This is a genomic window from Pandoraea pnomenusa, assembly GCF_040391475.1.
In the GTDB taxonomy this organism is placed as follows: domain Bacteria; phylum Pseudomonadota; class Gammaproteobacteria; order Burkholderiales; family Burkholderiaceae; genus Pandoraea; species Pandoraea pnomenusa_C.
On record NZ_JBEBXS010000009.1, the window covers coordinates 54744 to 111180 of the forward strand.

Consider the following 56437-nt stretch of genomic DNA (forward strand, 5'->3'; position numbering starts at 1 on the left):
GAACGCGTGCTGGTCAAACCTCGTGGCTGAATGGCTGCGGGTGAAGGACGATCCGCTCGCCCGTCAGACGTTCATCAATCTCGTGCTCGGTGAGCCTTACGAGGACCGGGGAGACCGCGCCTTGAGCGAAGCACGCCTCGCGGCCCGTACGGAGGTTTGGTCGGCAGAGGTACAGGACGGTGTGGGGGTCGTCACCGTTGGTGGTGATGTCCAGGATGATCGCGTCGAATTGGAAACAATTGGCTGGGGGCGGAATGAGGAAAGTTGGTCAATTGATCACGCCGTATTTGAGGGCGACCCAGAAAGCGCAGAACTATGGGCGCGCGTTGATGCATATCTGAAACGCATCTGGAGGCGCGCTGACGGGCGAGGTTTTGAGGTAATGGCCGCCTGCATCGACTCTGGTGGTCACCACACGCAAAAGGTTTACGAGTTCGCAAAGGCGAGACTTGGCCGTCGCATCTGGGCGGTCAAGGGGGAATCCGCAAGAGGCGGCGCTCGCTCGCCGGTGTGGCCGACAAAGCGCCCATCTTCGCGAACCAAGGCTTCATTTCGGCCCGTGATCGTTGGGGTGAACTCGGCAAAGGATGTCATCCGCGACCGGCTTCGACGCGAACCGGAGACGGGGGACGGCGGTGCCGTCATTTACCCTGCCGGTTACATGCACTTCCCGTCCGACCGGGACATCAACTATTTCGCGCAGCTTATCGCCGAGCGTTCCGTCACCAAGATCGCCAACGGCCAGAAGTTCCGAGTATGGGAGCTTCCCAAGGGGCGCGCCAACGAGGCGCTGGATATCCGGGTGTACGGATACGCGGCGCTTTGCGGCCTGATGCACATGGGGCTGAAGCTGAATCGCCGCGTGGAAATGGTTGCAGCGGATCCGACCCAGCTTGTCGAACCGCCCGCACCCGAGCCCGTCATCGTGGATATCGACGCCGTTCGTCCGGCGCGGCCGGATGGTCCGGTAATCAAGCAGGACGCGCCTGCGAAAAAATCACGTCTACGGCGCCTTGCCGGTTGACGCCACTGGAGTGCGCCTTGCGCCGATTCGACCCATCACAGAGTCTGCTTGCGGGCATGGATACAGCCGCGCTGCAGGCGGCGCTGGCTACTGCTCAGGCGGCATACCTAGCTCTTTCGACTGGATCTCAGGGTGAGTCCTACTCGTATACGCAGGGCGATGGCACACGCGCGGTGACATACACACGAGCGAATCTCGCAGACCTCGCGGCGGCGATTCAGCTCATGCAAGCGCAACTCGGCATCGTTGCATCTCCGCGACGTGCCCACAGACTCACATTCACCAGGCGATAAATGGAATCGAACGTACAGATCCTTGGCGCAGACGGCAAACCGTTGCCATCGCCCAAGGGGCGTGCGCTCGCCCTGAATGGGAGCAGTGGTTACGGGGGCAGGTCGGCGTATGACGCGGCGGACATGTCCGGCCAGCACATGCGTGACTGGCAGCCGTTCCTTTGGTCGCCCGACGGTGAGCTCAACCCCTACCGGGATCGCATCGTCTCGCGTGTGCGTGACCTGGTGCGCAATGACGGGTGGGCGTCGGCCGCTGTTACGCGGACCATCGACAACGTCATCGGCGCGGACTTTCGCCCGATTTGCAAACCGGACTGGCGTGCGCTGCAGGCTCAGACTGGCCTGAAGACGTTTGACCACGTCTGGGCGGACGAGTACGGGCGCGCATTGGAGGCAGGCTGGCGGACGTGGTCCGAGGACCCGCTTCATTTCTGCGACGCTCAGCGGAAGCTCACGATCCCGCAGATGATGCGGCTCGCGTTCCGGCACAAGGTTGTCGATGGTGACGCGCTGGGCATTCTTCAGTGGATGCCGGAGCGCTTACCGCGCGGCGCTCGCTACGCAACTGTTTTGCAGCTTATCGACCCCGACCGACTTTCGAATCCGCAGCAAAACTTCGACCAAAACACCATGCGCGGTGGTGTCGAGATTGACGAGTTCGGCGCAGCGACTTGGTATCACATTCGAAAGGCGCATCAGGGCGACTGGTTTAGCGGAAACAAGCAGGTGTCTTGGGAGCGGATCGCCGCCGAAACGGAGTGGGGCCGCCCCATCGTGGTCCATGACTACGATTTCGACCGCGCGAGCCAGCACCGCGGCGGTGCCGGCATCCTCACGCCGGTACTCCAGCGTCTCAAGATGCTGATCAAGTACGACGGTACCGAACTCGACGCCGCGATCATCAATGCCATCTTCGGCGCATACGTCACAAGTCCGTTCGACAAGCAGTTAGTCGGTGATGCGCTGGGGGACGGAGAGGAAGAAGCGCTCAACGGGTATCAGGACGCCCGCGCCGAGTTTCACGATAAGAATGAGCTTCGTCTAGGCGGCGCTCGTCTGCCTATTCTGTTCCCGGGCGAAAGCATCAATACGGTTTCGGCTTCGCGGCCTGCAGGCAATTTTGCTGAATTCGAGAACGCAATGCTGCGCAACGTCGCTGCCGGGACGGGAATGTCTGCCCAGCAGATCTCCCAGAACTGGGCTGACGTGAACTACAGCTCTTACCGTGCGGCAGCGCTCGAGGCGTGGAAGACGTTCGATCGGCGCCGCAGCGATTTCGGGCGTGGCTTCGGGCAACCGATTTTGTGCGCCTTTACCGAGGAATCAATGGAGGTGGACGAACTGCCTCTGCCTGCCGGCGCACCGGACTTCGTCTCCGGCCGCGCCGCTTACACGCGTGCGTGGTGGATCGGCCCTGGGCGCGGGTACGTTGATCCGCTCAAGGAACGACAGGGCGCGGCGCTGGGCATCGAGTCGGGCCTTTCCACACTCGAAGACGAGTCTGCGCAGTTGTCGGGCAACGATTGGCGCGACAACGTCGATCAGCGTGCGATCGAGGTCGCGTACTACAAGAAACGGGGTATTCCTCTGCCGTCAACGCTCAAGGGCGTCGGCGCGGAGGAGGTCACTCAGGAGCCGAAAGCCCAATGAACAACCTTCTCCCGCGACTGGCGCAGCGGCTGTTCAACACGCCAGTCGCGATTCACCCTCGAAAGGCTGAGATTGTCGTGGCCGCGCTGGCAGATCGGTTGGGCGTAAGCCAGATGGTCGGTCTTGACGGAACGGCAATCGTGCCGGTGGCCATGGACGACGACGAGTACGGCTTTGCGGAGCCGGGGCGCACTGCGCGCGCCGGGTATGACAACGTCGGAGGCGTTGCGGTCATCGAAGTGCAGGGCACGCTGGTGCAGAAGCTCGGCTCTCTACGCCCATATTCGGGCATGTCCGGATACGACGGCATTCGCCAGAACCTGTTCGCAGCGCTCTGCGACCCGAAGGTTGAGGCGATCGTCCTAGATATCGACTCACCTGGCGGTGAGGTCGCGGGTTGCTTTGATCTGGTGGACACGATCTACGCAGCGCGAGGCACGAAGCCGATTTGGTCAATCCTCAACGAGTCGGCGTATAGCGCGGCATACGCGATCGCGAGCGCTGCGGACCGGCTGATTGTTCCGCGGACTGGCGGTGTGGGAAGCATCGGCGTCATCTGCGCACACGTTGATCTCTCACAGGCATTGTCGGCCGCCGGCGTGAAAGTGACGTTCATCACGTACGGCGACTTCAAAGCCGATGGTCACTCTGAACTCCCGCTGTCGCCGGAAGCGCTTAAGCGCTTCCAGACTGACATCGACACCATGGGTGAACTGTTTTGCGAAACGGTCGCCCGCAATCGGAATATCTCAGCCGCCACGGTTCGAGATACGCAGGCCGCAACGTTCATGGGCGACAAGGGTGTCGCTCTCGGACTCGCGGACGAAGTGGCGGCGCCTGATGCCGCGTTTCGGGCCTTGATGGCCGAGATCACCAAGGCCTAGAACCATCATTACAGGATGAAGCACATGAAGAACCCGAAGCTCTCGAAGCTGGCGTCGGCAATGCCGTTCGCCCATTTCCTCGGCATCCCGTCAGCTGCCGCCGCTCGTGCGGAGGAGGACGAGGACCGCAAACAGCATGATGGCGAGTCCGACGAGGACTATGCCAAGCGGATGGAAGAGAAGGATAAGGAAGACGAGGCTGCTAGCAAGGCCGAAGAGGATGAGCGGCGCGAAGACGCGCGTCGTGCGGAAGGCGATGACGACGATGCTGATGCAGAAGAGGACGAGAAGGACGACAAGGAAGACGGCAGGCGCGCTGGCCGTGCGAAGGGCGCCCGTCAACGCGAGCGCGTGCGATGCGCTGCGATCGTCGCTGAAGGCCTCAAACTTGGCGCAGCCAAGCAGGCGTGTGCGTTTGCCTTCGACACCTCGATGACTGCGTCGCAAGCCATCAATGCACTTCGCATGGGAGCTCAAGACCGAGGCGAGCCCGGCGCCAAGATGCGTGGGCTTTCGCTCGATGAACGCATGGCTTACGCACGTCCGGCAAATCCGGGTGCGAGTGCTCCGGCAGCTGCAGAACCTACGCTGGCAGAAAAGATCCTCGCGGCGGGCAAGCAGCGCCGCGGCGAACAGTAAACCCTCCCCAATCACGGAGATAAACGATGACTTTGACTGTTACCCAGGTTGGGGAAAACACGCAGGTCCCCAGTATCACGGCACAGACTTTCGTGCCCGATCAACTGATCGCCGGCCCGAAGCAGATCGTGACACGCAATGTGACGCTCACGGGCGGTCCGTTTGTGCGCGGCACGGTGCTCGGCAAGATCACGGCCAGCGGCAAGTACACGATCGCGCTGTCGGCATCCTCGGACGGTAGCCAGACGCCGACCGCGATTCTGGCTGACAACGCCGACGGCAGCGCTGCGGACGTGCTCGCGGGCGTTTTCCTCGAAGGCGAGTTCAATAGCAACGCGGTGACGCTCGGCGCCGGAATTACGTTGACGGCCGCTCAGGATGCTCTGCGGCCGCTCGGCGTCCACCTCAAATCTTCGGTCTCGGCGGCTGACCCGAGCTAACGACAACTGAACTGATGCGAAAGCCCCGACCACGGACGGGGTTTTTTCATTTGGGCCACAAACTCGGAGAGAGCAATGCCCGGAAATCTCGTCTACGACACCAATACCCTGATTCAGGTCGTACAAAACCTGAAGACGGCCCAGAGCTTCCTGCTCGACAAGTTCTTCCGCAACATGGTCACGTCCGACAGTGAGTTCGTGTCGATCGACGTGGATGTTGGCAAGCGTCGCATGTCGCCGTTCTGTTCGCCTCTGGTCGAAGGCAAGCTGGTCGAAAGCCGTCGTTTCCAGACGAACACGTTCAAGCCGCCGTATATCAAGGACAAGCGCGCTCCGGATCTGCGCAAGCCGGTTCGCCGCATGATCGGCGAGCGCATCGGCGGCGATCTCACGCCCGAGTTGCGTGAGCAGATGAATCTGGAGTTCGAACTGAACGACCAGATCGACATGCTGACCCGGCGCCTCGAGTGGATGGCGGCACAAGTGCTGCTGACCGGTACGCTGACTGTCTCGGGCGATGGCTTTCCGACGACGTCGATCGATTTCGGCCGAGACGGATCGCTCACCATTGCCCTGACGGGCGGCGCTCAGTGGACGGCCGCAAACATCACGGCAGGTACGGCGTCGCCCACGACGAACATCGAGACCTGGCAGCAGGCGATCCTGAAGGCGTCGGGTGCGAATGTGACCGACATCATCTTCACACCGAAGGCATGGAACGGCTTCAAGTTGGATCCGGTCCTCAAGGGGGCGCAGTTCTATCCGGCTCTCGCTTCGTTCGGCAATGCGATCGACCTCGGCGCACGCAACGAGCGAGGGGGTGTTCACAAAGGCAAGTGGGGTCAGTTCGATCTCTGGCTCTACAACGACTGGTACGTCGACGATAGCAATGTCGAGCAGCCGATGTTGCCGGATGGGGCGCTGATCATGTCCGGCCCGGATCTGGACGGTACGCGCGCGTTCGGCATGATCGAGGACCCGCAGTTCAACTACGCCTCCATGCCGTTTGCTCCGAAGACGTGGCTGAAGGAAGACCCGGCACAGCGTTTCCTGATGATGCAATCGGCCCCGCTGATCATCCCGAGTCGCGTCAATGCGGCAGTCGCTGCAACCGTCGCGTGAGGTGATTATGGCTACCGAAAAACTCATCGAGGCTATCGTCGCGCGCGGTCGTTCCATTCACGACCAGCAGAAGGCTGGCGAAGAGCCCGTCATCAAGAAGGCGGGCGAGAAGGTGAAGTTGCCGGAATCCGAGGTGGCGCGCTTGCGTGCCCTCGGGTTCCTGCAGCCGGAGAAGGCCGACGAATTCGAGACTGAGGTTCCGCAAATTTCCAGCGGCCAGGTCTCGGTGACGAAGTCGGAGTAGCCAATGGACTGGGACGACGTCGTTGACGCCAAGATCCTCGGTCCGCTTGCAGAGAAATTTGGCACCGACATCACCTATACGGCGGCCGACGGCACGTCGTTCCCTGTTCGCGGGATCTACGACAAGGCCTTTCTCAGCCTCGATCCGGACACCGGTTCGCCCGTGCTCACCACTCAGCCGACCGTCGGCATTCAACTCTCGCAGTTCAACGGGCATGACGATCCGCAACAGGGCGACCTGCTGATGATCATCAAGTCCGGTGAACAGTGGGAGGTTCGCGAGGCGTTGCCTGACGGGCATGGTGCCGTGCGGTTGATGCTAAACGTACCAGGACAAACCGATGTCTGAACCAACCGCTCGGGCCGAGTTTCGTGCCGCATTGATTTCGGTGCTGGCGTTGATACCGGGCGTGCGATTGCAGTCGCCCGGCGACTGGACGGTGGCAGCAAAGAACTTACCCGCCATCAAGGTACGCCAGGGTAAGGACAAGAAGGAGTCCAACGGGCGCAACGGCCAAACGTCATTCACGACCGTCAGCTACTTCGAGATCTTGGTCGAGGTGAGTGAGACATCAGGTCCAAAGGTGCTTTTGTCGCTCGAGAGCTATGGCGCCCAGATCGAAGAGGCGATTTTCAAGAGTACGGTGCTTCGCCTCTTGGCGCAGGACTTTCCGTCCATGGAAACGGATACGCACGTGAGTGCGGACGGCGAGGCACATATCGGTGGCTTGCATATCGTTCTCGGCGTGGAGTTCTTCGAGACCTTCGTCCCTGACGTGAACAACACGCTTGAGGGCATCGATCTCACTGCAGATCTCATCAACGTTGCTGATCCAAACGGCACTTATCCAGATCCTCCGTTCCCGGGAGCGGTGACGCCTGCGCCTCGCACACAGGGTCCTGACGGCCGCGCCGAGGGCGAGGTCTCGGTTCAATTTCAATCATAGGAGTGGCGATGATCGTCAAACCTGCGCCGGGCCTCAAAGTGCGGCATCCGGTTACCAAGCAACTGCTGGACGACGCTGGCATCGCGGTGCCTGACGACGACATCTTCTGGACCCGCGCGCTCAATGATGGCGACGTCGTTTGTGTGGAAGAAATCGCCTCGGTTGGCGCCAAGAAGACGGGGGGTGATACGAAATGATGGTACCGTTCAAGCAGGTTCCGCAGAACCTCCGGGTTCCGATGTTCTATGCGGAAATCGACAACTCGCACGCCAACAGCGCGACTGCGAATCAGCGCGCGCTACTGATTGGCCCAATCACCTCGGCCGGAACGGCCACGCCGAACGTGCCGTTGATTTCGGCTGGTACCGGTGACGCGAATACACAAGCCGGCGCCAATTCGGTGCTGGCGCTGATGACGGCGGCCTATCGCGCCAACGATTCGTTCGGTGAGGTGTGGTATCTCCCGGTGGCGGACGCCGCCGGCGCGCTCGCGGCGACGGGTTCGATCGAATTCACTGCCGCACCGACCGCGAATGGCGCGATCTCGACTTACATCGCTGGTCAATTGGTGACCACGATCGTAACTGCGGGCATGACTGTCGCGCAGGTGGCATCCGCTGTTGCCGGGGCTATCAACCTGATCACGTCGATGCCCGTGGTTGCAACTTCGGCCAATGGCACCGTAACGCTTACCGCTGTGAACAAGGGGCTCGTCGGAAACGACATCGATATCCGCTTCAACTACCAGGGTGCGACGAACGGCGAGGTTCTTCCGACTGGCCTGGCAGCGACTATCACTGCGATGTCTGGTGGTGTGACGAACCCGTCGTTGACGACGGCTCTCGGCAATCTGATGGATATGCCGTTCGACTTCATCGCATGTGCATTCACGGATACCACGTCGCTGGACGCGCTCAAGGCGTTCCTGAACGACTCGACCGGCCGGTGGAGTTGGGAGCAGCAGGTTTATGGGCACGTATTCTGCGCGTATCGAAGCACCTGGGCCGGCTTGACGACGTTCGGCACCGCTCGGAACAACCAGCATGAATCCGTGATGGGTTTCTACGATTCGCCCACTCCGCCCTGGCAATGGGCTGCGGCGCTGGCGGCGGTTACGGCGGTTAGCGTGCGCGCCGACCCGGGAATCCCGATGCAGACGGTCGCGTTGAACGGTGTGCTTGCGCCTCCGCTTCAGTCCCGATTCAACCTGAGCCAGCGGAACACGCTTCTGTATGACGGCATCTCGACGTTCACCGTCGCGAGCGACGGAACTGTGGCGATCGAAAACCTGATCACGACGTACCAAACGAACGCCTTCGGCCAGCCGGACAACAGCTATCTGGAAATCGAGACGATGTTCCTGCTAGCTTACATCCTGCGCCGGCTGCGCACGATGGTGACTTCGAAGTACGCGCGGGTGAAGTTGGCGGCGAACGGAACGCGCCTTGCCCCTGGCTCCGCCATCGTCACTCCGAACATCATTAAGGCGGACCAAATCGCTGAGTATCAGGCGATGGAATGGGAGGGGTACGTGCAAGGCAGCGAGATCTTCGCCGAGGCGTTGATCGTCGAGCAAAACGCATCTAACCCGAACCGCGTGGACGTGTTGTGGCCTGGAACGCTCATCAACCAGTTGCGCATCTTCGCGTTGCTGGCCCAGTTCCGTCTGTCGACGTCCCAGTCGTAACCGAATCTCGCCGCGCCTGAGTGCGCGGCTGCTTTTTTTGTGGAGAGCCAAACGATGGCCAACAGCAACGGCTTCATCGCAGGTACCGCTTACACCACCATCGACGGTACGAACTACCAGCTGGAGGGGCAGCTCAAGTACGACCTCGGAAAGGTGACGCGCGAGTCCCTCGCGGGACAGGACACTGTGCACGGCTTCAGTGAGAAACCGAAGGCGCCGTCGATCAGCATGTCGATCCGCGACTCTGGTGGACTCGACCTTGCGAAAATCAATGCAATGCGGTCTGTGACGTTGGTGCTTGAGCTCGCCAACGGCAAGACCGTCATCGGTCGAAACATGTGGACCGTCGAAGCGCAAGAGGTGGACACCACCGAAGCGAAGTTTGACGCGAAGTTCGAAGGCCTTCAGGGCGCTGTCACGGAGCAGTGAGCATGAGCGAAACGAAGACAATCAAGCTTCGCAAGCCGCTGACATACGGGCAAGGCGATGACGCAGTCACGGTGACCGAACTCAAGCTGCGTGAAGCAACGGCGGGCGAATACGAGGCTGCGGAGAAGGCTGCGGGGGTGTACGGAACGACGATATCGCTGATCGGGCTACTGAGCGGCGTTCCTGTCGATGTGATCGACCGAATGTTCCGAAGCCAGATCGATGAGGCTGAGAACTTCATCGGTTCGTTCGGCGAAGGCGCGTTCCTGACCGATGTCCGCAGCGAAGACGAGCATGTGCTCCAACTGATCAGGCCGATCAAGATCACGGCGGAAGAAAGTCCGGTGAACGTCGCTTCGCTCGCCTTGTGCGAGCCTACCAACCAGCAGCATCGAAAGGCTGCCGCCGCCGGCGGTCCCTTTGCCGCCTTGGTCGCCATGATCTCGATGGTCGCAGGCGTCCCGAAGATCGCGGTACGCGCCATGTGTGCCCGCGATTTCTTGGCTGCAGCCGGATATTTCAACGGTTTTCAGGTTCGGCGGTCACCGGACTCGGACGACTGATCGCCAGATCCGTCGTTTTCTCAGAGACATGGGATGAGCGTCTCTCTGAGCTGACCCACTTCATGGGGTGGGGGCCAGACGCGACGGATCAAATGACCATTTCCGAGTCGTTGCGCTGGCTAGAACACGCAAAGCGCATCAGGAAGCTTTCAGGAGGTTGATATGGATATTGTCGGCGGCGCTGGCAGCGTAATCGGCGCGGCCTCCGGTATTGCCAACCTTGCGAGTTCGCTCGCTGCGCGACTGGGCGGCACGTCCACCTCGTACTTCAAGCAGTTGAGGCGCGCTTCATTTCGTGACGTACCGTTCATATCGCTTGGAAGTGACAACGCGTTCGGACGACGCAAGCAAGTTCACGTATATCCGCAGCGCGATGTCCCTTGGGTTGAGGATCTCGGACGCGGTATCCGGCAGTTCCGCATGTTCGGATTCGTCGTGGGAGACGATGTCATTGCGCAACGCGATCTGCTAATCGCGGCATGTGAGATGGCGGGAGACGGCGATCTGGTTCATCCGTCACTTGGCCGTCGCACGGTCAGCTTGGTCGATTTTCATAGCGTTGAGCGGTGGGAACGCGGCCGGTATTTTGAATTCCAGTTCGTCTTCATCGAAGGCGGTCCTCGCGTCTATCCGACGAGCACTACGGAAACCACCTCCGAGGTGACTAAGGCGGCCAGCCTTCTAGATCTGAGCGCGGCTTCGGCTTTTGCATCCCGGGCTCTCAGTATCCTGGCAGAAGGGGCTGCAGTAGTGGGGCAGGCCGTCAGTACCGCATTGGGTTGGTACAACACGGCGATGAGTGCTGTATCTGATGCGAGGAATTTGTTCAAGCTATTGACGAATCTTCCCGGGGACTTCGGGCGATTCCTCGGTAGCTCGACGACACCTTCGTTCAGTCGATATGCAGGCGCGAGCAATGCGCCGGCGTCAGTGAACCAAGCCGGTCTTGTTGCGAGCGCCACGAGCAACCGGGAGGCGGTGACTACTGCGTCCGCGGCGCTAGGTGTTGCTGCCGCTGGCCTCGATGCAACGAGCATTGCAACGTTCACGAATGCCGCGCAGGCTGTTACGGCGTCGGTGCTTTCTGCGACAACAGATCCTACGGATAGCGTGCGCTTGCTGTCGACGTTGGCGCAGTTTACGCCCAGCGAACAGACAACCGATTCCACCGTTGGTGCGTCCATGGCCACGATGCAATCCGCTTGCGGTGACCTGTTTCGCCGCTCGGCAATTGCGTCTGTGGCTCGAGCGTCAGCCACCTACTTGCCGTCGTCCAGTGACGACGCAGTGAGCATGCGAGATCGAGTCATAGCATTGATCGATTCGGAGATTGGTGTGGCGGGCGATCAGGGCGAGGATGGGGCATATGAAGCATTGCGCTCGCTGCGCGCGGCTGTCATCGCGGACCTGAATCAACGGGGCGGCGCCCTCGCAGCCATTAGGACTTACCAGTTGCCCGGTGGATTGCCCGCACTCGCTCTGGCCAATCGGCTGTACCGGGATGCGACGCGCGCCGATGAGCTCGTCGCGCAGATCGGTCCGGTTCATCCGGCTTTTTGTCCCGCGTCATTCCGCGCCTTAACAAGCTAATTGTCATGCCAAACAAGATCGCTATCGCGATTACCGCGAAGGACGAGGCTTCAGGTCCTATCGGCAAGGTTCGGCAAAGCCTGGACAAGCTGGGCAAGCAGGCGAAAAGCGGGAAGCTCGACAAGCTGGGCGATTCGATTGGTACGGGCCTGTCGTCTGGTCGAGGTGCGATGTCGGCGGTTACGCGCTTCGTTGGCGGCACGGGCCTGGTAACCGGGGCTGTCGGTGCGCTCGTGCTCAAGCTCGCGCAACTTGAGTCGGAATGGGCATCTTCGGTGCGCTCGATGAACAACTTGGGCGTCCGATCGGGGCTTTCGACAAGCACGGCCTACGGCGTGCAGGTCGCCGGGCGATTGGCGGGACTTCAGGCCGAGCAGGTGAACGCCGGCGTTGAGCAAGTCCGCCAAACGTATAGCGACGCGCTCAATAACCGGAACCCCGAAGCGCTGAAACGCTACCAGGCCGCGGGCATTTCTACCGATCCGGGCCGCGTGGAATCGATAGAGTCGGTTCTGACGAAGCTCGCCACGTATGCCGAAACGCTTCGTAGTCAGGGCAAATATGGTGGCGCTACGAACTTCTTGGGCGCTGCTGGAGCTTCCTCGCTGATCGATTTCCTCAATCGTGGACCGCGTCAGGTGGCCGCCGATTTGGCTGCCGCGAAGTCGTACATCCCGACGGACGAGGACATTGAGCGGGCGCGGGAGTACGCCGACGCTTCGGCGAAGCTCGGGATCACCTACGACAAGCTGAAGACGACCATTCAAGGGGGCTTGGCGCCGGCATTGAATGGCATGCTGAGCGGCCTCCAGTTTGGCCTCGACGTAATGTCTGGTCGCGACAGGCCGAAGCAAGCCCAGCAGACCGAAACACGCATTTGGGATGGGATGGAGAAGCTTGGCAACTTCATCCGTGGGCGAGGTGCGATCACCATGTCCGAATTCCAGACGAACTCGTCTGTGGGGAACGGGAGCCAGTTGGAGAAGGCGCGTTCTATGGTCGAGTGGTACATGAATCGCGGCCTATCGCGCGAGCAAGCCATTGGCATGGTGGCGAACGCAAGCCGTGAGAGCTCACTGGACGACAGAAGTGTGGGTGACAACGGCCGGGCGGTTGGCTTGTATCAATGGCACCCTGACCGCCAGCAATTGTATGAGAAGAAGTTCGGGCGCCCCCTTTCGCAGGCGCGACCAGAGGAGCAAATGGGGTTCTCTCTATGGGAACTTCAAAACAATGAGGCGGTTGCCGGACGAGCTCTGCTGAGTGCAAAAACGTCCGCAGAGGCGGCTGCTCGAATCTCTTCGCTCTATGAGCGCCCCAAGGATCCTCGCGAGGCTCAGGTTCGAGCGGATATCGCGCGCGACCTCGACTCGCAATTGGGGCAACCCACTGGGGAGGCCGGAAAGATGAAGATTGAGATTGTGCACAAGAATGCCCCAGTTGGCTATAGCGTAAACGTGTCGGCCCCTTCGACGGTGGAAACGATGGTTTCTACGGACCGCCAGCAAGGTGCGCTTGGGGACCAGTACGCGTACTCACCGAGTAACTTCTAATGGCGGCCGCGAGCGAAACCAGTGCAGGCACGTCGCAGTCGCCCGGCGTTGATGAAGTACGGGTGTTGCTGACACAGGACCAGCTATTGCTGACGGGGTGGAAGTCGGTGCGAATCACTCGTTCGATCGAGGTCGCGACATCATCGTTCGAATTGACCTGTACGGCGGATCCCGAGACAGAGAAATTGATCGCCCAAGAAGGGGCGCCGGTCCAGATATTCATCGGTTCCGACATGGTGATGTCGGGTTACGTCGAAACCGTAGAGCAGGTGCTGACCCCAAAAGCAGATCAAATAACCATTCACGGGCGCGGAAGGCTCGCGGATTTGGTTGATTGCTCATGCCGCATCGACAAGATCAATGCGAACACGAACCTGGTCGCGCTGGCCACGAGCATTGCCAAAGCCTATTCCATCAACGTGGTGGTGGCTGATAGCGCGACACAGGCGCTTCTGGATGAGGTTCCGCAACTTCCTCGACAGTTGATCAGCATCACTGAGACGGCGTGGGAGGTGATTGAGCGATACGCGAGGTACAACGGCGTATTGGTCTATGAGAGCGCCTTGGGCGAGCTGACGATATCCACTGCCGGAACGTTGAAAGGCGGTTCCGGCATGGCCGTAGGTAAAAACATTGAGGCAATCGTCTGTACAAAGAGCACGATTGGCATTTTCAGCACCTACAACGCGGTGCTCAGCGCTTATAGCGCGGGGGCTGAAGACGAGGATGTAACGAACCTCCCTGTGTACACGGTAGTCGCGGGCGGCCCCGCAGGCTTCACGGGGCGCTTGCGGCCAACGTACTTCGTATCGGAACAGAGCGCTACTGATCGCCGCTTTATTGAAAAGCGGACGAACTGGATGGCATCTCGAGCCTATGGGCGCTCGCGGCGAGTGCGCGTGCTGATTGACAGTTGGCGGGACTCGGCGGGCTTGCTGTGGACGCCGAATGTCAACTACCCGATCTCGGCGCCAACGAAGGGCATTCCGAACAACACGGAGCTCCTGCTCGCCGGCGTTAGCTTCATCGTAGATGCGAACGGCACGCACGCAGAGTTGTCTTTCGGCCCTCGGCAGGGCTTCCTGCCTGAACCGGTGGCGCTCGATACGCTGCCGATGGATGAAATCTAGGTTGCCATTGAACATGAGCGCAGAGCAATTTAGCAGGCTGGCGCGCCGGATCCTCCTGACATTGGGGCGTGGCGCCGTGACCCTGGTCGACGATACGGCTCCGGTGCAGACGATCCAGGCGCGATTGAATGGCGCCGAGTCCATCCCAGATATGCCGCGTTTCGCGGAATACGGATTCACCTCGTTTCCACCTGATGGAACGCAAGTCGTGATCGGTTTCAAGAATGGCGACCGAAACGACGGGATCGTGATCGCAACGTCGAACGGGAAATTTCGACTTACGGGGCTCTCCAGTGGTGAGGTCGCGATTCACGACAATCGCGGTCAGAGCGTCTACCTGACAAAGTCCGGGATCGTCGTCAACGGTGGTGGCCTTCCGATGAAGATTGTCAATACGCCCGAGGTTATGGCTGACACGCCAATGTTCAAGTGCACCGGGGAGATTCTCGATAACTGCAATACGAACACGCGGACGATGTCGGGAATGCGAGAGGTTGCGAACGACCACACACACCCGATCAAGAACGTGCAGACCGGCGGCTCGACGCTGAACACCGATGCGCCGTCACAAAAGGAGTAATCAATGTCAGACATCTCGGTCATTTGGGACGTCGACAACAGTCGGGGAGACTGGCAGTTCGTGGCGCCGGCGCTGGTCACTGGCAATGACTTGGCCAGCGCTGTCCTTGTGAGTCTCTTTACTGACAGGCTCGCCAATGCAGATGATCTGATCGCGGACGGTACCGGCGACCCGCGTGGTTGGTGGGGCGATGTTGGTGAGGCGTACCGCATTGGTTCGCGTCTCTGGTTGCTGGAGCGTTCCAAGCAAACGCCAGAGGTGCTGGCGAGCGCAAGGGATTTCATCGTTGAGGCTTTGCAGTGGATGGTAGACGACCAGGTCGTTGCCAGCATCGACGTGCAAACGCAATGGGTCCGTGATTCGTTCCTCGGTGCCCAAATCGTTCTATATCAACCCTCCGGGCCTCAGATCCCGCTCACTTACGCGTGGGCATGGAAACAGCTTAACTGACATGCCATTTCAGAGAAAATCGCTTTCCACGCTGATGGCTGAGGTGGCGGCCGACATTTCGGCTTCGCTTCAGGGAGCAGACGCACTATTGCGGTTCGCGGTGCTCCGGGTCATCGGCAAAATTCAGGCCGGCATGGCAAACATGCAGATGGGGTACTTGGATTGGATTGCAAAGAATGCCGTGCCCTTCACTGCGGAAGACGAATATCTGGAGGGCTGGGCGGCGCTCAAAAAGGTCTACCGCAAGGCCGCGTCGGCCGCCAGTCTCTCGGCCATGTTCGTTGGCACGCCGGGGCGTAGCGTCGACGCTGGGACCCTTGTTGTGCGCGGTGATGGTGCGGAGTACACGACTACGGCTACCGCAGCGGCAGGAGCCGACGGAATCATCACCGTGACAATCGTCGCATCCGTGGCCGGGGCGGCCGGTAACGCCGATCCTGGCACTGTCGTTAGTCTGGGCGTCGCAGTGGATGGAGTCCAGTCAAATGGCACGGTCGCTGGGACGGTCGCTACTGGCGCCGATATTGAGCTTGACGATCCGCTGCGCAGCAGAATGCTCGATGCGTACCAGAGCACTCCCCAGGGCGGCGACGAAGACGATTATGTGGGTTGGGCTCGAGCGGTTCCTGGGGTTACGCGTGCTTGGTGCGCGCCCAACGGAGCTGGCGGAGGGACGGTGGTGGTCTACACCATGTTCGACGTCGCACGCGCGTCGGTCAATGGTTTCCCTGCAGGAAATAACGGGGTGTCTCAGTACGACAAAGGGCCAAAAGGTGCTCCCCGTGCAACCGTCGCTACTGGTGACCTGTTGGTAGTTGCTGACTCGATCGCTTCTAAGCAGCCGGTAACTGCGCTTGTATGGTCTTGCTCAGCGATCCCGAACGCGTTGACGTTCACCATTTCGGGGCTCGCTCCCGCTACGACGGCAACTCGTAACGCACTTAAGGCCGCCATTGCAGATGTTCTATATCGGAACGGAAACCCATTGGGTGGCACGATCAATCGATCGGACATTGAATCCTCAATCGCCGCGATTTCCGGAACCAGCGGATTCCTGATCACCCTAGTTCAAGGAGTGATCGGCGGCACAACAACGACCTACGCGGGAAACATCACAGGCTCGTTTGGCTCGCTGGCGGTTCTGAACGATGTGATCTTTAGCTGAGGACTGCATGAGGGCACCAATTATCACCGCCGCGAATTTTCTCGCGGCGATGCAGGCGCTCATGCCGAGAGGGCGCGTTTGGCCGCGGGAGTCTGATTCCGTCCAGTCAAAAGTGCTTGCGGGCCTTGCCCCAAGCTATGAGCGACAAACTACCCGCGCCAACTATCTCCTGGTCGATTCGTTTCCGGCGACGACCTACGAGCTGCTTCCCGAGTGGGAGGCGACGCTCGGATTGCCTGACCCGTGCGCGGGGCCGGCTCCAACCGTTCCGCAGCGCAGAAGTCAGGTAGTAGCGCGATTTGCAAACAGCGGCGGTGCATCGGTTTCGTATTTCATCTCGTTCGCTCAGCAGTTGGGATACTCGATTTCCATCGAACAGTACACGCAGGCCCGCGCAGGCATGTTGAAAGCAGGAGATCCATGCTGCGGATACGACTGGAACTTTGCATGGAAAGTGACAGCGCCCATTAATACCGTTGTGCGCGCTCTCGCCGGCGCGATGTCTGCCGGCGATCCGCTCGCCTCATGGGGAAACAAGGTTCTCGACTGCGAGTTCACGGCTGTTAAGCCGGCACACACCATTCCAATCTTCGCTTACGCTTAAGAGGCAACATGTACAGAATCGACGACGCAACAGCTGCGACTGCACTTCCAGCACCGGAGGCGGCAGGGACGGAGGGTTTTTTCACTGAGGGGAATCCGGCATCCGGGACGCCAGCGACTAATGTGCGCGGCTCGTGGCTCAACATGATTCAGGAGGAGTTGAGGGCAATTGCGGTGGCTGGCGGCCAGACGCCGACCAAGGGCGTTAACAATCAGGTTCTCGCCGCTATTACGCGCATGAGTTCTGGCGTGGTTGGGGCGAGCCGAAATTTGGTCATGAATGTGTCGGCCGCCTCAGCGTCGGCGACTGTCACGGCTGACGAGCTCATTGTTGAAGCGGCATTGGGCGGCCTACGCTATTGCCTGGGCAGCTTCAACCAGACGATCAATCTGTCCACCACCGGTGCAGGGGGGGTGGATACGGGGGCTGCGCCCGTTAGCGGCTTCGTCGGTATCTATGCGATCTTCAATCCATCCACAGGCGCTCGTTCGACGGTCGCCAGAAACGCTACTTCCGCCGCAGTGAGCGAAGTGTATGGCGGTGCGAATATGCCTGCTGGATTTACTGCTTCCGCTCTCATCGCAGTTGTTCCGACGAATGCGTCTGGCCAGTTCAGCCCAGTTTCGGTCAAGGATCGGCACGTTGACACCGCAGGAATTGCGGTAATGAGTGCCACTGCGTATCAGGCGGCCTACACCTCATTCTCGGTTGCTGCCGCAGTGCCGCTCAACGCGAAGCGGGCGCATGTCACTGGATTCCTTGGGAACACAACAGCAAATAGTTCTTCAAGCGTCACCTTCAGTGGCTCATCGGTCGAGCAGGGGGTACTCTATGTATCTGGTTCTTTCGTTCCGAACACCGGCAACACGCTAGCGAACAACGGTTCTCTGCCTATCCTGACCCCACAAACTCTTTACTGGAAGGGTGGTGGCACTGGTACACCGTCAATTTCCATGAACGTTACGGGATACGATTTCTGATCGAGGGAAGACATGAAGGTATTCATCGAGTATGACAGCGACGACCTGCTGACCCCGATTGCGCTGTACTCGAGTGCCCCTCCAGAAGATGGGCATCCGCATGTTGTCGCAATCGACATCTCGGATCCTCGGTATGCAGAATTCCTGCAGAACCGATTGGATTCGTTCTCGCAATCGATATGGCCTGTACCTATGCAAGAGTGAGAACGATGGGTGTGAATTTGGCATTCTCGATTTGCCTTCACTCATTTGAACAGGAGCGGGTATTCGTCTTTTAAATTGGCCCCAAGTTCTTGAGCGCCGGCTACCGTAAGGTGACCGATATCGAAGTACAGAAATTCAGACGTCTTCTCTGAAATGATGTCGCATGCCACCGTATCGGCGCCGCATTGCGCGGTAAGCACGTCGATATAGTGGATGCGCTTTGCTCTCATCTCGTCGGACTCTACAAGGCGCTTCGCGGCATCGTTGATCTCGCGTCGTTCATCCTTCAGCGCAAACTGCTGACTGAACAGGTTCAGGGACGAAATGCGCATGTGTTTTCGGACGATCTCGTTCGGGTCTTTTGAAAAAACCATCTTGGGGCCGAACACATAGATTTCGGCGTCAGTCAGTGAGCGGATGCGCAGCAGCGTCTTTCGTAGATCGGCGATGTCAAGTTTGGGCCAGTGATCGTCCAAATAGATAGCATCTGCCGTCTTGAGCGCAGGGTTGCTGAAATTCGATTCCTTAGTATCTCGGCAATAGTCTTTGTCGTCCGGCGTTACCGGAGAGCCGAAATTGAAGCAGCGGTATCCGCTTTGCAAGAAGGTGAAATTGTCCCTCGAACCATTCAAACGCAAGGCGTACACGAGATCAACCGCGTGAGAATTCCCGATGACGACAATATTCCCTTTGCCTGGGATGCCCTGCAGGATTTCCCGGTTCACATCGTTGTCGATCGCGGTCCAGTATCTGGTCCGTTCCCGAGCGATTTGGTCGCTTCTGAGGAAGTATTGATCGGGGAAGCGCCAAGGCATACCGCGACTTCCCCAGACGTTAGCCGCGGTGAACGTTAGAACGAGCGCAAGCGCGCCGACCACGACGCGGGCGCGCTCGTCAGACTCGATGATCTGGCGTGACCGAAACGGCGTCTCGATCCACCTCCACATTGTTGCCCCGACAGCAACAGATGCGATAAGCAGCCAGACGCGCTCGTTAAGGTCGAGCGGCGTGAACTTCCAGTATTTGTAGAAAACGACGATTGGCCAGTGGACCAGATATACCGAGTAGGAGATTTTCCCCAAGCCGGTCGCGAGTCCGTTCCGTAGAAGGCTGCCAACGGCTGTCGCCTGAGCGCTGTAGATGACGAGCGCGCACCCGACTGTAGGGGCCAGTGCTGCGATGCCGGGGAACGGTGTCGTTGCCGTGAACGTCAATGCCGACCACACAATTGCGGCCAGTCCAGCGAGCGAAAGCAACTCTGCGGCGGGGCGGAATTTGGGCGGCCTATTAGTAGGTAATGCACACAGCGCGCCAATGCAGAACTGAAATACCCGGAACGGCAGCAGGAAGAATGCTGCGCTCGGATGGTTGGTAAGCATCCCCTCGCTCAATGCCAACGAGCACAGACCAGTGACGATCAGGCCGATCGGCAGTAACCCACTGCGTTTGACACGACAGAGGCCCAGAATCAGCGCCGGCCAAACCAGGTAGAACTGCTCTTCCACGCCGAGTGACCAAGTGTGAAGCAGTGGCTTCGTCAGTGAGTCCAGGTCGAAGTATCCCGAGTTCCACCAAAAGTAGAAGTTGGAGGCGGAAAACACGGTGTAGAGAAGGGACTCGCCAAACTGCTCGAGGTCAGGCGGCGACAGAAGTGCATAAGCCGCGGCGACGCATCCGACGAGTGTCACGAAGAGAGCGGGGAACAATCGGCGCGCGCGCCGTGTATAGAAGCGAGAGAACGTAAAGGTTCCCGCCTGAATGTCGCGGATGATATTGCGGGTAATGAGATACCCGGAAATCACGAAAAATACATCGACCCCCACGTAGCCGCCCGGCACGTACGAAAAATCGAAGTGGAATAGAAGTATCAGCAGGACTGCGACGGCTCTAAGTCCATCAACCTCGGGACGGTAACTGGTTTGCATTCGGGGGCTGCTTTTCGTGTTTATTTGATCATCGGCAGTCCGATTTGGACTGCCGAATTATACGGGAACCGTGCGGACTCACCATGAGAGCCGTAGGGGCCTATTCCCATCAACATGGTTGCCTTCGGGCGACCCTCGTTTAAAAAACTCCATGCCACGAATTGCTGCTGCCACAGCGGGCAGCAGGAATGCGCTCGCTTTTCATGCCAGAAGGCGACGGGGCCGGGCAAACGAGCTTCCTTAACCAATAAATCTTAGGAGCATGTCTTGAAGGCAAGTCCAACGGAAGTCTCTAGCTACGCCGGGAGCATTGTGGCAGTTGCCTCGTCGCTGACATTGACTGACATCGGAGTGATCGTCGGGATCATGACGGCAGTCGCGACGTTTGTCGTGAACGCCATTTACATGTTCCGCAGGGATCAACGAGAACAGCGAGAAAGCGTCGCGCGGCTGCATGAATTGGAGGGCACGTGTGAATAACGGGCAAAAGTTGGTTGGGGTTGTGGGGGCTGCTGCGGCAGCCCTTCTTGTTTCCATCGTCCCACAGTTTGAAGGGACAAGTTTGGTGGGTTATCGCGATCCCATCGGGATTGCTACGAAGTGCTCGGGTGATACGCAAAACGTCGAAGTGGGGAAGCGATACACCGACGCAGAGTGTCGCGAGTCGCTCGAGCGCCAGTTGGTTGCACATGCGGAGCCGGTGCTTCGATGCACACCAGCACTTCAGGGACACACGTACCAGTTAGTGGCGGCCGTGAGCTTTGCCTACAACGTCGGGGTCGGGGCGTATTGCGGCAGCACCACGGCGAAGCGATTCAACGCGGGGGATTTTCGAGGCGCGTGTCGCGCGCTGAACGAATCGGATAGCGGGCGTCCGCAATGGGTGACAGCCGGCGGCCGGGTGCTTCCGGGGCTGGTGAAGCGCCGGGCTGCCGAACGTGCGCTGTGCGAGAGGGGACTGTGATCATGTTTGACCTGAAACCGTGGGGTGTTTCGTTCCTTGTCGCCATCGTCGTGGGGCTCACTTGTGCTGCTGGCGGCTACTGGAAGGGGCATCACGATGCCGATCAATCGGCGATAGTCGCCGCCCAGGCGAAGCAGATCAACGACCTGACGGCCGCCAATAACCTCTATCGCCAGACGACTCAGACGCTGGCTGGGATTTCCATCGATGCGAAAAAAACTGCCGACACTGCGGCTGCTGCTGCTCGTGCCTCTGATGCTTCTTCTGAGCGCCTGCGGGTTCAACTCGCAGCCTTCACCTCTGCCGTACGCAATTCCGCCGTTGCCGGCGGAAGCACGCCAACCAACGGCGGAGCGGACGCCCTTGATTTGCTCACAGGGCTGTTCGGCAGGATTGACGACGCTGCGGGGCGACTTGCGGAATTCGCTGACGCTGCCCACATCGCAGGACTCGCCTGCGAGCGCAGCTATGATGCGCTGACGCAAAAAAGATAACAAAGCCTATCAAAAATAGAAAAAAAGCTCACACTTGTTATCTTTGATGGCGCATCTCAACGCGGAGGTGCCCCAGGAATCTGTGGCAGTTCTCCCCTCGCTTCGCGGTTTTCCCCAAGCGCTGACTTTAGCCATTCAAGAGCGATGAGCGTGCCGCCGACTTCCTCACGCCATGCCTGATTGATGATCACGTAAAGCGTCTCCACCCTCCGAATCACTGCCTCTTTGCGTCGGACTTGCTCCCGCCGGAATACCAATTCCTCCAGCGCCTGGCGCACGCCGGGATCTCTGTTGGAGAGCCATAGGCTGCGTAGCTGATCGATGGTCAGCTCCGACGGGCGGGGATTGAGCGGCATGACACCTATCCCCTTACCAGCCCGCGGCCGCTTCTTCCGGCGGCAGGATTCGGCCATGCTGAAACAGCACCTTCGGCGATTCCATGGCCCCTGTCTCGGGATCTACCATCACTTCATAGGCTGCGACGCCAGCATGGCGCTCACGCATTTGATGAGCGACACGCACGGCGCCGAAGCTGGTGCTGGCGGCACGAACCTCCACGGGCAGCAAGGCGTTGTCGCCCCCCTCCCAGAAAGGGACGACGATGAATTTGATGATGCGTCGATCTCGCATGGTTGCCTCCCTCGTGGTGCTGGTGAGGGAGGTAAACTAGCACGAAATACTGTATAAAAACACAGTATTTTTAACTCTGAATCTCCGGTACGTTTGTCGGCGCATATTCCCGGAGGTGTGCCAAATGGTCGACGTAGTGGATTTCTTTGCTAAGGTTGCTGCGCTGGCGGCTGCCTACGTTGCGTTTCGCGGTCTATACACGTGGCGCCGTGACTTCATCGGCCGCCGACAACTTGAGCTTGCTGAAGATGCGCTGGTGATGTTTTACAAGGCGCGCGACGCGATTGCCGCAATACGCAGCCCAATGACGTGGGGTGGTGAAGTCGGAGCCCTTGAGAGGGATGACGGGGAAAGCGATTTCCAATTCCAATCACGCCAAACTGTGGCACCTGTCTTCAAGCGAAGTGAGAGTTATTCAGAATTGTTTGCCGAGATAGAGGCGATGAGATATCGCTATATGGCAAGGTTCGGAGAGGGCGCCGCTAAGCCTTTCGAGGACATGGTGCGATTGCGTATCCGGATACTGCTCAAGGCCCGGCATTACGCACAATTTTATAGCGTAGATTACGGCCCGCACGATGGGGACGCAATTCAGCGACAGAAGGCCAAGCGCGACGAAGCGGAATCGTACTTTTGGCCTATGGATGACAATGGCCCCGTGGAGACGGAAATCGCTCGAATCATGAAAGAAATTGAGGCGCAAGCGCGCGGCGTAATGCTAGCCACGGTTGCTGACTCGGACCCCGTTCTGAGGTGGTTCGCTTCGCGGGCTAGCGCAATAGACTGGCTCGGTGCTGGTCGGCGTGTTTCGTCGGCAGAATCCTCCGACGCCGCGACAGTCTTTGACGTCAAAAGGAAGCCGTAAGCGGGGTCAACGCCTGTTTTTCTAACGACGGGGATAGCCATGTGCACAAACTACCGCGTTCCGGACAAGCAGCTATTCAGCGAGTATTACGGCACGCCGGCACCGCTCGGCGAGTGGCGGGAAGAGGTCTACAAGGACTACTTCGCCCCGATCATTCGCCGGGACGGCGACGGGCGGCGCTCTGACCTTGCATCCTTCGGGATGGTGCCGCGCGAGAAGATCCCACCAGGCGTGAAGCTGTTCGACACGATGAACGCGCGAGCGGAGACGGTAGGGGAGAAGCGCAGCTTCAGCGGCGCATGGAAGAAGCAGCAGCTCTGCCTGATCCCGACGCAGGTTTTCTACGAACCAGACTACGAGACAGGGAAGGCGGTGCGCTGGGCCATCGGCATGGCCGACGGTGAGCCGTTCGCGATCGCGGGGCTCTGGAGGGAGTGGGAGGGCGAGGGCGGTACGCGCTTGTCGTTCACGATGCTGACGTTGAACGCGGACCATCATCCGCTGATGAAGCGCTTCCACAAACCGGGAAGCGAGAAGCGGACGGTCGTGATCGTTCTGCCCGATGAGTACGACGATTGGCTGGCTTCGCGGAGCACAGACGAAGCGCGGTCGTTCCTTGTGCTGCCGGGATCGGAATCCCTATTCTGTGCGCCTGCTCCGAAGGCCTGAGCGCTTGTCTAATATTCCGCTTGCGACTGCCAGCAAACCAGCATGTGGCCGTGCCTAATCGTTGAGCATTTTATTAGACGCTGCATGATCGAAACCTTTGACGGTGTTGTTGCTTCAGGGATTTTCCGGTCTGATTTGGGATCAGAGGGTCGTAGGTTCGAATCCTATCGCTCCGACCACGAAATACCTGCAGTATCAAGCAGTTGCGAAAACGCCCCGTCCGGGGCGTTTTTCGTTTGCGCGCCGTTCCCGGCTGCAGGGTCCGGCAACTGATGGACGTGGCTACCGAGGAGGATGCCCCTCATTCGTCGCTACGCTCACCCGAGCCGTCAATATCGTCTGCCCGGGTGCCGACGCGACTTCCAGCGTTCCGCCGGCCCGTCCGATACGCACCGACATGGAGTGCATTCCGATACTGGTGTTGGCCTGACGCACGGCGTCCATGTCGAAGCCGACGCCATCGTCCTCGATCTGCAGCACCAGTGCATCGGACTCGGGCTGCGTCAGCCGGACCTGAACGTGTCTGGCGCGACTATGCTTGATGACGTTCGTCAGCGCTTCCTCGACCAGTCGCGTGAGCGCGAGATACTGCAATGCGGCAGGGGGCGTGTGCCATGCCTGCGGGAATTGCCAGTGGGAGTCGATCCCCAGCTCGTCGAATACCGTAGTGAACCGGTGACGCAACGGCGCGATCCATTTTTGCGGCGACGTCGGCACCGTCACACCCACTGACGAATTCGTGTCGATGGTCTGACGCAGGTCGTCGCGAATGAACTTCAACATCGACAGCACCTGCGTTCGCGGCATGAGCCCGCTGCCTTGCTCGACCGACGCCATCATGTGCACCAGCGAACTCCCGAGGCTGTCGTGCAGATCGTGCGCGACGTGCAACCTTTCCTGCAGTCGTGTATTGGCAAGCGCGCGCTCATGATCCCTTTCCAGCGTTGTCGCCAGCTCTCCTCGTGCCTGCGCGATCCCTTCGGAAAGCTCGGTATGGAAGCGTTCGATGCGCCTCAGATTGCGCGCGTGACGCAATCCCATGATGGCCGCCAGCGACAGCGTCATCACCGTGTTGACGTACGGGAATACGGGGCGCGTATGGATCAGTTTGGCGAGCAACAACACGTCGTGCAGGTTTGCGATCGGCAAAATCAGCAAAGACGCGGCAAGACAAAGATGTTCGAGCTTTCGCGTGCGCCAGGCATGGACGGAGAACTGCACACAGTTCGCGAAGATCAGGGCGGTCGCGCCAAAAAAGGCACACCCTTGCGTGTAGGTCACCCACGCATCGGGCGAGAACGCGAGCGCCGCAAGCATCGCCACGGTGCCGACCCGCAAGGCGCGCTCGGTGCGTGGCAACCGCTGGTCACCGAAGCGCCACGTGAACACGCAGAAACAGGCGGCGCTAAGCCATCCCGCTGCTGCGTTCGCGCGCGCCAGCGCCAGACCATCCTGAAATGGCCAGGGGCGCGTGACCAGAATGTTGGCGATGAAAAGGACCCAGAACAGCGACGAGAGCGCATACCAACCGTAAAAGCGCTGATCCCGCCGAATAATCCAGATGCCGAAGAACAGCACGCCGATCACGCCCGAGACGATAAGATTTATCTCGAACAGCGTGCGATAGTGCCACCGGAGATCGTTGAACTGCTGCTGCAGCGTCGCCGGGTCACCCAGCGAAATCTGCCCGAGGCCGACCGACTGCCTTGCGCCGCCCCCGACCACACGCACCCAAAGCGTATTCGTTCCCTCGTGCAGCGAGGCACCGGGTAACTGCCAGATTCTCGGCATGTTCCAGCTTCGCGACAACGGCTCGCTCAAGCGCTCGTCACGCCAGAGCAAGTGGTCGTTCACGAAGATCTCGCCGGCCATCACGATCGACTGCGACAGCAGCGCGACCGGCGTCGATGCCGACGTTGGGCAGTCCCACTGCCAGTCGATCCGGTACCAGAGGCTCCCACCGGCAAAGTCCGGATGCCGACGCTCCCACGAGTCGGGCAGTGTGACCGCCTCCCACGCCGCTTCCCCGGGGCGGCCGCCGTCCGCTGTCGCTTCAGCCGCCTGAACCGTGAGGATCCTTGCCACGCATGGCGCCGGGACGGCAGAAGGCTGCGCCCAGACCGACGCCGCGCAAAGCCACAGCAGGAATAGTGCGATGCCCCTCAATCGAGCAGACCCCGTCGGCGCGCTTCATGGGCCGCTTTCGTGCGCGAAGATACGGAGAGCTTCCGGTAGATGTGCTTGATGTAAGTCTCCACCGTGTATCGCGACAGGAACAGTTGCTCGGCAATGCCGCGATTGCTGAGACCCTCGGCCACCAGCCGAAGAATTTCGCTCTCCCGAGGACTCAACCCGGCATCGTCCGGCTGCTCCCCGGACGTCAGCGGGGGCAACTCCTCGATGATCTGCCGCGCCACGAACGGATCGATGGGCGCCCCGCCCCGAAGCACGCTACGCAGGGCAAGGGTGACCTCCAGATCGTCGCGCTCCTTGAGCACGTAGCCATTGGCCCCGGCACGCAGGGACGCCAGTATCTCGTCGCGCGTACTCAAGGCCGACACGACCATGATGCTCAACGCCGGATCGCGCGCGCGCAGCTCGACGATGAGGTCGATACCGCTGCCATCGGGCAAGCGCAGGTCGACCAGTGCCAGCGCAACCGGGTCTGCCATACAGGCGCGCGCCTCGCGCAGCGAGCCGGCCGTAACGAGCGCGTCGGCCTCGTAGCCCAGTTCGATCAGCAACCCCTGCAGGCGCCGCTGCACGAGCGGGTCGTCTTCCACGAGCAGCACGGGGGCAGGCAAGGGGAGCGTGAGCGCGAGTGCGCCAACGTTGACAGACATATTCTCTCCGGCCTCCTCGAACCCAGATGATGAGATGCATCGACGCTCCCCCGAGCGGGGGCCCGCAGTCGATTCTCACGCGATTATAGAAGGGCCCGATTCCCTCCGGATATCCCTTGATCTTGGGTATTGGCTACACGCCCCCACACGTCACACGACAGTCGGACGGCGCATTTCGGTGGCCTCGTGCTCGTAACCCCCGACATTCGTCAATAAACCCAAGTTTCAGGGATACCGCGCACGTCGTCGTCCCATTAGCTTTCGGGGTACGAACCGAAGCGCGAAGCCTTATGAACCGCACCTACAAGACCATCTACAACCGTGCCCTGAACCTTTGGCAAGTCGCCTCTGAAGTCACCGCCTCACGGGGGAAGTCCGGCGGGAAATGCCTGTCACCCGCCCGCGAGTGCCCCACGACAGGGGCGCTTTCGCCGTGGCGTTGGGGCATTGCAGGACGGGGCAGGCGCCATGTGCTGGTGACGATGCTGAGTCTGTGCGGCGCGACCGGTGTGCAGGCTGCGGCAGTGGAGACCGGCGACACGATCACCGTGGGCACCGACTACATCGTCGGCGATACCGGCGTCGGCACGCTGAGTGCCACACCGTTCGGCCCATTTCGCTATACCAACGTCATCGTCGGCAATATGGGCACTGGCAATGGCACGTTTGTCGCGGATGGTCCGGGCGCAACGGTGGTGACCAGCGGCTACATGACCGTCGGCAATCTCGGCGTCGGTAATCTCACGCTTCTGAACGGGAGTACGTTGACGGTGTTGGGCGCCCTGTCGCTGGGGCAGAACGCAGGGAGTACCGGCATCCTCAACATCGGTGCGGCGACGGCCAATGCGTCCGATGCGGTCGGCGCTGGCATGCTGAACGCCTCGACCCTCAGTTTCGGCGCAGGAACGGGCACGCTGAATTTCAACCACACCGACAGCGCGTACGTATTCGGCACGGTGTTGACCAGCAATGGTTCCGGAACGCACAAGATCAATCAAATCGCGGGCACGACGTTCCTCACCGGGAACAGTCCCGGGTTCGACGGCACGCTGCAGGCGAGCGGCGGCACCCTGATCATTCGGAGCCAACTGCGGGTCGCCAGCGCGGTCGTCGATGGCGACGGTACCTCGTCGGGCGGGCCGTCGGTGCAGGTGTCCGGGGTGGGGGCCTCCTGGCTGTCCCTGGGCGCCATCACGGTTGGCGATGCCAATTCGGGGGCGTTAAGTATCCAGGGCGGCGGTACGGTGATCGACACAACCGGCGTCGTCGGATTTTCGGCGGGAAGCCAGGGCGCCGTCACAGTGTCCGGGCCGGGATCGACGTGGACGAACAATTCAATGCTCTCGGTGGGCAACGGCGGCGCCGGCACGTTGACGATTCAGGACGGCGGCACGGTGACCAGCGCCTCCACGAACGTCGGTGCTGCAAGTACCGCGGGCGTCGTCAAGGTGACGGGAAACAATTCGGTGTTGCGCACCGGCACCCTCAGTGTCGGCATTTCCGGGGTGGGCTCAGTGACCGTCGGCGACGGCGGGGCCGTCTACGTTTCAGGCGGCAGCGGGGCCGTCGGGCTCGGGTGGTACTCGATGGGGGTCGGCGTGCTGAACATCGGCGCGGCGAGCACCAAGGCTGCCGATGCCGTCGGTGCAGGCCTGTTCAGCGCGCCCGAGATCCAGATGGGCGCCGGCCTGTCGCTGGTGAACTTCAATCACACGGACAGTGCTTATCAGTTTGGCGCCGCGTTCGTCAGCAAGGGCTTCGGCACGCATCGGATCAATCAGATTGCGGGCACGACCATTCTCACGGGCGACAACGTCGGGTTCGACGGGGCGACCACGGTCTCTGGCGGCACGCTGATCGCGCAGGGCCGGTTGGGCGGTTCGGCGTCGGTCACAGGGGGCAAACTGCAATTCGGCAACGCCGGTGCGAGCGCGACGAGCAATCTCAGCGGCAATCTGCCGGTCAGCGGGGCGGGCAGCACGCTGTCGGTCCAGGGACCCGCCATGCTGAACGTTGCGGGCGACGTCAACCTCGCAAGTCATACGGTGCTCGACATCGACGCGGCATCGGGCACGACGCCACTTCAGGCGGCGGGCATGAACATCGGCAGCGACGTCACGTTCAATCTCTCGGGAATCAGCGATCCAACACAGCTCGGCAAGGTACTGATCGCGACCACCAACGGGATCAATGGCGATTTCGGCACGTTGAACGTGGGGGGCTTCAGCGGTCCGGTCAACTATCTGACGGTCAACACCTACAAGTCGAACGACAACCTGCGGTATCTCGCAAGCTACGGCCTGACCTGGACAGCGCACAACACGCTGGCCAGCGGCACGTTCACGCTCACCAATCCCACGGATACCTTCTGGCTTGGCGCGACGCTAGCGAACCAGCCGGCCAATGCCGCCACTGGCTGGGACGGCACATCGCTGACCAAGAATGGGGCCGGGACGATCACACTCGCTTCGCCAAACACCTACACCGGGCCGACGACGATCGACGGCGGCACGCTCGTCATTGCGACGACCGGCGGTGTTACGTCGAACGTGCTAAACCGCGCGGCTTTCGTGAATGCGGGGACGGTGGCGGGCAGCGTGACCAATGCGTCCGGCGCGACGTTCACGCAGACCGGCGGTAGCGTGTCGGGCGGTCTGAGCAACGCTGGCATCGTGAATGCCAACGGCGGTGCGCTCGACGGCGGCATCGCCAATCGCGCAGGTGCCGTCTTCAACGTCGGTGGCACGGTCGCGAGCGACAGCGCTTTCGCCAACGCGGCCGGCGCCACGCTTTCGATTGCCGGTAGCGGAGATTACACACTGGCGGGGCTGTTGACCAACAGCGGCAGCGCGGTTGTGGACGCAGGCGGTTCGCTCACGGCCAATGCCGGTATCGTCAACAGCGGCACGTTCACGAACCACGGCACCGTGACCGACGATCTCGACAACACAGGGACCTACATCAACACAGGCACGCAGAACGCCAACGTTCATTCGAATACCGGCACGATCACCAACGGCGCCGGGGCCCTTTGGAATGGCAGCTTCGTCACGTCCGGCACGGTCAACAACGACGGCACCATCACCGGTAGCCTGACGCAGACGTCGGGCACGACGACGAACACCGGCACGATCGGCGGTCTCGTCACGATTCTCGGGGGCACCTACGCCGGCACTGGCACGCTTGGCGGATTGACGACGGGCGGCGCCGCGACGATTGCACCGGGACTGACCGGCGTGATGAACGTCAATGGCAATGTCACGTTGGGCAGCGGCTCGATCTATCGGGTCTCGGTCGACGCGACCGGGCAATCGTCTCGTTTGAGCGCGACCGGCACCGCCACGCTCAACGGCGCGACGGTCGCCGTGCTGGCCGGCCCCGGTGCGTATGGCGCTACGACCACTTATACGATCCTGTCCGCGGCCGGGGGCATTGCGGGGACGTTCAGTGGCGTCTCCGCCGATCTGGCGTTTCTCACGCCGACGCTCGGCTATGGCCCGCAGGATGTGACCCTGACGCTCGATCGCAACGAAACGCGCTTTGCCGACGTTGCGCGTACACGGAATCAGACCGCGTCGGCCAACGCCATCGAGTTGCTGGGCAAGGGCAATCCGGTCTGGAACGCCGTCGTGGCGCTGAACGCCGACACGGCCCGGAGCGCTTTCGATCAACTCTCCGGCGAAATTCACGCGTCCACTCGCACCGCCCTGATCGAGGACAGCCATTTCGTGCGTGATGCCGCCTTGGCGCGTATGCCGTCAGCCGCCTGTGCTGCCTCGTCGGCAAGCCCGGCATCGGCCGTTCTTCGTGCTGGCGATGTCGATCCCGGGTGTCGTCCGGGGCAGCTCGCGTCATGGGCTCGCGCTTTCGGATCGTGGGGGCAGACGGCCAGCGACGGCAATGCCGCGCGGTTGCGCCAGTCGACTGGCGGATTCTTGCTGGGCGCAGACGGCGACGTTGCCGACACGGTGCGCGTTGGAGCGCTCGCGGGCTACAGCCGGACGAATTTCAATGTGTCGGATCGGCATTCATCGGGAGCGAGCGACAACTACCATCTCGGGCTGTATGCGGGGACAGCGTGGGGCGATCTCTCGGTGCGCTCCGGCGCCGCTTTCACGTGGCATGACGTTTCCACCCGTCGCGGGGTCGCTTTTTCCGGCTATGACGACAGTCTGAAAGCGGGCTATCGCGCGACGACGACGCAGGCCTTTGCCGAAATCGGCTACGGCGCGCAGGCCGGTGCGATCCGGCTGGAGCCATTCGTCAATCTCGCCTACGTCAACCTGCACACCAACGGCTTCACCGAACAGGGCGGCGCGGCGGCGCTCTCAGCGCAGAGCGCCAATACCGGGCTGGCCTTTTCGACGCTCGGTGTGCATGGCGCGACGCAGGTGGATTTGGGGCGGGTCTCGGTGAGCGTGTCCGGCACGCTCGGCTGGCGTCACGCCTATGGAGCGGCCACGCCCGGCGCGAGACTGGCGTTTGCGGGTGCCGGCACGTTCGACGTGGCAGGCGTGGCGATCGCGCGCGACGTGGCGGTGATCGAGACCGGACTGACGTTGGCCGCCGGGCGTAATGCAACGGTGAGCGTTTCCTACGCCGGTCAGTTCGGTTCGGGGCAGGCCGACAATGGGGTGCGGGCGAATCTGCGGTACGCGTTCTGACGCGTCGCCATTTCCCGGAAAGCCTTGGCGGGGGCACCGCCGACTCCCCCTTGATTGACGAAAATCAATCTCTGCGCTGCGTCATGCAGCGCACGACATCGCATTGCGTGCTATGTCTGGCACCAACTGCAAACAATTGTGACAATCGGGGCCGGATGTCGGTTTTCCCGTAGAATCGACCGAACCGGATTTTGATATCTTGGTTCAAGCATAGCCTTATGACGAAACCTCGGTGAACATCGACACGGATGGGCACCGGAGATTGCAAATGAATATTGCGTCGATTGAAGACGACAAAGGGCAGTCGGCGCTCATTCAAGAGATATTGACTTCGGCCGGCCATCGTTGCGAAAGCTTCTCGAATGGCACTCAGTTTCTCAGGGCGCTCAGGGAGCGTGTTTTCGATCTGGTCGTGCTCGATTGGCATTTACCCGACATGAGCGGGTTCGATATCGTGACCTGGGTTCGCCAGAATTCGGGGCGACATCCGCCGATTCTGTTCGTCACCGGCCGCTCACTCGAAGCGGACATCGTCGCGGGACTCAATGCCGGGGCCGACGACTACATGATCAAGCCACTGCGACGCGCCGAGTTTCTGGCGCGCGTGTCGGCATTGCTGCGCCGAACGGCCGCGGCGAAGCGTCAGGGAGAGCGTCCCATTTCGGCCGGCAAATACGTGATCGATCCGGTCGAGCGCATCGTCTGTCTCGGTGAGACGCCGATCGAAGTGTCGCCCCGGGAATTCGATCTGGCATTGTTTCTCTTTCGAAATGCGGGACAGCTGGTGTCGCGCGATGTCATTGAAAAAGCCATTTGGGGGAAGCCGGCGGAAACCGGTTCCAGAGCGGTCGATACGTGCATGTCTCGATTGCGCCTGAAGCTCGCATTGAATCCAATGAATGGTGTGCGTCTGGTATCCGTATATGCCTACGGATATCGATTCGAGACGATCTCGGAGCACGACGCCAATGCCGCTGCTTCAGAGTGAGCCACAGCCGGCCTCAGCCGTATCGCGGGTTGGGGAATGCGGAAAAGGTTAAAAAAATTTCAGACTGCGGTGCGGCGCCCGCTCGTGCAATATCAGCGAAACACCATTCTCGAGTGGCTGGCGTTGATGGGCGCAGCGTTGGCGCTGAGCGTCGCCATCGGGGTATTCGGGTGGGGCCGCCAGGCGGACAGCGCGATTTACGACGCTGCGGTGAATGCCGCGACGGTTCGTGAGCACGCGTCGCCGGAGATCGTCGTGGTCGGCATCGACGACGCCAGCCTTGCCGCCATCGGTCGCTGGCCCTGGCGGCGGCGTGTGCTGGCCGATCTCATCGACCGGATCGCCGACGATGCGCCGCGCGCCATTGGTCTCGATGTCATTCTCTCCGAAGCCGACACACGATCCCCCGAAGACGACGCTGCGCTCGCGAAAAGTATCGCCCGAGCCCCGAACGTCGTACTGCCTGCGGTGGTCGAGACAACGCCGGACGGCCCGAGAATTCGCCATCCGCTGGGCCAGCTGGGCGGCCGGGAAGGGCATATCAACATCTTTCCGGACCCCGACGGTGTGGTGCGGCAGGTGTATCTTCGCGAGACCGTCGGCCAGCAATCGTTGACGCATTTTGCCGCCGCATTGCTCGACGCCTCCGGCGACACCGGTGCCGCACTGCCGCGTCGTATCGACCCGGGAGAGGCCGCCTTGAGCGGCGGTTGGGTCCGGCAGGATCGATTTCGCATTCCCTTCGCAGGGCCGCCGGGGACGTTTGCCCAGGTGTCCGCCGTCGATGTGCTGCGCGGCGAGACGCCGCGCGACAGGTTCCGCGGCAAGATCGTCCTGATCGGGGCAATCGCCAGCGGTCTGGGGGACGTGTTTCCCACGCCGGTCGCGCGAAACGGCGAGGGCATCAGCGGCATTGAACTGATTGCGAATACGGTGCAGGCGTTGAAGACGGGCCGCGGCATCGTCACGATGCCCTCGGCAGGGTACTGGTTGCTGACCATGCTGGTCGTGCTGGGCTCGGGACTGTCGTCACTGCTGCTTGCGCCCCGGCACGCGCTGATGGCGACCATTGCCCTTAGCGCGGGGAGCCTGGCGTGCAGTGTGGCGTTGGTCATGGCGCAGATCTGGTTTGCCCCGTTCAACGCGGCACTCGTGTCCGTGCTGATCTATCCGTTGTGGAGCTGGCGGCGCCAGGAAGCGGCGTTGCGATTTCTGAGCGACCGGCTCGACCAACTGGAGGGCGAGCCGGGGCTCCTGGCCATGTCGCCGGGCATGGAGCGCACGGGGCATCACCTCGACGCGCGGATGCTGGCGGTGTTTCGACTCACGACCGCGTTGCGCGATGTGCGCCATTTTCTGGCCGACGGGCTCGAAGCCCTGACCGAGGCGACCGTGATCTGCGATACGGACGGTCGTGTCTTGCTCGCGAACCGTCGCATGCACCAACTGGCCCCCCTGACACTCAAGGGGCTGGGCGTTCCCTCGATGCCGCATCCGGCGCTGCGCGACGTGATCGACGAGGTCTTCGTCTCGCCGGAGGTCGGCGCACCGTGTTGGGATGCGATCTTCGAAAGCCGTCACGGCAGCCGCGCTGACGCGGCGCAGTGCGGTGCCTTTGCCCGGACCGTCGACATGTCGACGAAGAGCGGGCACGAGATGCTGCTGCGTGGTGCGCCGCTGCGCTCGGATTTCGGCAGCGTTGCCGGTCATATCGTCACGTTCATCGATATCACCGAGCTGCGCCAGGCGGAGCGCCAGAGGGAGGAGTCGCTGCGATTCATTTCTCACGACATGCGTTCGCCGCAGGCGTCGATCCTGGGGTTGATCGACATGCAGCGCGTGCCGGGAAAGGGGTTGCCGGAGTCGCAGTTGCTCGAGCGCATCGGCGCCTACGCCAACCGGACGCTCGATCTGGCCGACGACTTCATTCATCTGGCGCGTGCCGAGGCGCCGAACTGGACGTTGGTCGAGACGGACATCGTCGGCGTCGTGCTCGATGCCACCGACGAACTCTGGGCCCTGGCGAAGACGCGTCAGGTGCGGCTGGAAACGAAGATCGAGGTCGACTCGCTGATCGCCGACGTCGAACCGTTCCTGTTGGTGCGTGCCGTCTCGAATCTCGTCAGCAATGCGATCAAGTTCAGCCCGCCGGATACGGTGGTGTCGGTCCGGCTGTACCCGGTCGGGCGCGACTACGCGATCGAGGTGAGCGATCAGGGGCCGGGCATTGCCCGGGCGCGGCAGTCGGAACTGTTCAAGCCGTTTTCCCGTGTGCCGCACGATGCGAAGTCTGCCCCGCCGGGCGCGGGACTGGGGCTGGTGTTTGTCAGGACCGTCGTCGAACGCCACGGCGGTCACGTGACGCTTCAAAGCGATCTGGGCGCGGGGGCAACATTCACGCTGGTGTTGCCCAACGCGGGGTCATCGGAGGCGTTTGCCGATTGACGGTGGCGGCGTTTGTGTCCGTCACGGTGTCGGTCGGCCGAGGGTGGTAAGGAGATGAGATGAGAATTGCCTTTGTCGAAGATGACGATAGTCAGGTAGAGATGATCCGCCACGTGCTCGAGGCGCTCGATTTTTCATGGGAGCACTTCACGGACGCTGCCGCATTCATGAGCGCTTTGCAGCACACGCACTTCGACATGCTGATTCTCGACTGGGAGCTGCCGGACATGTCGGGGCTGGAGCTTGCCCGATGGGTGCGGCGCGAGATGGGCGACCTGCCGCCGATTCTGTTCGTCACGAATCGCACACTCGAGGACGACATGGTGCTGGCCATCGAGGCGGGTGCAGACGACTACATGACGAAGCCCGTGCGTCAGGGGGAAATGACCGCACGCATTCACGCGATCTTGCGGCGTGCACTGCCTGAGGCGTCGCATGACGAAGATTCGATCGAGCTGGGGCCGTACAAAGTGCAAACGCGCGCCAAGCGCATCAGTCTCGACGGCGCAGTGGTGAGCGTTTCACCGCGAGAATTCGATCTCGTGCTATTCCTCTTTCGCAACATCGGCAAGACGATCAAGCGCGAAACGATGGAAAAGGCCGTGTGGGGACGTACGATCGGGAAGGACTCGAGAACGCTGGACACACATCTCTCGAGACTACGGGTGAAACTGGCGCTTCGACCGGAGAATGGCGTGAAACTCGTGTCGGTCTACGGGAAAGGGTTTCGTCTCGAGTGCGTGGCGCCGGACGAGCCGGATGCGATGGGAAAGAGTGAATATGCGCAGGAAGAAAGATAAAACGGGGGGGCGTGCTGCCGGGGTGGTGCGTGTGGTGCCCGGGGCGCAGGTGGCGCATGTGGCGCTCGGGCTGGCGGCGGCTGCGCTGGGGAGCTTGCTGCCGTGTGGCGCCGCATATGCGCAACCGTCGGGCGCGCAGGCGAATGACTTCCTCTATCGTGTCCAGCACGGCGACACGTTGATCGGGCTGGCTGATCGATACATGGACGGCATCGACGGCTGGCGCGTATTGCAGCGTCAGAATCGCGTGCCGGATCCGAAGCACCTGCAACCCGGCACGACGATTCGCATTCCGTTTGCCCGCATTCCGGTCATGCCAGCTCGCGTGCAGGTCGTTGCAGTACAGGGCGACGTGCGCAGCAACGGGGCACCGGTAAAGGCCGGCGACGCCGTGCCGGAGGGTGCGCACATCGAGACGTATGCGCAAAGCTCGGCCACGCTGGCGCTCAGCGACGGCACGCGGGTGACGCTTCCGCCGGATACCGAAGCCGACGTCAGACGTGCGCGGGTGTTCACCAAGTCGTCACTGACCGATACCGTCATCAAGCTGCGTCGGGGCGATGCGCAAACGCACGTCGCGCCGCGCGGTACGGGCGTCGGTCGATTCGAGATTTCCACACCGACGATGGTCACCGGGGTGCGCGGCACCCGATTCCGGGTCAGCGCAGGCACGCAGACGTCGCTCAGCGAAGTGCTGCAAGGCGAAGTCCAGGTGCGCGGCGACCGTGGCGATCAGCACCGCTCCATCATCGCCGGGCAGGGCGTGAAAGTCAGCCAGACCGGGGCCGTCTCCCGGCCGGTTGCATTGCCGGGCGCACCCGCACTGGTGCCGCTTGCGGGCGAGGTGGTGGGGAGTCGCGCGACGGTGACCTGGGCGCCGGTCAAACGCGCCGTCCGGTACCGGGTGGTGGTCGCGCGCGACGCCGAGGTAACCGAGTGGGTGTCGATCCAGTATGCCGACGCGACATCCGCCGGGCTCACCGGGCTGCCGGAGGGGCACCTCACGGTGGCGGTGACGGCGGTCGACGCGGACGGCTTTGCCGGCGCGGAAGGTGTGATGCCGATGACCGTCAGACTCCACCCGGAAGCCCCGTACATGTTGACGCCGTCCGTCGGGGCCCGACAGTACGGTGAAAGCACGTCGTTCGAATGGGCACAGGTCGAAGACGCCGATCAATACGAATGGCAACTCGCGCGCGAGGGGCAGTTCGACGCGGGCGCGGCAGACGTCCACACGCGGGCCACTACGTTGCGCCAGGACGTGGCGGTCGGCCCGTGGCAGTGGCGGCTCCGGTCGGTGCTGGCCAACGGCACCGTGGGGCCGTGGAGTGCGGCGGTGGCGTTCGAGGTGCGACCGCCCGGTCCCGTGCCGGATGTCGTGGACGACGGCGACGACACGCTTCAGCTCCGGTGGGACGGCGATGCGCCGGTGGCAGGACGTCCGGCGGTGACGTATCACGTCCAGATGGCGCGTGACGCGGGATTCGCCGCCCCGGTGCTCGATGTTTCCAGTGAGACACCTTCGATTCGCTTCGCCCGCCCCGATGCGGGCGAGTACTTCGTGCGTGTGGCGCGCGTCGATGACGCGATGGCAGGGGCGAGCGAAGCGAATCGCCTCGCAGCGTTCTCGAAGCCGCAGCGCATTCGTGTCGCGAATTACGTGCGCGACACGAAGGGGCAGTCGATCGGGACGGAGGAGGGCAGGCTGGAGCGCGGGCAGTAAGTCCGGGCCGTGTATGCACAAACGGGGCGCGCAATGGCGCGCCCGCCGCGACTCAGTCCCGCTTGAGCGGGTAGACCAGCAGAAGCAGCATGACCGCGCAGGCGAAGGCGGTGACGACCGTCGTGATGAAGCGGCCGCCGATCTCGAGTATGACGAACGTCGCCATCCATCCGCCGACGAGCCCGCCGAGCATGCCGACCGCCACGTTTGCCGGGAGACCGAAGCCGCCGCCGCGAACCAGCCGGCCCGTGATCCAGCCGGCAATGCCGCCCGCCGCGATCCAGTAAAGAAGGTCGTTCCCCATGTTGCGTTGATGCTCTCGAAATAGTCCGACGATGTGCCGTTTTAGGAGATTTTGAGGCCGTGCAGCCGCGGAATTGTCAACATTTGTGACCGTACCGACTTGTGCGAATGCGTTGGCACGCGTCGCATGCGCTGTATCAATTCTTTGCAGTTGCTGCGCCGGGCGGAAATAGACTGATCGGGTGCCGTTTGGCCCCCCGGTTTCGACGGCACATTCTCAAGAGCCAGGCACTTGTTGTCTGGCTCCTTTTTTTGTCTGGCGCGAGCGCAATGCCGCGCGGGACGAAGACGGGCGGCGCAGCGTGGCTGCGAGACGCTCCACTGCGGAGGTCGCCCGTCGCAATTGTTTGCAATCGCGAACTGCGTTCGGGATATGGTCGTTCAAAAGAAAAGGAGAACGGTCATGCCGTCGATGACTCAGCAGTATCGCGGGGGCTACATCATTATCGAGCACGAAGACTGCGGCGGGATACAGCGGGTCACGCGGTGCGTGTATTTCGGCACGTTGCTCGGCATCGAGATTCAGGCTCCCTTCAATGCGAGCACCTATACCGCTGCCGAGGCCATGCTCAAGATGCACGAGTGGGTCGATGAGCAGCTCGACAACCGGAATGCCTCACGCGCGTCGACGCGTCGGCACACGCTGCATTGATGTTGTTTCCCCAAACGAACGACGCCCCGGCGAGGGATATTTATTTGCGCGGGACGTCGGCATCAGTGGATATTTCGTAAGCGCCTCGCTATTATTTTTCACGAAATCACCGTAGATATCTCCGGCGGAAGACGCTGTCGTCGATGGTTGCATCTGCAACAAGTTGGCATGAAGCGACATCAATCATCACATTCCCATGCTGACCAGTACTTACAACCCATTGCTCGTCCTCTGCTCGTTGTTCGTGGCCATGCTGGCGTCGTATACCGCGCTGGATATGGCGGGCCGCATCACGACCGCACAAGGGCGGGCCGCGCATTGGTGGCTGGCGGGTGGTGCCTGTGCCATGGGCCTGGGCATCTGGTCGATGCACTTTGTCGGCATGCTCGCGTTCAGTCTCCCGGTGCCGCTGGGCTACGACCCTTTCATCACGTTCGTATCGCTGCTGATCGCGATTGCCTCTTCGGCATTCGCGTTGTGGCTGGTCTGTCAGCAAACGCTGCCGTGGCCGAGGTTGATCGTCGGTGCGTTGCTCATGGGGCCGGCCATTGCCGGCATGCACTACACGGGCATGGCCGCCATGCTGATGTCGCCGGGCATCGACTACGATCCGCTGCTGTTCTCGCTGTCGATCGTGATCGCGGTCGTGGCGTCGGGGGCGGCGCTCTGGATCGCGTTTCATCTGCGACGTCAGTCCACCCGGACGCGGCTTTTCCGGATCGCCGGTGCCATGGTCATGGGCGTCGCGATCGTCGGTATGCACTACACGGGCATGGCGGCTGCCCGGTTCCCGTTAGGCAGCATTTGCGGGGCGGCGCACACGGGCATCGACGCGGATTGGCTCGCGGTCGTGATCATCGTGGTCACGCTGGCGGTGCTCGCCATCGCGTTGATCGTTTCGGTACTCGACCTGCGACTGGAGTCGCGCACGGCGGTGCTGGCATCGTCGCTGGCGGAGGCCAATCAGGAACTCACCTATCTGGCGCTGCACGACAGTCTGACGAAGCTGCCCAACCGCGTGCTGATGGAAGACCGTCTGGAGCAAGCGATACAGGCGGCGAACCGCAAACGGGAGAACTTTGCGCTGATGTTCGTCGACCTCGACGGCTTCAAGGCCGTCAACGACGCTTTCGGGCATCGCGTCGGCGACCTGCTGCTGGTCGAAGTCGCACAGCGCATCAAATCGCGCATGCGTGCGCAGGACACGGTGGCCCGCGTCGGCGGCGACGAATTCGTGCTGCTCGCGAACGTGACCGAACCGGCGGACGCGGCCGCCATTGCCGAAGCGCTGAACCGGGCCGTCGAGGTGCCGTTCGAGGTGGAAGGCCATGAGCTGCGCGTCTCGACGAGTATCGGCATCGCCATGTATCCGGACGACGGCGAGCAGCAACGCGACCTGCTCTCGAACGCCGACGCCGCCATGTATCACGCCAAGGCCATGGGCCGTAACGGCTACTGCTTCTTCGAAAGCTCGATGAATGCCAACGTCCACGAGCAATTGCAACTCGTGCAGGATCTGCGCTCGGCGTTGGCGCGGCATGAGCTTGTGCTCCACTATCAGCCGAAGTTCGACGCGCCCTCGGGGCCGCTTATCGGCGCCGAAGCCCTGCTGCGCTGGATGCATCCGACGCGCGGCCTCATTTCGCCGGACCAGTTCGTGCCGCTCGCCGAGAAGACGGGGCTCATTCTGCCCATCGGCGAATGGGTGCTCGACGAAGCCTGCCGCCAACTGCGCGAATGGCATGATGCGGGGCATGCGGACTGGAGCATTGCGGTAAATCTCTCATCGCTCCAGTTCGGGCATGCCGGCATGGTCTCGGCAGTCAGTGCAGCGTTGCAGCGGCATGCGCTGGCGCCGCGCCACCTGACGCTGGAGATCACCGAGTCGACCGCCATGCGCGATGTCGAGGCGAGTCTCGCGATCCTGATGCAGCTTCACGACCTGGGCGTGCGGATCTCGATCGACGACTTCGGCACCGGCTATTCGAGCTTGCTTTATCTGAAGCGCCTGCCTGCCACGGAGCTGAAGATCGACCGCGGTTTCATCCGCGATCTGGCGCGCGATTCCGAAGACGCCGCCATCGTGTCGGCCATCGTGGCGCTGGGCCAGACACTCAATCTCCGGATCGTGGCCGAAGGGGTGGAGACGCCGGAGCAACAGGCGTTTCTCACCAATCTGGGCTGCGACGCGCTGCAAGGCTTCCTGCTGGGCAAGCCCATGCCCGCGCACCAGTTCGTCGATACGGTCGCGCGCATCGACGACGTGTCGTCTACGACTTGATGTGTCGCTCCAGCAGGTCGATGTCGTCGCGCAACAGCTTCAGCACGCCGGCGGCGCTTTGCTCGCTGAGCTGACGCGAGGCGTCCTGCTCCACCGAGCGTAGCGCCATATCGGCGATCTGCGCGGCGATTTCCTCGGGCTTGCGCGGCCCGGACGGCGTGAACCACCACGCAGTCCAGTTGCACATGCCGATGATCGAAAACGCGGCGACCTTCGGGTCCATCACCCGGAACTGGCCGCCCTCGATCCCCAACTCGATGGCCTGCCGGAACTGTTCGAGCACCGCGCGCCGCGACTGCTCGGCGAGCTTGCGCTGTTCGACCGGCAAGTTGTCCTCGTTGCGCTCCACCACACGGAATTGCAGCGGATGCGTGAGGATCAGATGCGCATGCCGCAGCACCAGATGCCGCAGCATCGCCGACGGCGAGCGCAGGTCGTCCGGGACCGCTTCCGATGCCAATTCCCCCGCCGCCCGCGTGACCACCGTGGTCAGCACTTCGAGAATCGCTTCCTTGCTCTTGAAGTAGTAGTACAGCGCCGGACGGCTCACGCCCACCACGTCGGCGATGTCGTTGAAACTCGTGCCGTCGAACCCGCGCTCGATGAATAGCCGTGTCGCGACTTCCAGAATGTTCTCCCGCAGCGCGTCGCGCTTTGTCTGTGCTTTGCTCATGACGATTGCCTTGCCTGTCCCGTGCTGTCGTGTCTTTTGACACTTGCGTCAGAAAAACCCAACGATAACCAAATTCCTGTGCCGGTAAAAGGCCTGTGAACCGTCCGTTTACGGGTTTTTACTACTCTGTCAAATTTTCGTCGAAATGTTTACCTATCCGTAAAAAATTGAACTAGTATGTAAAAAAAGGAGGTGGACAGATGAGTCAACAGCAACAGCGGCGCGGTGACGGCCAGGGCGCGACGGCGGGGTTCCTGAATACGGACTGGAACCCCCGCGACCTGCCGTTGGGCGCGACCACGCGCAACGTGGTGCTGCGAACCGCCGACGGCGCGGCCACCAGCGGGGCGCTTTACGTCGCCGGTGCGCCCGATACGGTGGTTTGCATCATGCATCCCCGCGAATTCATGGCCTGCCATTACCTGATTCCGGACATCGTCGGCGCGGGCTACGCCGCATGGACGCAGGCCCCGCGCTCGGTCGGCAACGACATGCGTCTCGAGCATGAGTTCGCGCTCTACGACGTGGCCGCCGCGATGCGTTTCCTGCGCGACGCCGGTTTCAAGCGCATCGTGCTGCTCGGTAACTCGGGCGGGAGCGGGCTTTATGCGCTCTATGTGCAGCAATCCAACATTGCACCGGCCGAGCGCATCGAGCGCACCCCGGGCGGACGTCCGACGAAGCTGGCCTCGCTCGACATGCCCGCCGTCGACGGCGTGGTGTTCGTGGCGCCGCATCCGGGGCAGGGCGCGCTGTTGCAGACCTGCATCGATCCGTCGGTTGTCAACGAACACGACGCGCTGTCGGTCGATCCGACGCTCGATCCGTTCGATGCCGCCAACGGCTATGTGCCGCGTCAAGCAGGCGCCGACGCGTCCACGCGCTATGCGCCTGAATTCATCGAGCGCTATCGCGCTGCGCAAACCGCACGCGTCGCGCGCCTCGACGCCACCGCACGCGATCTGATCGCGGCACGGCAGGGCGCCCGCGAACGTCTGAAGCGCGACGGTGACGGTGCCGATGCGCGCTTGCGCCGCATGGCGGCTCACACGCCGCTGATGACTGTCTGGCGTACCGATGCCGACCTGCGCTGCTTCGATCTCATGCTCGATCCGTCCGATCGTCGCTTCGGTTCGCTGTGGGGGAGTGACCCCTTCACGTCGAACTACGGCTCGGTGGGCTTTGGACGCGTGTGCTCGCCGGAAGCGTGGCTCTCCACGTGGTCGGGCCTGTCGTCGAACGCGTTGCTCTCGAAAACGGCGTCGGCCATCGTGCAGCCCACGCTGCTCATCGAATACACCGGCGACCAGGCGTGTTTCCCCAGCGTTATCGCCGACATCTACGCGAGTCTCGGTACGACGCACAAGGCGCACCGCCGCGTGCGCGGCGACCACCACGGCCGCGCGCTGGCCGATGGGGAGGAAGCCGGGCGCTATATCGCCGGACGTCTGCTGCAGGACTGGCTGCGAGAGACGTTTCCGCAATGACGCGGCAAACCATCGATCCGAATTCCTGAATTCTCCGAATCCTTTGCTTCCGGGAGACCCGACATGAAGTTGAACGACATCCCCGCGGCCGTACCTGCGAACCTCGCCTTGCGTCTGCATGGCGTGGATCACACGGCCCGGCCCACCTGGCGCCTGCGCGAAACCGTCGAGTTCTATCGCGACGTGCTCGGCCTGCCGCTGATCCACACGATTTCCGCGCGCGGCTGGGGACCGGCCACGCACCCGGACTTCCTGCACTTTTTCTTCGACAGCGGCAACGGCAGCACCATCGCTTTCTTCTACTACCTTGGCAGCAGCGAACCTGCGTCGCTCGCCGCGCGCCCGGGGCGTGCGCCACTGCCGGACGATCACGTGTTCGACGCGACGCACACCGCCTGGCTGGTCGACACGCAGGAGGAACTGCAAGCGTGGAAGACCCGGCTGGAAGCGCGGGGTGTGACCGTCTCGGCCGAAACGGCGCACGAAGTCATCGAGTCGATTTATTTCCGCGATCCGAATGGTTACTTCATCGAGATCACGCGAAAGCTGCGTGCGCTGGAAGCGATCGATGCCCGCGACGCAGCCGCCACGCTCGACGCGGCAATGGACATCGAAGACGAAGCGCTTGCGAGCGGTGTGCCGTTCGTGAGCATCGACGCTGTCTGGCAGCGCAAGGCCGAGCGTTTGTCCCAACGTGTCCAGCAGGAGCGCCGATCGTGAGCCATCATCCATTGCAGATTTTTGTGCTGAATGTGCCCGAATTCGCTTCGCTCACGCAGGCAGCACGCCAACTGCCCGCGTGCCGCGTGGAAGACACCGGCGACTACACGGTGATTTCCAGCGATGTGCCGATCGCCTTCGAGCGTCGTGCGCTGGGCCTGAAGCCGGCCGTCTGGTACGGCCTGTTCACGGGCGGCCTCGACGGCCGCATCGAAAGCTATGAACGCGACGTCGTGCGGCTCGCCCCGCGCGCATAAGTCAGCGTCAATCAAGAAGACGGGCAGGAGAGAACATGAGCGGCATTCATCACCGTATCGATGGCGTGACGTACTGTCCGCCAGCGCTGGCGCAGCGCTATTTCGCGTCGAACGCCTGGCGCGACACCACGCTGGGCGACGCCCTGCGGGCTACGGCCCGGCGCGTACCGGATCGTCACGCCTATATCAGCGACGAAGCGTCGTTGACGTTCGCCGATCTCGACGCGCGCAGTGAGCGCCTCGGCGCGGCACTGATCGAACTGGGGCTGTGCCCCGGCGATCGGGCGATCTTCCAGATGGGCACGACCGTCGACACCGTCGTCGCCCTCATGGGTGCTTACAAGGCCGGTGTCGTGCCGGTGTGCGCCGTGCCGCAGTACCGGGAAGTCGAGATCGGCCAGCTGGCCGAGCAATCGGATGCCCGCGCGTACTTCGTTCAGGCGGACTTCTCGGCGTTCGATCTGGTCGGCTTCGCACGCCAGATGATGGACAGGTACCCGTCGATCGAACACTTGCTGGTGGCACGCGGGCGCGACGGCTCGGGCGGGCACGCCATCGAGCGTCTCGTCGACGGCATGCCGCTGGCGCGCGCGCACGCTGTGCTGGCGGACATTCGCATCGGCAGCGAAGACGTGCTGAGCTTCCAGCTCTCGGGCGGCACGACGGGCGTGCCGAAGATCATTCCGCGTTTCCATGCGGAATATCTCGGTCACTCGCTCGCGTGGATGGATCACATCGGCATGACCGAGCACAGCCGCATGATCTGGTCGCTGCCGCTGCTGCACAACGCGGGCCAGCTTTACGTGCTCGCGTCGACTGTCGCCACGGGCATGACGACCGTGCTGATGCCGCGCGTCGATATCGCCCGGATGCTCGCGCTCATCGAGACGCACCGGGTCACGCACGGATTGTCGATCGGCCCCGTGGCACCGCAGATGATCGCTTACAAGGATGTCGCCCGCCACGACCTGTCCTCGCTCGAACTGTTCGGCACGATGAGCCGCGCGGATTCGCTCGAAGCCCACCTCGGCGTGCCGTGCTTCAACCTCTACGGCACGACCGAAGGCTTGCTGATGGGCGCCGGCGCCGGGCTACCGACGGCGCTGCGACATCACACGCAGGGGCTGTCGGGCTGCCCCGACGACGAAATCCGTGTGCTGTTTCCCGGCACCGACACGCCGGTCGAGGACGGCACGCCGGGCGAGTTGTGCTTTCGTGGCCCGTCGAGCCTGCGCGGGTACTACCGGGCCCCGGAGGCGACGGCGCAGACGATGACCCCCGACGGGTTCGTGCGCACGGGCGACATGGTGACGGTAAAGGTGATCGACGGCGTGCGTTGCTTCGCCTTCGAGGGACGCCTGCGCGACAACATCAATCGCGGCGGCGAGAAGATCGGCTGCGAAGAAGTCGAGGCGTTCGTGAGCCATCACCCGGCGGTGGCCGACGCCAAGCTCGTTGCCATGCCCGACCCGTTCTACGGCGAGAAAGGATGCGTCTACCTCATATTGCGCGCCGGTCACGCCGCGCCGACGGTGGGTGAGCTGGCCGAGTTTCTCGTCGGCCACGGGCTGGCGAAGTTCAAGTGTCCGGAGCGCATCGAGATCGTCGACGAGTTTCCGGTTACACGTGTGGGCAAGGTCGACAAGGCGTCGCTGCGCGCCACGATTGCCGCACGCATGACTGCAGAGGACGCAGGGTCCGTGCCGGCGACGAGCGTCAGCACCGCGTCGCAGCCGGCGAAGGAGGGCGCGTGATCAGTACCGAATATGTGGTGAGCGAACAGCCGTTCGTGGTGCGTCGCCAGGTGCGATGGGGCGAGTGCGATCCGGCCGGGGTCGTCTACACCGCGACGTTTTCCGACTACGTCATCTCCATTGCCGAACTGTTCTACGGATCGCTCTTCGGCGGCACGCCGCAGGCGGTGAAGCACCGGCACGCCTTCGGTACCCCGACGCGCGCACTCGAGTTCGATTTCCGTCGCTCGCTCTGGCCCGACGACACGTTCGATGTGACGGTGGAAGTCGCCGACGTCCGGACCCGCACTTTTACGTTGCTGATGACGGCGCGCAAGGCCGACGGCGACATTGCGTTCGTCGCGCGGCTCACGCCGATCTGCATTCAGCGTGGCGTGCGCGAGTCGATCGAGATGCCCGACGCGCTGCGCAACGCCCTCGAACGCTACCGCGCTGCCTTCGCGCAAGCGCCGCTCCCAACCCTTGCAGGAGAAACGACAACATGAGCTACACCGCATCGAAGCCCATTCGCATTGGCCAGATCGTGCCGAGTTCGAACACCACGATGGAAACCGAGATCCCCGCGATGCTGCGCGCGCGTGAGCAGATCCTGCCGGAGCGCTTCACGTTCCATTCGAGCCGCATGCGCATGCATCGGGTGGTGAAGGAGGAACTCGAAGCAATGAATCGCGAGGGCCTGCGCTGTGCGGCCGAGCTGGCCGACGCCCGTGTGGACGTGATGAGCACGGCCTGCCTCGTGGCCATCATGGCGATGGGGCCGGGCTATCACCGTCAGGTGGAGGAAGACCTGCGCCGGGTGGCGCGCGAGAACCATTGCGAAGCTGCCGTGATGACCTCGGCGGGCGCGCTGGTCGCCGGCCTGAAGACGCTCGGGGCCCGCAAGATCGCGCTGATGGCGCCATACATGAAGCCGCTGACGAAAGCCGTGGTCGAGTACATCGAGCACGAGGGCATCGAGGTGCTCGACGCGTTGTCGTTCGAGATTCCCGACAACCTCGAAGTCGGTCGACGCGACCCCATGCAGTTGCTCGACGACGTGAAGCGCCTGAGCACGGCCAATGCCGACGCGGTGGTGCTGTCCGCCTGCGTGCAGATGCCGTCGTTGCCCGCGGTGCAACTCGCGCAGGATCGGCTGGGACTGCCAGTCACGTCGACCGCCGTGAGCACCGTGCGGCAGATGCTCGATCACCTCGGGCTGGCGCCTGTGGTGCCCGACGCCGGGGCGCTGCTCGCCGGCGGGGCTGCGCAGCCGATGGCGCGCCTGGCCTGATGGCCCGCCGTCCGCTCATCCCCCATTCATCTTTCAGGAGCCCATCATGAGAATTGCCGTTATTGGTGGCGGGCCCGCAGGCCTGTACTTTTCGCTGCTGATGAAGCAGCGTCATCCGGAAGACGAGATCGTCGTCCACGAACGTAACGCCGCCGACGCCACTTACGGTTGGGGCGTTGTCTTCTCCGATATCGCACTCGCGTTCCTGAAGGACGCCGACGAAGCGTTCTTCCGCAAGTTCACCGCGCACCACACGCGTTGCGATCACATGGAGATCGTGCATCAGGGCGTGCCGGTGCGCCTGAGCAATAACCATTTCTCGCGCACGTCGCGCATCGACATGCTGCGCGTGCTGCAGGAAGCCTGCGCCGAAGTGGGCGTCGATGTGCGCTACAACAGCCACGTGACCGCCCCGTCCCAGTTGCCGGACGCCGATGTCGTGATCGCCGCCGATGGCGTGAACAGCGAGGTGCGCACGCGCATGGCCGAGCATTTCGGCCCGACCTTCGACGAGCGTCGCAACAAGTTCGCGTGGTACGGCACGTCGCAACTGTTCCACCCGGTATCGCTGATCTTCCGGGAGACGCCGCAGGGCGTATTCATGGCGCATGCCTATCAGTACAGCCCCGATCGTTCGACGTTCCTCGTGGAAGTCGATCCGGACACATGGGCGCGCTGCGGTCTCGATACGGCCTCCGAGGAGGAGAGCCGGGCGTTCTGCGAGCGGATCTTCGCCGACGATCTCGGCGGACATTCGCTGCTGACCAACCGCTCGAACTGGTTCCAGGCGCGCGTGGTGAGCAACGCGCGCTGGTCGCACGGCAATGTCGTGCTGCTCGGTGACGCGCTGCGCAGCGTGCACTTTTCGCTGGGATCGGGCACGCGCATGGCGATGCAGGACGCCATTGCGCTGTTCGAGGCGCTGAGCACGCATCGCAACGACGTGCCGGCAGCTTTTGCGGCATTCGAGCGCAGTCGCCGCAGCGCGTCGGATCGTTTCCAGGATGCTGCACGTCGCAGCCTCGACTGGTACGAATCGGTCGACACCCGCATGCATCTCGACCCGGTGAGCTTTGCCTACGACTACATGCTGCGCACCGGCCGCGTGACCCACGAAGACCTGCGCGAGCGGGACCCGGCGTTCATCGCACAAGTCGAGGCCAACACGGCCACGACGTTGCGCGGGCACGCCGCATAACCGGCAACACCCTTCGAACCATACATAAAAAGGGGCGACCACGCCCTCACCGGACAGGAGACATTCATGGACAAGCACGACACCCGGCAGACGTCAGTCGACGTGCGGGACTTCATCAACGCGGCCCCCGTGTCGCGCTTCCAGATCATGATCAGCGCGTTGTGCTTTCTGATCGTGGCGCTCGACGGCTTCGACATTGCCATCATCGGCTTTATCGCGCCGCACATTCGCGGCGAATGGCAGTTGTCGATGGTCTCGCTCGGGCCGTTGTTCAGTGCGGGCCTGTTGGGCCTGATGGTGGGGGCGTTCTGCAGCGGACCGATGGCCGATCGCATCGGACGCCGCCGTGTGTTGATCCTGTCCGTGGCGTGGTTCGGTGCGGCAAGCGTTGGCGCGGCGCTCGCGCCCAACGTGGGGTGGCTCATCGCCATGCGTTTTCTGACCGGGTTGGGGCTGGGCGGCGCCATGCCCAACGCCATCACGCTGACCTCGGAGTTCAGTCCCGAACGGCGCCGTGGCACGCTGCTCACGCTGATGTTCTGCGGTTTCTCGCTCGGTTCGGCGTTGGGCGGCGTGGTGACGGCCTACCTGGTATCGGGTTTCGGCTGGCGGGGCGTACTCGCCATTGGCGGATTGCTGCCGCTTGCGCTGGTGCCCGTGCTCTGGTTCACGTTGCCGGAATCGGTGCGATTCCTCGCGATCCGAAGCGGCACGCAAGCGCAGATCGCGTCGATTCTGGCGCGTGTGGCACCGGCGCGGGTCGCGATCGGGCAGCATTTCACGGCGGCCGATGACCGGTTGCCGTCGTCGCCCGTGGCGCAACTGTTTCATCGTGACTATCGTCGCGGCACGCTGCTGCTGTGGCTTGCGTTCTTCATGAGCCTGTTGCTGTTGTATCTGCTCATCAACTGGTTGCCGATTCTGGCCGAGCGCAGCGGGCTGACGCTCAAGCAGGCGTCGATGTTCGCCGGGCTGTTGCAGGGCGGCGGTGTGCTCGGCGCTATCGTGCTGGGCGTGCTGATCGACCGGTTCCATCCCTACAAGGTGGTTGCGGTGGCGTACCTGCTGGGGGCGATTTCGGTGGCGTCGTTGGCGGTGGCCGACGGGGCGGTGTGGCTGGCGATCGGTATCTTCGTCACCGGGTTCTGTGTGAGCGGATCGCAGGTGTGTGCGAACGTGATTGCCTCGGCGTACTACCCGACCTCCAATCGCGCGACGGGTGTGGCGTGGGCTTTGGGTATCGGGCGAGTGGGGGCCGTGGCCGGATCGTTCGGCGGCGCGTTCCTGCTGGCGGCCGGTTGGAGCAATGCCGGGCTGTTCACGATTCTCGCGATTCCGGCGGCGCTGGCTGCATTGGGCATTCTGCTGGCGGGCACGAAGCATGCGCGTAGCACGGCGTCGTCGGCGGTGACGCCGCGCTCCGGTACGGCCCTGTCGTAAGCGTCGACATGACGCGAAAGGATGCCGGCGCTCGCCGGCATCGGTTTGGCCGGAGTGTGGCCGGAGTGTTCACTCTCTTCATCGTTGGCCAATTCTGCTGCCCCTCGTCATACAACGGCGCGCTTCGGCCGCCTCGCTGCAGCGAGGGCGCGCCTCGTGTATTCTGGTCTTTCCCAAGGTTTCGCCCCGCGCGTGGCGATATGCGCGGCCCACCGAAGTCGGCAAGACCATCCGGTGCATGGCTTGCTGAAACCGGCGTTCTGACCGAACGCGAGGAGGACAGGCTTGCAGATAGGCACGCTCACATCGTTGAAAGTTTTTGAGACCGTTTCACCCGCCGACTGGGCGTTTGCAGCGGCCGCCGTGTTGTTGACCTATGCGGCACTGACCGGCGTGTTGCGTTTCGCCGTGGGGCGCTTCGGTGCGTTGTCGACGCGAGTGAAATCGCAGGCGGCGGGCCTGTTTGCCGAGGTGCTCGGGGCGACGCGTCATTTCGTGCTGCTGTGTGCGGCGCTGCTCATCGGGCTGAAGATGCTGGATCTCGGCGACGGGTGGGATGTCGCGATTGTCCGTGGCTGGACGGTGCTCTTCTGCTTGCAGCTGGCGTTGTGGGTCAATCGTGCCGCCGGTGTCTGGTCGAGGCGGCGCCTGCAGCATCGCGAGGCGGTGCCTGACAATCCCGTCATCGTCACGATGACCGCGTGGACGCTGCGTGTGCTTGCGTGGGCCGTGCTGCTGCTTGCCATGCTCGCGAACTTCGGCGTCAACATCACCGCATTCGTGGCGAGTCTGGGGATTGGGGGCGTGGCAGTGGCGCTGGCGGTGCAGAACGTGTTGAGCGATCTGTTCGCTTCGCTGGCGATCGGTCTGGACAAGCCTTTCGAAGTTGGCGACTTCATCGTGTTCGGCGACGTGGCGGGCACCATTGAGCGCATCGGCCTGAAGACCACGCGAATTCGCAGCCTGAGCGGTGAGGAGATCATCTGCGGCAACACCGAACTGCTCAAGAATACGCTGCACAACTACAAGCGCATGTTCGAGCGGCGGATCGTCTTCGCATTCAGCGTGTCGTACTACACGGTGCCGGACAAGCTCGCGAAGGTGCCGGCCATGGTCAGGGCCGCCGTGGAAGGTGCCGGCAAGACGCGCTTCGATCGCGCCCATTTCAAGCAATTCGGCGCGAGTTCGCTGGATTTCGAAGTCGTCTACTTCGTGCTCAGTCCCGATTTCAATCTCTACATGGACCTGCAGCAGGACATCAACCTCGCGCTCATGCGTGCCTTCGAGAAGGAAGACATTCGCTTCGCGATCCCGGCCAGCGTGCAGTTTTTTACGCGGGCACCGGAGCCGCCCGGCGAGGCGCCCGTCGCCCGCTGATTCCCCGCAAACCCGCATGCCTGCTGGCGCTCCGATAATGGCGTGGTACGATCAGCCAATCCACGTGATCGAACGCGTGGTTCCGATCCAATCCGGACCCGTTGAAAAAGCGGGTACTCAAGGGGGCCAGTATGTCTGCCGAGCAAAAGACGTCGCATCGCGGGTTCACCATCATCACCGTTCTCGAACGCCTCTCGAAGGGCCGTGCCCGGCTCTCTGCCAAGGTGCTCGCCAGCGACGAAGATCACAAGCGGCGACTCGGCGGCAAGAAGCTCCTGCAGGCCAAGCGCTGGTTCGATCATTTTGCTGACGATCTGGCAGCGCCCGTGATTGCGGGTCTCAAGCACACCATCGATCTCGAACTGGCGGCCGCCGCGAAGTTGGCGCCGAAAACGAGCAAGCCCGCCAAACCTGCCAAGGCCGCGAAGGCCGTGAAGCCCACGAAGCCTGCCAAGGCGACGAAGGCGACGAAGGCGACAAAGGCCACGAAGGCGACCAAACCCGTCAAGCCGCCGAAGGCAGCGAAGCCGAAGGTAGCGAAGGCGCCCGCGAAGGGAAATGGGGCGGCATCAGCGGGGGCGGCCAATGGGGTCGCTCCGGCCAATGTTGCGAAAGCCGCGGGCAAACCGGCGGGACCGCAAAAGGTAAGCAGCGTTGCAGGTGCGCGCAAGCGCGCGTCGTCCAGGCCTGCGGCGCCCGTGGGCACTGCCGCGCCCAAACCGCTGAAGGCGCCGACGTCGCGCGGCGCCGCCTGACGGCGATATTGTTGTCCTGATCGCGCGCTCGGGTCGTCGAACTGGCGGCCGGTGGTGCCCTCAGCCCTTGTTCCGAGGCATTCGGAACGCAAGAACGGCGCACGCCACGCAGGCGATGCGCCGTTTTTCATGGGTTCGTTGAACGACATAAACGGGGCGGTGCCTCAGCGCTTGCGCCGTATGACACGAAGTGAATCACGGGCATGTCGGTCGCGTGATGGCGGTTATCACGACCCGCGAAGTCTCTGAAGCGGACATCGCATATGCCGCGTATTTCGTGTGTTGCAAACGCACCACGCGTGTGCATAACGTGTCGTGGACGTGTCAAAATGCCCCCGGCTTTCCGACAACTAGCGGTGCTTTTCCTTCACAGGAAAGCACCGCTAGTCATTTGGTCAGCACTCCATTGCATATGCGGTTGCAGCATGCGGCGTCTCGAATGCGCTGCGCGACCGATGTCGACGGGGCGCCCGCATGAGGCGGGCAATAACGATAAGACCACTAACAAAGAGGAAATCATGAAGCGCTTCCAACTCACGGTGCTGGCCGCTGCCAGCTTCGCCGTTGCCGCACCGGCAATGGCCCAGAGCAGCAGCAACGTCACGCTCTACGGTGTGATCGACGCCGGTATCGGCTACGTCAACAATGTCGCGACCGGTCTGAACGCCAAGGGCGCGCACAACTTCCAGGCCGTGAGCGGCATTGGTCAGGGCAACCGTTGGGGCCTGAAGGGTACGGAAGATCTCGGCGGCGGCCTCAAGGCTCTGTTCGTGCTCGAGAACGGCTTCAGCCTGACGAACGGCAACGCGCTCCAGAACAGCCGCATGTTCGGCCGCCAGGCATACGTCGGCCTGCAAAGCGCACAAGCCGGTACCTTCACGATCGGTCGTCAATATGACTCCGTGGTCGACTTCGTGAGCCCGATCACGTCGGCCAAGCAATGGGCCACGCAGTACGGCGCGCACGTCGGCGATATCGACAACCTGTACAACTCGTTCCGTATCAACAACTCGGTCAAGTACACGAGCGCGAACTACGGCGGCTTCTCGTTCGGCGCCCTGTACGGCTTCAGCAACGAGCCGAATACGGGCAGCGGCACGGGCTTCTCGCACAACAACGCATGGAGCCTGGGCGCTTCGTACGCCAATGGCCCGCTCATGGCCGCCGTCGGCTACATGCACCTGTCGAGCCCGGGTACGGGTAACGCCAACGGTGCGGTGTCCAACGACTACTCCAGCGCCACGGACATCTTCTACACGAGCCCGGTCGACAAGCACGATATCGCTGCCGCCGGTATCTCGTACCAGATCCAGGCTGCGACCGTCGGCTTCGTGTACAGCTACGCCAAGGTGAGCTACACGAACCAGTCGTCGATCCGTGTGAACACGTTCGAACTGAACGGCAAGTACCAGTTCACGCCGAACATGCTGGGCGGTCTGGCGTTCATCTACAGCGATGGCAGCGTGGGCGGCGCCACGGCGCTGTCGGGCATCACCAAGGGCACGAAGCCGCGTTGGTTCCAGATCAACGCCGGTGGCGTGTACTCGTTCAGCAAGCGCACCGAAACGTATCTGACGGGCGTTTATCAGCGCGCAACGGGCGATGCCGTCGTGGCAGCGATCGACAACGTTGGCGGCCCGACGGGCACCGGCGCGCAGTCGCAGATCGCTGTGGTTGCAGGCGTGCGTCACAAGTTCTAAGCGAACTTGGCTGGCCAGGCGGGCCTTCCGGCCGAATCGGACCGGATCCGCCTGATGCCGAACCGGGCCTGGAGGATGGGCCGAGGCACCGTCCCCAGGCCACAACGGGCCCCACCGGCTTCCGGTAGGGCCCGTTGTGCTTCGTTGGCCCTCAAAACGTGTACATTCTGCGCACTTTGTGTGTATAATCACGACCTTGTCCAAAAAACGGGCATTGCGGGAAGTGGCTCTCACTGACGAACGATGAGGGTGCCGCTTCGCCATTAATCAACCGTTCAGCCAGTCTGGAAGGCGCGATACGGGGTTCACGAGGTGTGGGCCGGGTGTCGAAAGCCAATCGGGAGATCGCAGAGGAGGTGAGTCGCGGTCCCGCCGGATGTGGTGTAGTGCAGTCCGTTGCAAGTCCGTTCGTCGTGCCTGGCAGGAGGAATCTCCGGCAGGGCGGGGAAGGGTGTCTTTGCGCGGTAAGTTAAATTTCCGGCTCTCGTGAGCCGAATCACTATACGAGATATTGCATGACCAAGATCGTTATCAAAGACGGTGAACCCGTTGAAGTTGCACTGCGTCGTTTCCGTCGCGCTATCGACGGCACGGGCCTGATCAAGGAAGTCAAGGCGCGCGCCGCTTACGAAAAGCCGACGGCTGAGCGCAAGCGCAAGAAGGCGGCTGCCGTGGCCCGTCTGCGTAAGCGTCTGCGCAGCCAAACGCTGAAGAAGAAGATGTACTAAGCATGCCGTTGCGCCCCTCCGGCGCAATGCAGTGCGAAGTGAAAAACCCGCCGTGAGGCGGGTTTTTTTATTTCATTTCACCATAATTTTTGCGCCGAAATTCTCCGGGTTGCGCGGTACCCGGATAGCGCCGGTCAGTCGGCCCCAGCCTATATTTTCGGACTTTGTCCGAATTCCGAGCAATTTTGTCGGCTGCTCGTTGCTGAGGCAAAAACCGATATAATTGTCGGTTCGTGTGAAGGCGGTGGCCCCGGCTGGGAGGGCGTCGCGTGCGCTGCGAAGGTCAGGCGATTGGACGTTTCCGATCAGTCGGTGCGTCCACAGACGTTTGCCATTTGGCCTGCGGGCGTCAATTGAGTTGTCCATCATGAGTGCCCCATCTCTTGGGCTGTCATGATGCGGCAATTCCGGACTGCGTGCTTGCAAGTTGTGATGCGTTTGCGCATGAGAGGCGGTTCGATCTGTGAGTCGCTCCGGTGCAAGAGCTGCTGGGGCGGCTGCAGGTAGTTGTATACGTAACGGACTGTTAGAATTGTTCGGTTTCGTATAAATCAGAACTGATGTGAACGTTTCGGTATATCTTCAAGCCGTCGAGCTATGGGATATGAAGCGAAACGGACGTAACAGACGTAACGGAATTTGCTTTTTGCTGGCTTGGTTAAAAGATTGCGCAAGATCTACGCCAGTGTGCGAATTGGCGCGACAAAATGACGGTACACAGAGGCTTGCGAATCGAAGTCGAATCGGCGCAGTTTGAAACAGTCACCCGGAAATTCGCGCAATGTATGACCCCAACTGAAGAGTCTCGTTTGCGGCGGACGGTTACAGTGCGTCGGGGCCGTTGGAGGCGAAAGGATTGCGCCGTCACCGAATACCGTGGCCAACGATGAGCGTTGGCCACCCTGTCCCGGCGCCATTACGCCACATCGGTGAACATTCCAAAAGAACGCCTCTCGCCTGCGGAGGCTGGTGCGATGGCGACGATCGGCGTGTCCTGACAGTTGAGAGATTTCGTTCGGCTACGCTCACACGGAAGTTTCTGAGGCAGGGCGGAGAGTACGATGCCCGCTGCAACTTTTGTGAGCGGCTGAATAAAGAGGATTCGCGGCGATATCCCGATGAGAAAAATAGCACTGGAACGAGAGCGTGTTCATTTGCTGTGGCAATGAACTGTCTGCGGCGATTTCTGACGAATCGGACAACAATGTCGCGATGGGGCGGTGCCCCGGCTGCAATGGGTTCGGCGTGAGCGTATGCGTCAGGTGAACTCAGTCGCGGTGGTTTCGAGGTGCAAATCTGCGCCGGCCTGGGTTCACATGCACTGCAAAGTATTCGAGAAACAGGAGATTTAAATGAAGGCGGTAATTCTTGCGGGTGGACTTGGCACGCGACTGAGTGAAGAAACCGCGACTCGTCCTAAGCCAATGGTCGAAGTGGGCGGCAAGCCGATTTTGTGGCACATCCTGAAGATGTACTCTCATCACGGCATTCAGGACTTCGTCGTTTGCTGCGGTTACAAGGGCTATGTCATCAAGGAGTATTTTGCCAATTACTTCTTGCACATGTCCGACGTAACGTTCGACATGCGCAACAACCGCATGGAAGTTCATCAAAAGCGAGCCGAGCCCTGGAATATTACCTTGGTGGATACGGGCGACGATTCCATGACGGGCGGTCGGCTGCTTCGCGTCGCTGACTACGTCAAAGATGAAGAAGCATTCTGTTTCACTTATGGCGATGGTGTGGGCGACATTGATATTACCGCTACGATCGCGTTCCACAAGGCGCATGGTAAGGCCGCAACGCTGACCGCCACCTATCCGCCGGGTCGCTTCGGCGCGCTGGACATTCGCCAGAATCAGGTGATGAGTTTCAAGGAAAAGCCGAAGGGCGATGGCGCCATGATCAATGGCGGATTCTTCGTGTTGTCGCCGTCGGTGATGCAATACATCGAAGGTGATTCAACGACCTGGGAGCAGGAGCCGCTCATCAAGCTGGCCGAAACCGGGCAACTCATGGCATACGAGCACACAGGATTCTGGCAACCGATGGATACCCTTCGGGACAAGCATTTGCTGGAATCGCTGTGGGCAACCGGCGCGGCGCCGTGGAAAATGTGGGATTGAAGTTCTGGCGCTCTGCATGAATTTGATCGCTAGAAATATCGCTTATCTTTACGTGATCCAGGTCCTGCGGCTCTGCCTGCCGCTGGCCATGCTCTCCGTGCTCACACGGGTGCTTACGGAGGTTCAGTACAGCGTCTATCTGTATACGTTGGCTAGTGCCGCATGGCTCAGCGTTTTCGTGGAATACGGCTTCAATATTTCAGCGACGCGACGAATCGCAGGCACGAAGGATCCCGCCGAGAACAGGGTTGTCATCGTGCAAACGCAGTCAGCGAAGTGGATGCTGGCCGGCGTGTCGTTGATCTTCGTTGTTTGGGCGTTGACGCTGTCCTCGGTCTTCGGGCCATACCCGGAATGGGCGGCGTGCGCCTGGTTGCTCGGTGCCATGACCGGGATCACCCCCACCTATTATTTCCAGGCGCTTTCGCGATTGCGCATCGTCGCGCTGCTCGAGGTGATGGGGGGGGCGCTCACGTTTGGATTCGTGCTGGTGTTTGTGCGCCACGGCGAAGATTTCAGCATGTTGGCC

General features: G+C 61.8%; 57 protein-coding genes (2 of these 57 only partly in view). 49 read left to right on the forward strand and 8 right to left on the reverse strand.

Translation table 11 applies throughout. The features are described 5' to 3' along the window. The 23 genes from ABWO90_RS11695 to ABWO90_RS11805 all read left to right on the forward strand — a co-directional run. Positions 1 to 1024 carry the 3' portion of a phage terminase large subunit family protein gene (locus tag ABWO90_RS11695; protein ID WP_353191400.1) on the forward strand. The gene continues 995 nt to the left of window position 1, outside the view, so the window shows 1024 of its 2019 coding nt (coding positions 996-2019); the start codon falls outside the window, past its left edge; its stop codon occupies positions 1022 to 1024. A gap of 56 nt (positions 1025 to 1080) precedes the next feature. Further along, entirely contained in the window at positions 1081 to 1317 is a 237-nt protein-coding gene (gene gpW / locus ABWO90_RS11700; protein WP_353191401.1) for a gpW family head-tail joining protein, read from the forward strand. After that, positions 1318 to 2967, forward strand: coding sequence for a phage portal protein (locus ABWO90_RS11705; protein WP_353191402.1), 1650 nt, complete (start codon positions 1318 to 1320; stop codon positions 2965 to 2967). After that, positions 2964 to 3851 (forward strand): S49 family peptidase, encoded by an 888-nt coding sequence (locus tag ABWO90_RS11710; protein WP_353191403.1) that lies wholly within the window; start codon positions 2964 to 2966, stop codon positions 3849 to 3851. The genes ABWO90_RS11705 and ABWO90_RS11710 overlap by 4 nt, the downstream gene beginning before the upstream one ends. Positions 3852 to 3875: 24 nt before the next feature. Beyond that, positions 3876 to 4490, forward strand: a complete 615-nt coding sequence (locus tag ABWO90_RS11715; protein ID WP_353191404.1) for a hypothetical protein — start codon at positions 3876 to 3878, stop codon at positions 4488 to 4490. Positions 4491 to 4516: 26 nt separating this feature from the next. Beyond that, positions 4517 to 4930 carry a head decoration protein gene (locus tag ABWO90_RS11720; RefSeq protein ID WP_353191405.1) on the forward strand — a complete coding sequence of 138 codons (414 nt, stop codon included), beginning with the start codon at positions 4517 to 4519 and terminating at the stop codon, positions 4928 to 4930. Between the two features lie 75 nt (positions 4931 to 5005). Then, the gene (locus tag ABWO90_RS11725) at positions 5006 to 6052 is read left to right on the forward strand and encodes a major capsid protein (protein ID WP_353191406.1); all 1047 of its coding nucleotides are present in this window, start codon (positions 5006 to 5008) and stop codon (positions 6050 to 6052) included. Further along, positions 6024 to 6296, forward strand: coding sequence for a hypothetical protein (locus ABWO90_RS11730; protein ID WP_353191407.1), 273 nt, complete (start codon positions 6024 to 6026; stop codon positions 6294 to 6296). Before ABWO90_RS11725 ends, ABWO90_RS11730 begins: the two co-directional genes overlap by 29 nt. A 3-nt stretch (positions 6297 to 6299) precedes the next feature. Continuing rightward, positions 6300 to 6644, forward strand: a complete 345-nt coding sequence (locus tag ABWO90_RS11735) for a head-tail joining protein (protein WP_353191408.1) — start codon at positions 6300 to 6302, stop codon at positions 6642 to 6644. Beyond that, positions 6637 to 7242: a hypothetical protein gene (locus tag ABWO90_RS11740; protein WP_353191409.1), complete on the forward strand. Its 606-nt coding sequence runs from the start codon at positions 6637 to 6639 to the stop codon at positions 7240 to 7242. The genes ABWO90_RS11735 and ABWO90_RS11740 overlap by 8 nt, the downstream gene beginning before the upstream one ends. 8 nt (positions 7243 to 7250) lie before the next feature. Next, positions 7251 to 7439: a DUF2635 domain-containing protein gene (locus ABWO90_RS11745; RefSeq protein ID WP_353191410.1), complete on the forward strand. Its 189-nt coding sequence runs from the start codon at positions 7251 to 7253 to the stop codon at positions 7437 to 7439. Next, on the forward strand, positions 7436 to 8929 hold the full coding sequence (locus tag ABWO90_RS11750; RefSeq protein ID WP_353191411.1) for a phage tail sheath subtilisin-like domain-containing protein: 1494 nt from the start codon (positions 7436 to 7438) through the stop codon (positions 8927 to 8929). Before ABWO90_RS11745 ends, ABWO90_RS11750 begins: the two co-directional genes overlap by 4 nt. Positions 8930 to 8983: 54 nt before the next feature. After that, positions 8984 to 9358, forward strand: coding sequence for a phage tail tube protein (locus ABWO90_RS11755; protein WP_353191412.1), 375 nt, complete (start codon positions 8984 to 8986; stop codon positions 9356 to 9358). A 2-nt stretch (positions 9359 to 9360) separates the two neighbouring features. Further along, positions 9361 to 9921: a phage tail assembly protein gene (locus tag ABWO90_RS11760; RefSeq protein ID WP_353191413.1), complete on the forward strand. Its 561-nt coding sequence runs from the start codon at positions 9361 to 9363 to the stop codon at positions 9919 to 9921. Positions 9922 to 10083: 162 nt separating this feature from the next. Continuing rightward, a complete protein-coding gene (locus ABWO90_RS11765) occupies positions 10084 to 11511 on the forward strand; it encodes a DNA circularization protein (RefSeq protein WP_353191414.1) in 1428 nt (475 codons plus the stop codon). Positions 11512 to 11516: 5 nt separating this feature from the next. Then, a complete protein-coding gene (locus ABWO90_RS11770; RefSeq protein WP_353191415.1) occupies positions 11517 to 13064 on the forward strand; it encodes a phage tail tip lysozyme in 1548 nt (515 codons plus the stop codon). Then, on the forward strand, positions 13064 to 14194 hold the full coding sequence (locus tag ABWO90_RS11775) for a phage baseplate assembly protein (protein ID WP_353191416.1): 1131 nt from the start codon (positions 13064 to 13066) through the stop codon (positions 14192 to 14194). The genes ABWO90_RS11770 and ABWO90_RS11775 overlap by 1 nt, the downstream gene beginning before the upstream one ends. Positions 14195 to 14207: 13 nt before the next feature. Continuing rightward, a complete protein-coding gene (locus ABWO90_RS11780) occupies positions 14208 to 14774 on the forward strand; it encodes a phage baseplate assembly protein V (protein WP_353191417.1) in 567 nt (188 codons plus the stop codon). A gap of 3 nt (positions 14775 to 14777) precedes the next feature. Beyond that, the gene (locus ABWO90_RS11785; RefSeq protein ID WP_353191418.1) at positions 14778 to 15224 is read left to right on the forward strand and encodes a phage GP46 family protein; all 447 of its coding nucleotides are present in this window, start codon (positions 14778 to 14780) and stop codon (positions 15222 to 15224) included. 1 nt (position 15225) lies between these two features. Continuing rightward, complete coding sequence (locus tag ABWO90_RS11790; protein WP_353191419.1) at positions 15226 to 16389, forward strand: baseplate J/gp47 family protein; 1164 nt, start codon at positions 15226 to 15228, stop codon at positions 16387 to 16389. Positions 16390 to 16396: 7 nt separating this feature from the next. Further along, entirely contained in the window at positions 16397 to 16993 is a 597-nt protein-coding gene (locus ABWO90_RS11795; RefSeq protein ID WP_353191420.1) for a YmfQ family protein, read from the forward strand. Positions 16994 to 17001: 8 nt separating this feature from the next. Next, the gene (locus ABWO90_RS11800; RefSeq protein WP_353191421.1) at positions 17002 to 17973 is read left to right on the forward strand and encodes a hypothetical protein; all 972 of its coding nucleotides are present in this window, start codon (positions 17002 to 17004) and stop codon (positions 17971 to 17973) included. A 12-nt stretch (positions 17974 to 17985) separates the two neighbouring features. Beyond that, on the forward strand, positions 17986 to 18177 hold the full coding sequence (locus ABWO90_RS11805; RefSeq protein WP_353191422.1) for a hypothetical protein: 192 nt from the start codon (positions 17986 to 17988) through the stop codon (positions 18175 to 18177). Positions 18178 to 18218: 41 nt separating this feature from the next. Here the strand turns inward: ABWO90_RS11805 and ABWO90_RS11810 are convergent, their stop codons facing one another. Further along, the gene (locus tag ABWO90_RS11810) at positions 18219 to 20102 is read right to left on the reverse strand and encodes an acyltransferase family protein (RefSeq protein WP_353191423.1); all 1884 of its coding nucleotides are present in this window, start codon (positions 20100 to 20102) and stop codon (positions 18219 to 18221) included. A gap of 267 nt (positions 20103 to 20369) precedes the next feature. On the opposite strand from ABWO90_RS11810, the gene ABWO90_RS11815 reads away from it, so the two are divergent. Genes ABWO90_RS11815 through ABWO90_RS11825 form a run of 3 tightly spaced genes read left to right on the forward strand, consistent with a single transcriptional unit; the run spans position 20370 to position 21560 of the window. Then, on the forward strand, positions 20370 to 20582 hold the full coding sequence (locus ABWO90_RS11815; RefSeq protein ID WP_353191424.1) for an HP1 family phage holin: 213 nt from the start codon (positions 20370 to 20372) through the stop codon (positions 20580 to 20582). Next, complete coding sequence (locus tag ABWO90_RS11820) at positions 20557 to 21066, forward strand: lysozyme (RefSeq protein WP_353191425.1); 510 nt, start codon at positions 20557 to 20559, stop codon at positions 21064 to 21066. The genes ABWO90_RS11815 and ABWO90_RS11820 overlap by 26 nt, the downstream gene beginning before the upstream one ends. 2 nt (positions 21067 to 21068) lie before the next feature. Further along, positions 21069 to 21560: a DUF2514 family protein gene (locus ABWO90_RS11825; RefSeq protein WP_353191426.1), complete on the forward strand. Its 492-nt coding sequence runs from the start codon at positions 21069 to 21071 to the stop codon at positions 21558 to 21560. A 56-nt stretch (positions 21561 to 21616) separates the two neighbouring features. Here ABWO90_RS11825 and ABWO90_RS11830 read toward each other — a convergent pair whose 3' ends face one another. Both ABWO90_RS11830 and ABWO90_RS11835 read right to left on the reverse strand, forming a co-directional pair. After that, positions 21617 to 21916: a hypothetical protein gene (locus ABWO90_RS11830; protein ID WP_353191427.1), complete on the reverse strand. Its 300-nt coding sequence runs from the start codon at positions 21914 to 21916 to the stop codon at positions 21617 to 21619. Between the two features lie 13 nt (positions 21917 to 21929). Then, positions 21930 to 22190 carry a hypothetical protein gene (locus ABWO90_RS11835; RefSeq protein WP_353191428.1) on the reverse strand — a complete coding sequence of 87 codons (261 nt, stop codon included), beginning with the start codon at positions 22188 to 22190 and terminating at the stop codon, positions 21930 to 21932. Between the two features lie 124 nt (positions 22191 to 22314). Between ABWO90_RS11835 and ABWO90_RS11840 the strand changes: the two genes are divergently transcribed. Together ABWO90_RS11840 and ABWO90_RS11845 are read left to right on the forward strand one after the other, a co-directional pair. Continuing rightward, positions 22315 to 23055: a hypothetical protein gene (locus tag ABWO90_RS11840; protein ID WP_353191429.1), complete on the forward strand. Its 741-nt coding sequence runs from the start codon at positions 22315 to 22317 to the stop codon at positions 23053 to 23055. A 39-nt stretch (positions 23056 to 23094) separates the two neighbouring features. Beyond that, complete coding sequence (locus tag ABWO90_RS11845; RefSeq protein ID WP_353191430.1) at positions 23095 to 23724, forward strand: SOS response-associated peptidase; 630 nt, start codon at positions 23095 to 23097, stop codon at positions 23722 to 23724. 282 nt (positions 23725 to 24006) lie between these two features. Here the strand turns inward: ABWO90_RS11845 and ABWO90_RS11850 are convergent, their stop codons facing one another. Beyond that, positions 24007 to 25809 (reverse strand): sensor histidine kinase, encoded by a 1803-nt coding sequence (locus tag ABWO90_RS11850; protein ID WP_353191431.1) that lies wholly within the window; start codon positions 25807 to 25809, stop codon positions 24007 to 24009. A 77-nt stretch (positions 25810 to 25886) separates the two neighbouring features. After that, positions 25887 to 26567, reverse strand: coding sequence for a LuxR C-terminal-related transcriptional regulator (locus ABWO90_RS11855; protein ID WP_353191432.1), 681 nt, complete (start codon positions 26565 to 26567; stop codon positions 25887 to 25889). Between the two features lie 290 nt (positions 26568 to 26857). On the opposite strand from ABWO90_RS11855, the gene ABWO90_RS11860 reads away from it, so the two are divergent. From ABWO90_RS11860 to ABWO90_RS11880, 5 genes are all read left to right on the forward strand, one after another. Next, positions 26858 to 31231 carry an autotransporter domain-containing protein gene (locus tag ABWO90_RS11860; protein WP_353191433.1) on the forward strand — a complete coding sequence of 1458 codons (4374 nt, stop codon included), beginning with the start codon at positions 26858 to 26860 and terminating at the stop codon, positions 31229 to 31231. Positions 31232 to 31499: 268 nt separating this feature from the next. Then, entirely contained in the window at positions 31500 to 32219 is a 720-nt protein-coding gene (locus ABWO90_RS11865) for a response regulator transcription factor (RefSeq protein ID WP_353191434.1), read from the forward strand. An 84-nt stretch (positions 32220 to 32303) separates the two neighbouring features. Further along, on the forward strand, positions 32304 to 34664 hold the full coding sequence (locus tag ABWO90_RS11870) for a CHASE2 domain-containing protein (RefSeq protein ID WP_353191435.1): 2361 nt from the start codon (positions 32304 to 32306) through the stop codon (positions 34662 to 34664). Between the two features lie 59 nt (positions 34665 to 34723). Further along, complete coding sequence (locus ABWO90_RS11875) at positions 34724 to 35464, forward strand: response regulator transcription factor (protein ID WP_353191436.1); 741 nt, start codon at positions 34724 to 34726, stop codon at positions 35462 to 35464. Further along, positions 35445 to 37187 (forward strand): FecR domain-containing protein, encoded by a 1743-nt coding sequence (locus tag ABWO90_RS11880; protein ID WP_353191437.1) that lies wholly within the window; start codon positions 35445 to 35447, stop codon positions 37185 to 37187. The genes ABWO90_RS11875 and ABWO90_RS11880 overlap by 20 nt, the downstream gene beginning before the upstream one ends. Before the next feature lie 52 nt (positions 37188 to 37239). Here the strand turns inward: ABWO90_RS11880 and ABWO90_RS11885 are convergent, their stop codons facing one another. Continuing rightward, positions 37240 to 37491, reverse strand: coding sequence for a GlsB/YeaQ/YmgE family stress response membrane protein (locus ABWO90_RS11885; RefSeq protein ID WP_353191438.1), 252 nt, complete (start codon positions 37489 to 37491; stop codon positions 37240 to 37242). Between the two features lie 402 nt (positions 37492 to 37893). Here ABWO90_RS11885 and ABWO90_RS11890 point away from each other — a divergent pair, with 402 nt between their 5' ends. Further along, a complete protein-coding gene (locus tag ABWO90_RS11890; protein WP_353191439.1) occupies positions 37894 to 38142 on the forward strand; it encodes a hypothetical protein in 249 nt (82 codons plus the stop codon). A gap of 196 nt (positions 38143 to 38338) precedes the next feature. After that, on the forward strand, positions 38339 to 40423 hold the full coding sequence (locus ABWO90_RS11895) for a putative bifunctional diguanylate cyclase/phosphodiesterase (protein ID WP_353191440.1): 2085 nt from the start codon (positions 38339 to 38341) through the stop codon (positions 40421 to 40423). Here ABWO90_RS11895 and ABWO90_RS11900 read toward each other — a convergent pair. Next, a complete protein-coding gene (locus ABWO90_RS11900) occupies positions 40413 to 41096 on the reverse strand; it encodes a TetR/AcrR family transcriptional regulator (RefSeq protein WP_353191441.1) in 684 nt (227 codons plus the stop codon). The two genes, ABWO90_RS11895 and ABWO90_RS11900, sit on opposite strands and share 11 nt — an antisense overlap. A 200-nt stretch (positions 41097 to 41296) precedes the next feature. Between ABWO90_RS11900 and ABWO90_RS11905 the strand changes: the two genes are divergently transcribed. From ABWO90_RS11905 to rpsU, 12 genes are all read left to right on the forward strand, one after another. Further along, entirely contained in the window at positions 41297 to 42583 is a 1287-nt protein-coding gene (locus tag ABWO90_RS11905) for an alpha/beta fold hydrolase (RefSeq protein ID WP_353191442.1), read from the forward strand. Between the two features lie 63 nt (positions 42584 to 42646). Then, entirely contained in the window at positions 42647 to 43303 is a 657-nt protein-coding gene (locus ABWO90_RS11910; RefSeq protein ID WP_353191443.1) for a VOC family protein, read from the forward strand. Further along, positions 43300 to 43560 (forward strand): hypothetical protein, encoded by a 261-nt coding sequence (locus tag ABWO90_RS11915; RefSeq protein ID WP_353191444.1) that lies wholly within the window; start codon positions 43300 to 43302, stop codon positions 43558 to 43560. Before ABWO90_RS11910 ends, ABWO90_RS11915 begins: the two co-directional genes overlap by 4 nt. Positions 43561 to 43595: 35 nt before the next feature. After that, on the forward strand, positions 43596 to 45314 hold the full coding sequence (locus tag ABWO90_RS11920) for an AMP-binding protein (RefSeq protein WP_353191445.1): 1719 nt from the start codon (positions 43596 to 43598) through the stop codon (positions 45312 to 45314). Next, the gene (locus tag ABWO90_RS11925) at positions 45311 to 45799 is read left to right on the forward strand and encodes an acyl-CoA thioesterase (protein WP_353191446.1); all 489 of its coding nucleotides are present in this window, start codon (positions 45311 to 45313) and stop codon (positions 45797 to 45799) included. The genes ABWO90_RS11920 and ABWO90_RS11925 overlap by 4 nt, the downstream gene beginning before the upstream one ends. After that, on the forward strand, positions 45796 to 46584 hold the full coding sequence (locus ABWO90_RS11930; protein ID WP_353191447.1) for a maleate cis-trans isomerase family protein: 789 nt from the start codon (positions 45796 to 45798) through the stop codon (positions 46582 to 46584). The genes ABWO90_RS11925 and ABWO90_RS11930 overlap by 4 nt, the downstream gene beginning before the upstream one ends. A 46-nt stretch (positions 46585 to 46630) precedes the next feature. Further along, on the forward strand, positions 46631 to 47782 hold the full coding sequence (locus tag ABWO90_RS11935) for an FAD-dependent monooxygenase (protein ID WP_353191448.1): 1152 nt from the start codon (positions 46631 to 46633) through the stop codon (positions 47780 to 47782). Positions 47783 to 47848: 66 nt separating this feature from the next. Next, positions 47849 to 49222, forward strand: a complete 1374-nt coding sequence (locus tag ABWO90_RS11940; protein ID WP_353191449.1) for an MFS transporter — start codon at positions 47849 to 47851, stop codon at positions 49220 to 49222. Positions 49223 to 49531: 309 nt separating this feature from the next. Beyond that, positions 49532 to 50599, forward strand: coding sequence for a mechanosensitive ion channel family protein (locus tag ABWO90_RS11945; protein WP_353191450.1), 1068 nt, complete (start codon positions 49532 to 49534; stop codon positions 50597 to 50599). 131 nt (positions 50600 to 50730) lie between these two features. After that, on the forward strand, positions 50731 to 51354 hold the full coding sequence (locus ABWO90_RS11950) for a hypothetical protein (protein ID WP_353191451.1): 624 nt from the start codon (positions 50731 to 50733) through the stop codon (positions 51352 to 51354). A 518-nt stretch (positions 51355 to 51872) separates the two neighbouring features. Further along, positions 51873 to 53054, forward strand: coding sequence for a porin (locus tag ABWO90_RS11955; protein ID WP_353191452.1), 1182 nt, complete (start codon positions 51873 to 51875; stop codon positions 53052 to 53054). A 515-nt stretch (positions 53055 to 53569) separates the two neighbouring features. Then, positions 53570 to 53782 (forward strand): 30S ribosomal protein S21, encoded by a 213-nt coding sequence (rpsU, locus tag ABWO90_RS11960; protein ID WP_010806331.1) that lies wholly within the window; start codon positions 53570 to 53572, stop codon positions 53780 to 53782. Positions 53783 to 53854: 72 nt separating this feature from the next. On the opposite strand, the gene ABWO90_RS11965 is transcribed toward rpsU, so the two are convergent. Beyond that, complete coding sequence (locus tag ABWO90_RS11965) at positions 53855 to 54151, reverse strand: hypothetical protein (RefSeq protein ID WP_353191453.1); 297 nt, start codon at positions 54149 to 54151, stop codon at positions 53855 to 53857. Positions 54152 to 55134: 983 nt separating this feature from the next. On the opposite strand from ABWO90_RS11965, the gene rfbF reads away from it, so the two are divergent. Further along, the gene (gene rfbF, locus ABWO90_RS11970) at positions 55135 to 55908 is read left to right on the forward strand and encodes a glucose-1-phosphate cytidylyltransferase (RefSeq protein ID WP_353191454.1); all 774 of its coding nucleotides are present in this window, start codon (positions 55135 to 55137) and stop codon (positions 55906 to 55908) included. A 16-nt stretch (positions 55909 to 55924) separates the two neighbouring features. After that, positions 55925 to 56437 carry the 5' portion of an oligosaccharide flippase family protein gene (locus ABWO90_RS11975; RefSeq protein WP_353191455.1) on the forward strand. 732 nt of this gene lie beyond the right edge of the window, so only the first 513 of its 1245 coding nucleotides appear in the window; the start codon lies at positions 55925 to 55927; its stop codon lies beyond the right edge, outside the window.

Bases quoted from the DNA above. Each gene is read 5' to 3' on its own strand.
- gpW (WP_353191401.1), top strand. From the start codon at position 1,081: ATGGATACAGCCGCGCTGCAGGCGGCGCTGGCTACTGCTCAGGCGGCA.
- ABWO90_RS11705 (WP_353191402.1), top strand. From the start codon at position 1,318: ATGGAATCGAACGTACAGATCCTTGGCGCAGACGGCAAACCGTTGCCA.
- ABWO90_RS11710 (WP_353191403.1), top strand. From the start codon at position 2,964: ATGAACAACCTTCTCCCGCGACTGGCGCAGCGGCTGTTCAACACGCCA.
- ABWO90_RS11715 (WP_353191404.1), top strand. From the start codon at position 3,876: ATGAAGAACCCGAAGCTCTCGAAGCTGGCGTCGGCAATGCCGTTCGCC.
- ABWO90_RS11720 (WP_353191405.1), top strand. From the start codon at position 4,517: ATGACTTTGACTGTTACCCAGGTTGGGGAAAACACGCAGGTCCCCAGT.
- ABWO90_RS11725 (WP_353191406.1), top strand. From the start codon at position 5,006: ATGCCCGGAAATCTCGTCTACGACACCAATACCCTGATTCAGGTCGTA.
- ABWO90_RS11730 (WP_353191407.1), top strand. From the start codon at position 6,024: ATGCGGCAGTCGCTGCAACCGTCGCGTGAGGTGATTATGGCTACCGAA.
- ABWO90_RS11735 (WP_353191408.1), top strand. From the start codon at position 6,300: ATGGACTGGGACGACGTCGTTGACGCCAAGATCCTCGGTCCGCTTGCA.
- ABWO90_RS11740 (WP_353191409.1), top strand. From the start codon at position 6,637: ATGTCTGAACCAACCGCTCGGGCCGAGTTTCGTGCCGCATTGATTTCG.
- ABWO90_RS11745 (WP_353191410.1), top strand. From the start codon at position 7,251: ATGATCGTCAAACCTGCGCCGGGCCTCAAAGTGCGGCATCCGGTTACC.
- ABWO90_RS11750 (WP_353191411.1), top strand. From the start codon at position 7,436: ATGATGGTACCGTTCAAGCAGGTTCCGCAGAACCTCCGGGTTCCGATG.
- ABWO90_RS11755 (WP_353191412.1), top strand. From the start codon at position 8,984: ATGGCCAACAGCAACGGCTTCATCGCAGGTACCGCTTACACCACCATC.
- ABWO90_RS11760 (WP_353191413.1), top strand. From the start codon at position 9,361: ATGAGCGAAACGAAGACAATCAAGCTTCGCAAGCCGCTGACATACGGG.
- ABWO90_RS11765 (WP_353191414.1), top strand. From the start codon at position 10,084: ATGGATATTGTCGGCGGCGCTGGCAGCGTAATCGGCGCGGCCTCCGGT.
- ABWO90_RS11770 (WP_353191415.1), top strand. From the start codon at position 11,517: ATGCCAAACAAGATCGCTATCGCGATTACCGCGAAGGACGAGGCTTCA.
- ABWO90_RS11775 (WP_353191416.1), top strand. From the start codon at position 13,064: ATGGCGGCCGCGAGCGAAACCAGTGCAGGCACGTCGCAGTCGCCCGGC.
- ABWO90_RS11780 (WP_353191417.1), top strand. From the start codon at position 14,208: ATGAGCGCAGAGCAATTTAGCAGGCTGGCGCGCCGGATCCTCCTGACA.
- ABWO90_RS11785 (WP_353191418.1), top strand. From the start codon at position 14,778: ATGTCAGACATCTCGGTCATTTGGGACGTCGACAACAGTCGGGGAGAC.
- ABWO90_RS11790 (WP_353191419.1), top strand. From the start codon at position 15,226: ATGCCATTTCAGAGAAAATCGCTTTCCACGCTGATGGCTGAGGTGGCG.
- ABWO90_RS11795 (WP_353191420.1), top strand. From the start codon at position 16,397: ATGAGGGCACCAATTATCACCGCCGCGAATTTTCTCGCGGCGATGCAG.
- ABWO90_RS11800 (WP_353191421.1), top strand. From the start codon at position 17,002: ATGTACAGAATCGACGACGCAACAGCTGCGACTGCACTTCCAGCACCG.
- ABWO90_RS11805 (WP_353191422.1), top strand. From the start codon at position 17,986: ATGAAGGTATTCATCGAGTATGACAGCGACGACCTGCTGACCCCGATT.
- ABWO90_RS11810 (WP_353191423.1), bottom strand. From the start codon at position 20,102: ATGCAAACCAGTTACCGTCCCGAGGTTGATGGACTTAGAGCCGTCGCA.
- ABWO90_RS11820 (WP_353191425.1), top strand. From the start codon at position 20,557: ATGAATTGGAGGGCACGTGTGAATAACGGGCAAAAGTTGGTTGGGGTT.
- ABWO90_RS11825 (WP_353191426.1), top strand. From the start codon at position 21,069: ATGTTTGACCTGAAACCGTGGGGTGTTTCGTTCCTTGTCGCCATCGTC.
- ABWO90_RS11830 (WP_353191427.1), bottom strand. From the start codon at position 21,916: ATGCCGCTCAATCCCCGCCCGTCGGAGCTGACCATCGATCAGCTACGC.
- ABWO90_RS11835 (WP_353191428.1), bottom strand. From the start codon at position 22,190: ATGCGAGATCGACGCATCATCAAATTCATCGTCGTCCCTTTCTGGGAG.
- ABWO90_RS11840 (WP_353191429.1), top strand. From the start codon at position 22,315: ATGGTCGACGTAGTGGATTTCTTTGCTAAGGTTGCTGCGCTGGCGGCT.
- ABWO90_RS11845 (WP_353191430.1), top strand. From the start codon at position 23,095: ATGTGCACAAACTACCGCGTTCCGGACAAGCAGCTATTCAGCGAGTAT.
- ABWO90_RS11855 (WP_353191432.1), bottom strand. From the start codon at position 26,567: ATGTCTGTCAACGTTGGCGCACTCGCGCTCACGCTCCCCTTGCCTGCC.
- ABWO90_RS11860 (WP_353191433.1), top strand. From the start codon at position 26,858: ATGAACCGCACCTACAAGACCATCTACAACCGTGCCCTGAACCTTTGG.
- ABWO90_RS11865 (WP_353191434.1), top strand. From the start codon at position 31,500: ATGAATATTGCGTCGATTGAAGACGACAAAGGGCAGTCGGCGCTCATT.
- ABWO90_RS11875 (WP_353191436.1), top strand. From the start codon at position 34,724: ATGAGAATTGCCTTTGTCGAAGATGACGATAGTCAGGTAGAGATGATC.
- ABWO90_RS11880 (WP_353191437.1), top strand. From the start codon at position 35,445: ATGCGCAGGAAGAAAGATAAAACGGGGGGGCGTGCTGCCGGGGTGGTG.
- ABWO90_RS11885 (WP_353191438.1), bottom strand. From the start codon at position 37,491: ATGGGGAACGACCTTCTTTACTGGATCGCGGCGGGCGGCATTGCCGGC.
- ABWO90_RS11890 (WP_353191439.1), top strand. From the start codon at position 37,894: ATGCCGTCGATGACTCAGCAGTATCGCGGGGGCTACATCATTATCGAG.
- ABWO90_RS11895 (WP_353191440.1), top strand. From the start codon at position 38,339: ATGCTGACCAGTACTTACAACCCATTGCTCGTCCTCTGCTCGTTGTTC.
- ABWO90_RS11900 (WP_353191441.1), bottom strand. From the start codon at position 41,096: ATGAGCAAAGCACAGACAAAGCGCGACGCGCTGCGGGAGAACATTCTG.
- ABWO90_RS11905 (WP_353191442.1), top strand. From the start codon at position 41,297: ATGAGTCAACAGCAACAGCGGCGCGGTGACGGCCAGGGCGCGACGGCG.
- ABWO90_RS11910 (WP_353191443.1), top strand. From the start codon at position 42,647: ATGAAGTTGAACGACATCCCCGCGGCCGTACCTGCGAACCTCGCCTTG.
- ABWO90_RS11920 (WP_353191445.1), top strand. From the start codon at position 43,596: ATGAGCGGCATTCATCACCGTATCGATGGCGTGACGTACTGTCCGCCA.
- ABWO90_RS11930 (WP_353191447.1), top strand. From the start codon at position 45,796: ATGAGCTACACCGCATCGAAGCCCATTCGCATTGGCCAGATCGTGCCG.
- ABWO90_RS11935 (WP_353191448.1), top strand. From the start codon at position 46,631: ATGAGAATTGCCGTTATTGGTGGCGGGCCCGCAGGCCTGTACTTTTCG.
- ABWO90_RS11940 (WP_353191449.1), top strand. From the start codon at position 47,849: ATGGACAAGCACGACACCCGGCAGACGTCAGTCGACGTGCGGGACTTC.
- ABWO90_RS11950 (WP_353191451.1), top strand. From the start codon at position 50,731: ATGTCTGCCGAGCAAAAGACGTCGCATCGCGGGTTCACCATCATCACC.
- ABWO90_RS11955 (WP_353191452.1), top strand. From the start codon at position 51,873: ATGAAGCGCTTCCAACTCACGGTGCTGGCCGCTGCCAGCTTCGCCGTT.
- rpsU (WP_010806331.1), top strand. From the start codon at position 53,570: ATGACCAAGATCGTTATCAAAGACGGTGAACCCGTTGAAGTTGCACTG.
- ABWO90_RS11965 (WP_353191453.1), bottom strand. From the start codon at position 54,151: ATGATGGACAACTCAATTGACGCCCGCAGGCCAAATGGCAAACGTCTG.
- rfbF (WP_353191454.1), top strand. From the start codon at position 55,135: ATGAAGGCGGTAATTCTTGCGGGTGGACTTGGCACGCGACTGAGTGAA.